The sequence below is a fragment of the Algoriphagus sp. UBA3586 genome (assembly GCF_002376385.1).
Lineage (GTDB): Bacteria > Bacteroidota > Bacteroidia > Cytophagales > Cyclobacteriaceae > Algoriphagus > Algoriphagus ornithinivorans.
Genome location: NZ_DFMT01000039.1, coordinates 1 through 57,671, shown reverse-complemented (window position 1 = coordinate 57,671; position 57,671 = coordinate 1). Strand labels below are relative to the sequence as shown.

At 39.8% G+C, this 57,671-nt stretch carries 53 protein-coding genes; 31 read left to right on the top strand and 22 right to left on the bottom strand.

What is annotated here, in order from left to right; all coding sequences use genetic code 11:
* Positions 1-305: 305 nt before the first annotated feature.
* Positions 306-1,286 carry an NADPH:quinone oxidoreductase family protein gene (locus B2906_RS14340; protein ID WP_219957488.1) on the top strand — a complete coding sequence of 327 codons (981 nt, stop codon included), beginning with the start codon at positions 306-308 and terminating at the stop codon, positions 1,284-1,286.
* A 197-nt stretch (positions 1,287-1,483) separates the two neighbouring features.
* Here the strand turns inward: B2906_RS14340 and B2906_RS14335 are convergent, their stop codons facing one another.
* The 4 genes from B2906_RS14335 to B2906_RS14320 form a co-directional block, all read right to left on the bottom strand.
* A complete protein-coding gene (locus B2906_RS14335; protein ID WP_144603596.1) occupies positions 1,484-1,903 on the bottom strand; it encodes an organic hydroperoxide resistance protein in 420 nt (139 codons plus the stop codon).
* A gap of 1 nt (position 1,904) precedes the next feature.
* Positions 1,905-2,333, bottom strand: coding sequence for a MarR family winged helix-turn-helix transcriptional regulator (locus B2906_RS14330; RefSeq protein WP_286940665.1), 429 nt, complete (start codon positions 2,331-2,333; stop codon positions 1,905-1,907).
* A gap of 100 nt (positions 2,334-2,433) precedes the next feature.
* Positions 2,434-3,615, bottom strand: a complete 1,182-nt coding sequence (locus tag B2906_RS14325; protein WP_255590430.1) for a redoxin domain-containing protein — start codon at positions 3,613-3,615, stop codon at positions 2,434-2,436.
* Positions 3,616-3,652: 37 nt separating this feature from the next.
* Entirely contained in the window at positions 3,653-4,951 is a 1,299-nt protein-coding gene (locus B2906_RS14320) for a Gfo/Idh/MocA family protein (protein WP_219957490.1), read from the bottom strand.
* A 581-nt stretch (positions 4,952-5,532) separates the two neighbouring features.
* On the opposite strand from B2906_RS14320, the gene B2906_RS14315 reads away from it, so the two are divergent.
* On the top strand, positions 5,533-6,465 hold the full coding sequence (locus B2906_RS14315; RefSeq protein ID WP_219957491.1) for a hydrogen peroxide-inducible genes activator: 933 nt from the start codon (positions 5,533-5,535) through the stop codon (positions 6,463-6,465).
* Here the strand turns inward: B2906_RS14315 and B2906_RS14310 are convergent, their stop codons facing one another.
* From B2906_RS14310 to B2906_RS14295, 4 genes are all read right to left on the bottom strand, one after another.
* The gene (locus B2906_RS14310; protein WP_219957492.1) at positions 6,466-6,954 is read right to left on the bottom strand and encodes a copper resistance protein NlpE; all 489 of its coding nucleotides are present in this window, start codon (positions 6,952-6,954) and stop codon (positions 6,466-6,468) included.
* A 102-nt stretch (positions 6,955-7,056) separates the two neighbouring features.
* Entirely contained in the window at positions 7,057-7,662 is a 606-nt protein-coding gene (locus tag B2906_RS14305; RefSeq protein ID WP_219957493.1) for a hypothetical protein, read from the bottom strand.
* 174 nt (positions 7,663-7,836) lie between these two features.
* The gene (locus tag B2906_RS14300) at positions 7,837-8,472 is read right to left on the bottom strand and encodes an energy transducer TonB (protein ID WP_091651947.1); all 636 of its coding nucleotides are present in this window, start codon (positions 8,470-8,472) and stop codon (positions 7,837-7,839) included.
* Positions 8,473-8,610: 138 nt separating this feature from the next.
* Entirely contained in the window at positions 8,611-9,063 is a 453-nt protein-coding gene (locus B2906_RS14295) for a DUF1569 domain-containing protein (RefSeq protein ID WP_219957495.1), read from the bottom strand.
* Between the two features lie 250 nt (positions 9,064-9,313).
* On the opposite strand from B2906_RS14295, the gene B2906_RS14290 reads away from it, so the two are divergent.
* Genes B2906_RS14290 through B2906_RS14280 form a run of 3 tightly spaced genes read left to right on the top strand, consistent with a single transcriptional unit; the run spans position 9,314 to position 10,727 of the window.
* Complete coding sequence (locus tag B2906_RS14290) at positions 9,314-9,889, top strand: hypothetical protein (RefSeq protein ID WP_144603617.1); 576 nt, start codon at positions 9,314-9,316, stop codon at positions 9,887-9,889.
* The gene (locus B2906_RS14285) at positions 9,876-10,163 is read left to right on the top strand and encodes a winged helix-turn-helix domain-containing protein (RefSeq protein WP_219957496.1); all 288 of its coding nucleotides are present in this window, start codon (positions 9,876-9,878) and stop codon (positions 10,161-10,163) included. The genes B2906_RS14290 and B2906_RS14285 overlap by 14 nt, the downstream gene beginning before the upstream one ends.
* Positions 10,164-10,205: 42 nt before the next feature.
* Positions 10,206-10,727 carry a hypothetical protein gene (locus B2906_RS14280; protein WP_286940657.1) on the top strand — a complete coding sequence of 174 codons (522 nt, stop codon included), beginning with the start codon at positions 10,206-10,208 and terminating at the stop codon, positions 10,725-10,727.
* A gap of 151 nt (positions 10,728-10,878) precedes the next feature.
* Here B2906_RS14280 and B2906_RS14275 read toward each other — a convergent pair whose 3' ends face one another.
* Both B2906_RS14275 and B2906_RS14270 read right to left on the bottom strand, forming a co-directional pair.
* On the bottom strand, positions 10,879-11,583 hold the full coding sequence (locus tag B2906_RS14275; protein ID WP_286940656.1) for a DUF4328 domain-containing protein: 705 nt from the start codon (positions 11,581-11,583) through the stop codon (positions 10,879-10,881).
* Between the two features lie 4 nt (positions 11,584-11,587).
* The gene (locus B2906_RS14270; RefSeq protein WP_286940654.1) at positions 11,588-13,465 is read right to left on the bottom strand and encodes a mucoidy inhibitor MuiA family protein; all 1,878 of its coding nucleotides are present in this window, start codon (positions 13,463-13,465) and stop codon (positions 11,588-11,590) included.
* Between the two features lie 119 nt (positions 13,466-13,584).
* On the opposite strand from B2906_RS14270, the gene B2906_RS14265 reads away from it, so the two are divergent.
* Positions 13,585-14,367, top strand: coding sequence for an undecaprenyl-diphosphate phosphatase (locus tag B2906_RS14265; RefSeq protein WP_286940651.1), 783 nt, complete (start codon positions 13,585-13,587; stop codon positions 14,365-14,367).
* A 136-nt stretch (positions 14,368-14,503) separates the two neighbouring features.
* On the opposite strand, the gene B2906_RS14260 is transcribed toward B2906_RS14265, so the two are convergent.
* A complete protein-coding gene (locus tag B2906_RS14260) occupies positions 14,504-16,894 on the bottom strand; it encodes an alpha/beta hydrolase family protein (protein WP_286940672.1) in 2,391 nt (796 codons plus the stop codon).
* Between the two features lie 234 nt (positions 16,895-17,128).
* Between B2906_RS14260 and B2906_RS14255 the strand changes: the two genes are divergently transcribed.
* Positions 17,129-17,701, top strand: a complete 573-nt coding sequence (locus tag B2906_RS14255; protein ID WP_144603647.1) for an outer membrane beta-barrel protein — start codon at positions 17,129-17,131, stop codon at positions 17,699-17,701.
* 271 nt (positions 17,702-17,972) lie between these two features.
* On the opposite strand, the gene gldJ is transcribed toward B2906_RS14255, so the two are convergent.
* Positions 17,973-19,196, bottom strand: coding sequence for a gliding motility lipoprotein GldJ (gene gldJ, locus B2906_RS14250; RefSeq protein WP_091651916.1), 1,224 nt, complete (start codon positions 19,194-19,196; stop codon positions 17,973-17,975).
* 179 nt (positions 19,197-19,375) lie between these two features.
* The gene (gene mfd / locus B2906_RS14245; RefSeq protein ID WP_286940649.1) at positions 19,376-22,729 is read right to left on the bottom strand and encodes a transcription-repair coupling factor; all 3,354 of its coding nucleotides are present in this window, start codon (positions 22,727-22,729) and stop codon (positions 19,376-19,378) included.
* A gap of 117 nt (positions 22,730-22,846) precedes the next feature.
* Here mfd and B2906_RS14240 point away from each other — a divergent pair, with 117 nt between their 5' ends.
* The gene (locus tag B2906_RS14240; RefSeq protein ID WP_286940647.1) at positions 22,847-23,461 is read left to right on the top strand and encodes a cytochrome c oxidase subunit 3; all 615 of its coding nucleotides are present in this window, start codon (positions 22,847-22,849) and stop codon (positions 23,459-23,461) included.
* Positions 23,462-23,471: 10 nt separating this feature from the next.
* Positions 23,472-23,912, top strand: a complete 441-nt coding sequence (locus tag B2906_RS14235) for an SRPBCC family protein (RefSeq protein WP_144603652.1) — start codon at positions 23,472-23,474, stop codon at positions 23,910-23,912.
* On the opposite strand, the gene B2906_RS14230 is transcribed toward B2906_RS14235, so the two are convergent.
* A complete protein-coding gene (locus B2906_RS14230) occupies positions 23,909-24,379 on the bottom strand; it encodes a Fur family transcriptional regulator (protein WP_091651908.1) in 471 nt (156 codons plus the stop codon). The two genes, B2906_RS14235 and B2906_RS14230, sit on opposite strands and share 4 nt — an antisense overlap.
* Before the next feature lie 203 nt (positions 24,380-24,582).
* Here B2906_RS14230 and B2906_RS14225 point away from each other — a divergent pair, with 203 nt between their 5' ends.
* From B2906_RS14225 to B2906_RS14210, 4 genes are all read left to right on the top strand, one after another.
* Positions 24,583-25,836, top strand: coding sequence for an aspartyl protease family protein (locus tag B2906_RS14225; protein WP_286940671.1), 1,254 nt, complete (start codon positions 24,583-24,585; stop codon positions 25,834-25,836).
* Between the two features lie 112 nt (positions 25,837-25,948).
* Positions 25,949-26,539 carry a LemA family protein gene (locus B2906_RS14220; protein ID WP_219957508.1) on the top strand — a complete coding sequence of 197 codons (591 nt, stop codon included), beginning with the start codon at positions 25,949-25,951 and terminating at the stop codon, positions 26,537-26,539.
* A gap of 3 nt (positions 26,540-26,542) precedes the next feature.
* The gene (locus B2906_RS14215) at positions 26,543-26,980 is read left to right on the top strand and encodes a TPM domain-containing protein (RefSeq protein ID WP_144603659.1); all 438 of its coding nucleotides are present in this window, start codon (positions 26,543-26,545) and stop codon (positions 26,978-26,980) included.
* Positions 26,958-27,764, top strand: a complete 807-nt coding sequence (locus B2906_RS14210) for a TPM domain-containing protein (RefSeq protein ID WP_219957509.1) — start codon at positions 26,958-26,960, stop codon at positions 27,762-27,764. The genes B2906_RS14215 and B2906_RS14210 overlap by 23 nt, the downstream gene beginning before the upstream one ends.
* Positions 27,765-27,838: 74 nt before the next feature.
* On the opposite strand, the gene B2906_RS14205 is transcribed toward B2906_RS14210, so the two are convergent.
* The gene (locus tag B2906_RS14205) at positions 27,839-28,261 is read right to left on the bottom strand and encodes a nucleoside-diphosphate kinase (RefSeq protein WP_091651899.1); all 423 of its coding nucleotides are present in this window, start codon (positions 28,259-28,261) and stop codon (positions 27,839-27,841) included.
* Between the two features lie 186 nt (positions 28,262-28,447).
* Here B2906_RS14205 and B2906_RS14200 point away from each other — a divergent pair, with 186 nt between their 5' ends.
* The 4 genes from B2906_RS14200 to B2906_RS14185 are packed head-to-tail and all read left to right on the top strand — an operon-like array spanning position 28,448 to position 31,600.
* The gene (locus tag B2906_RS14200) at positions 28,448-29,482 is read left to right on the top strand and encodes a DHH family phosphoesterase (protein WP_219957510.1); all 1,035 of its coding nucleotides are present in this window, start codon (positions 28,448-28,450) and stop codon (positions 29,480-29,482) included.
* A 39-nt stretch (positions 29,483-29,521) separates the two neighbouring features.
* Positions 29,522-30,448 carry an FKBP-type peptidyl-prolyl cis-trans isomerase gene (locus tag B2906_RS14195; protein ID WP_219957511.1) on the top strand — a complete coding sequence of 309 codons (927 nt, stop codon included), beginning with the start codon at positions 29,522-29,524 and terminating at the stop codon, positions 30,446-30,448.
* 31 nt (positions 30,449-30,479) lie between these two features.
* Entirely contained in the window at positions 30,480-31,043 is a 564-nt protein-coding gene (locus B2906_RS14190; protein ID WP_219957512.1) for an FKBP-type peptidyl-prolyl cis-trans isomerase, read from the top strand.
* Positions 31,043-31,600, top strand: coding sequence for an FKBP-type peptidyl-prolyl cis-trans isomerase (locus B2906_RS14185; protein WP_286940638.1), 558 nt, complete (start codon positions 31,043-31,045; stop codon positions 31,598-31,600). Before B2906_RS14190 ends, B2906_RS14185 begins: the two co-directional genes overlap by 1 nt.
* Positions 31,601-31,621: 21 nt before the next feature.
* Here the strand turns inward: B2906_RS14185 and B2906_RS14180 are convergent, their stop codons facing one another.
* Positions 31,622-32,200 carry a methyltransferase family protein gene (locus B2906_RS14180; protein WP_219957514.1) on the bottom strand — a complete coding sequence of 193 codons (579 nt, stop codon included), beginning with the start codon at positions 32,198-32,200 and terminating at the stop codon, positions 31,622-31,624.
* Positions 32,201-32,232: 32 nt separating this feature from the next.
* Here B2906_RS14180 and B2906_RS14175 point away from each other — a divergent pair, with 32 nt between their 5' ends.
* Positions 32,233-33,441, top strand: coding sequence for an NAD(P)-dependent oxidoreductase (locus B2906_RS14175; protein ID WP_219957515.1), 1,209 nt, complete (start codon positions 32,233-32,235; stop codon positions 33,439-33,441).
* The gene (gene deoC / locus B2906_RS14170; protein WP_219957516.1) at positions 33,434-34,099 is read left to right on the top strand and encodes a deoxyribose-phosphate aldolase; all 666 of its coding nucleotides are present in this window, start codon (positions 33,434-33,436) and stop codon (positions 34,097-34,099) included. The genes B2906_RS14175 and deoC overlap by 8 nt, the downstream gene beginning before the upstream one ends.
* Here deoC and B2906_RS14165 read toward each other — a convergent pair whose 3' ends face one another.
* Positions 34,100-35,209, bottom strand: a complete 1,110-nt coding sequence (locus B2906_RS14165) for a Na/Pi symporter (RefSeq protein WP_219957517.1) — start codon at positions 35,207-35,209, stop codon at positions 34,100-34,102. It abuts the gene before it with no gap.
* Between the two features lie 239 nt (positions 35,210-35,448).
* On the opposite strand from B2906_RS14165, the gene B2906_RS14160 reads away from it, so the two are divergent.
* The 5 genes from B2906_RS14160 to B2906_RS14140 all read left to right on the top strand — a co-directional run bounded on the left by B2906_RS14160 (position 35,449) and on the right by B2906_RS14140 (position 41,948).
* Positions 35,449-36,582, top strand: coding sequence for a hypothetical protein (locus B2906_RS14160; RefSeq protein ID WP_144603684.1), 1,134 nt, complete (start codon positions 35,449-35,451; stop codon positions 36,580-36,582).
* The gene (locus tag B2906_RS14155; protein ID WP_144603686.1) at positions 36,582-37,025 is read left to right on the top strand and encodes a nucleoside deaminase; all 444 of its coding nucleotides are present in this window, start codon (positions 36,582-36,584) and stop codon (positions 37,023-37,025) included. Before B2906_RS14160 ends, B2906_RS14155 begins: the two co-directional genes overlap by 1 nt.
* 104 nt (positions 37,026-37,129) lie before the next feature.
* Positions 37,130-37,738: a superoxide dismutase gene (locus tag B2906_RS14150; RefSeq protein WP_144603689.1), complete on the top strand. Its 609-nt coding sequence runs from the start codon at positions 37,130-37,132 to the stop codon at positions 37,736-37,738.
* Positions 37,739-37,942: 204 nt separating this feature from the next.
* Complete coding sequence (locus tag B2906_RS14145; protein ID WP_219957518.1) at positions 37,943-40,375, top strand: outer membrane beta-barrel protein; 2,433 nt, start codon at positions 37,943-37,945, stop codon at positions 40,373-40,375.
* 250 nt (positions 40,376-40,625) lie between these two features.
* The gene (locus B2906_RS14140) at positions 40,626-41,948 is read left to right on the top strand and encodes a serine hydrolase domain-containing protein (RefSeq protein ID WP_219957519.1); all 1,323 of its coding nucleotides are present in this window, start codon (positions 40,626-40,628) and stop codon (positions 41,946-41,948) included.
* 101 nt (positions 41,949-42,049) lie between these two features.
* Here the strand turns inward: B2906_RS14140 and B2906_RS14135 are convergent, their stop codons facing one another.
* Entirely contained in the window at positions 42,050-42,514 is a 465-nt protein-coding gene (locus B2906_RS14135; RefSeq protein ID WP_219957520.1) for a MaoC family dehydratase, read from the bottom strand.
* Between the two features lie 200 nt (positions 42,515-42,714).
* Between B2906_RS14135 and B2906_RS14130 the strand changes: the two genes are divergently transcribed.
* The 5 genes from B2906_RS14130 (at position 42,715) to mtgA (ending at position 50,150) form a co-directional block, all read left to right on the top strand.
* A complete protein-coding gene (locus B2906_RS14130) occupies positions 42,715-44,562 on the top strand; it encodes a DUF3857 domain-containing protein (protein WP_255590701.1) in 1,848 nt (615 codons plus the stop codon).
* A gap of 195 nt (positions 44,563-44,757) precedes the next feature.
* Positions 44,758-46,680 (top strand): DUF3857 domain-containing protein, encoded by a 1,923-nt coding sequence (locus B2906_RS14125; protein ID WP_219957522.1) that lies wholly within the window; start codon positions 44,758-44,760, stop codon positions 46,678-46,680.
* Positions 46,681-46,690: 10 nt separating this feature from the next.
* Entirely contained in the window at positions 46,691-48,610 is a 1,920-nt protein-coding gene (locus B2906_RS14120; protein ID WP_219957523.1) for a DUF3857 domain-containing protein, read from the top strand.
* Between the two features lie 44 nt (positions 48,611-48,654).
* Positions 48,655-49,458 carry a class I SAM-dependent methyltransferase gene (locus B2906_RS14115; RefSeq protein WP_286940621.1) on the top strand — a complete coding sequence of 268 codons (804 nt, stop codon included), beginning with the start codon at positions 48,655-48,657 and terminating at the stop codon, positions 49,456-49,458.
* Complete coding sequence (gene mtgA / locus B2906_RS14110; RefSeq protein ID WP_219957525.1) at positions 49,455-50,150, top strand: monofunctional biosynthetic peptidoglycan transglycosylase; 696 nt, start codon at positions 49,455-49,457, stop codon at positions 50,148-50,150. The genes B2906_RS14115 and mtgA overlap by 4 nt, the downstream gene beginning before the upstream one ends.
* Positions 50,151-50,690: 540 nt before the next feature.
* Here the strand turns inward: mtgA and B2906_RS14105 are convergent.
* Both B2906_RS14105 and B2906_RS14100 read right to left on the bottom strand, forming a co-directional pair.
* Positions 50,691-52,418, bottom strand: coding sequence for a chloride channel protein (locus B2906_RS14105; protein WP_255590436.1), 1,728 nt, complete (start codon positions 52,416-52,418; stop codon positions 50,691-50,693).
* Positions 52,419-52,531: 113 nt separating this feature from the next.
* Positions 52,532-53,458, bottom strand: a complete 927-nt coding sequence (locus B2906_RS14100; RefSeq protein WP_286940615.1) for a M28 family peptidase — start codon at positions 53,456-53,458, stop codon at positions 52,532-52,534.
* 66 nt (positions 53,459-53,524) lie between these two features.
* On the opposite strand from B2906_RS14100, the gene B2906_RS14095 reads away from it, so the two are divergent.
* On the top strand, positions 53,525-54,511 hold the full coding sequence (locus tag B2906_RS14095; protein ID WP_286940614.1) for an NTPase: 987 nt from the start codon (positions 53,525-53,527) through the stop codon (positions 54,509-54,511).
* Positions 54,512-54,718: 207 nt separating this feature from the next.
* Here the strand turns inward: B2906_RS14095 and yjjX are convergent, their stop codons facing one another.
* A complete protein-coding gene (gene yjjX / locus B2906_RS14090; RefSeq protein ID WP_286940610.1) occupies positions 54,719-55,285 on the bottom strand; it encodes an inosine/xanthosine triphosphatase in 567 nt (188 codons plus the stop codon).
* Positions 55,286-55,309: 24 nt separating this feature from the next.
* Positions 55,310-56,017, bottom strand: a complete 708-nt coding sequence (locus B2906_RS14085; protein WP_144603721.1) for a YebC/PmpR family DNA-binding transcriptional regulator — start codon at positions 56,015-56,017, stop codon at positions 55,310-55,312.
* Positions 56,018-56,159: 142 nt separating this feature from the next.
* Here B2906_RS14085 and B2906_RS14080 point away from each other — a divergent pair, with 142 nt between their 5' ends.
* Complete coding sequence (locus B2906_RS14080) at positions 56,160-57,491, top strand: NAD(P)/FAD-dependent oxidoreductase (RefSeq protein ID WP_219957531.1); 1,332 nt, start codon at positions 56,160-56,162, stop codon at positions 57,489-57,491.
* Positions 57,492-57,671 lie beyond the last annotated feature (180 nt).

The window sequence follows — 57,671 nt, the reverse complement described above, 5'->3', positions numbered from 1 at the left end:
TTTGTCCAATGCTATGTGGGCTACTGTGCCTATGTGGTTTTAAAAAATAGCTTGCAGCGGCCCAAGGGAAGAGTTATGTGTTACTGAGTTATTAGTTACTAAGATTTTGCCCCTATTCCAAACAGAAGATATTTTTCTAAACTAAAAGACATAAACCATGCGGTCTTCTTTGCGGCCTTAGCGCCTTTGCGGTGAAATTCAATAACCTCTCAAATAAATTTCACTAGTTAGAAATTAACAAAAACCGGCCCTCTCCATGGTAAAGAGCTTCAAAATTGATTACTTAGTAGAAAGCAAGAGATCTTATGAAAGCGATTATTTGTCAAGAACACGGAATGCCGGAATCCCTGATCTTTGGGGATTTGCCAGATCCCAAAGCAGCTGCCAAGCAAATAGTAATTCAGGTGGAGGCATGTGGGGTAAATTTTCCTGATGTACTGATCATTCAAAATAAATATCAATTCAAACCAGAATTACCTTTCTCTCCAGGAGGAGAAGTGGCAGGAAAAGTTATTGAGGTTGGAGAGGGAGTTAAGCAATTTAAGCTTGGGGATTCTGTTTTAGCATTATGTGGATGGGGAGGTTTTGCTGAAAAGGTTGCAGTGGATATTGACCGTGTTTTTCCTCTACCTCTTGGTTTACCTTCCGAAATTGCTGCCACAACCTTATATACCTATGGCACCTCATTTCATGCCTTAAAAGATCGGGCACAACTCAAGGAAGGAGAAACCTTATTGGTGCTAGGAGCGGCAGGTGGAGTAGGGCTTGCAGCGGTTGAATTAGGGAAGTTACTCGGAGCCAATGTCATTGCGGCAGCATCTTCCCAAGAAAAGTTGGATTTATGCAAAAAGAAAGGTGCTTCGGAAACGATCAATTATGAAAAGGAGGAGCTTAAGAATAGAATCAAAGAGTTGACCGGTGGAAAAGGCGTTGACGTAGTGTATGACCCTGTTGGAGGAAATTTTACCGAAGCAGCTTTACGGGGTATGGCCTGGAAAGGAAGGTATTTGATCGTGGGTTTCGCAAACGGAGAAATTCCTCAAATCCCAATGAATCTACCCCTATTGAAAGGATGCTCTATCATGGGAGTGTTTTGGGGGCAGTTCTCCAAACTGGAATCTGAAAAAAGTTTTCAGAATATCGGACAGTTAATGCAGTGGATTCAAGAAGGAAAAATTCAACAGCATATCGGCCGGAAATATTCATTGGAAGAAGCACCAGAAGCCTTGCAGGCTATATTAGATAGAAAAATGCTCGGGAAAGGAGTGGTTGTTATCAGAAATTAGAGTCGAGAGGCGAGAAGTTAGATACGAGATGTTAGGTTGAGCTCCTGCCTTCCTTAAGCCGGGAGTCGAATGTCAGGCTGGGCGCCTGCCTGACGAGAGGCAGGGAGTCGATGCCTTTTTGCCAAATTTCATCAGCACTAGGTTTCGACACCCCCAATTAAAAACAAGAACCTTGTTTTATAGCCTAATTCTTACACTTAAACCGCCTTCACATTGACCTCAATATTCCCGCGAGTGGCTTTGGAATAAGGGCAACCTTCATGCGCTGCTTCAACCAATTTTTGTGCATGCTCCAAGGATTCTGCATGAGGGATTTTCACCTCAATATCTACTGCCAAACCAAAGCTATTTGGCCCATAATTCCCTAAATGTACTTTGGCCTTGATTTCTGAATCTCTTAAACTTGTTTTCCCGGCAACTGCACCCAAGGCACCACCGAAGCAAGATGCATAAGCAGCAGCGAATAATTGCTCAGGATTGGTTTTCTCTCCATCTCCACCAATTTCCTTGGGCATGGATACATCTAGGTCTATTTTGCCATCCTCGGTTCGAACATGTCCTTTTCTTCCTCCTGTGTTGATTGCTACTGCAGTGTAATCGATATTCAGTTTTTCCATATTATTTTTTGGCTGTTTTTAACTCACTAAACAAGTCTTGTAGCTGCTTGTTCAATTTTGAGATATCCAAACTGTCAATTTGCTCGAATTCAGCTTCTAAATTTTGAATAATGGTTTCCACCTTGCTTTGAAGACTTTTCCCTGGATAGGTCAATTCTACTTTAATCTTTCTTTCATCGGCTTCGCTTCGAATTCTCTTGACATAATTCTGAGATTCCAGTTTTTTGATCAAGGGAGTTAAAGTCCCGGAGTCCAATTCCAATTTTTCACCTATTTGATTGACATACTGACCATCTTCTTCCCAAAGCACAGAAAGAGTTAAATATTGTGGATAAGTCAATTCCAGTTCTTTAAGCCTCAATTGGAAAGCCTGAATTAAAAGTCTGGAGTTCGTATAAAGCAGGAGGGAAAGGTCTTTAAGATCTGACATAGCTAATTTTGTATTTGACTCAATTTAATTGGAAAAATGCTTTAAATAAAGTCTAATCATAAAAAAACCATCCTAACTGGATGGTTTTCAATTTTCTAGTCTAATAATACCGTCCTATCATCGGATGATCCACTATTTTTTGTTTCAAGAGTAAGTCATTAATAGGGCCATGTTTTTTGTAATAAATATTTCCTCTTGGTTCTATCAATAATGTGACGGGTAAACTCCCATCCCATTCTTTTCCGACTATATCGATCACCTCATATTTATCCTTTGTATCCATGATATAATTAGGCAAAGCAGAGGCTTTTCCTTTGAGGAATTTCAAAGCTTTGGCTTCTTGATCCGGACTATCCATGGAGATGGAGACAAACTGGAAATCTCGCTCCCCATACATTCTTTGCATGGTGATGAATTCAGGATACTCCATGATACAAGGCCCGCACCAGGTGGCCCAGAAATTTACCAGCATCAGTTCATCCGTTTTATTTTGAAGTAAATCCGCCAATCCCGATGTGGATAACTTTTCCAACGTCACAGGTTTTTCTTCCCATTCCTTGTTCATTTTGATAGTGTATTCATTTTTCCATGCCCATTTCATGGAGCAACCGAATGCCGGGGTTTGAGCCTGATCCGTTGGTAATGCCTCGCCTTTCAAAGTAAAGTCTATTGCCTGAGGTAGATCCTCTGCATTGGCAGTTCCGGGCTTTTCAGAACGATCGATCCTTCCGGAATAAGTCAACTTCCTGTTTTTGTCGAAAACAAAAACATGTGGGGTTGCAGTTGGGCCATAGGCTGTGGAAAACTCATGCGTATCCCCATCATAGAGGTAAGGGAAATTGAAATTTTTCATTTCAGCACGGATGCCCATTTCTTCAAATGAATCACTCAAATCTGTGTAACCCAATTCTTCAGGAAGAATGGCAATGGGGCTATTGGAGGATATTGCTACAAAAGCTACAGACTCATTTTTGTATTTATCCACAGTTTGAATAAACCTGTCTTCGTAGGCCTGCGCTGTCGGGCAGTGATTACAGGTGAAATTGACCACCAAAACATCAGAATCCCCAAAATCCTCCAGACTATAGTATTTTCCATCTACAGCAGGAAGAGTAAATGGAGGAGCTGAGTCGCCTATTTGTAATTGATTGATGGGCTGCTCTTCCACCAATTGGGGGTTAGCAACAAATGTGGATAAGTCTTCTTTTAACTCATCTTGAATCAATACTGATTCTTTCTTTTGAGAGCAGGAAAAACTGATTCCAACGAGAGTTATCCACACAAGAAATGTCTGATTTATCTTCATAGTAAATACTTGCTTAGGTTAAGGTGATATTATTTTGATAGGTATAGTGCAAATGGGTATTGGCTTCATAATCCTTCCCAAAATTTTGATTGATTGGATCCCAATCCAGAGGTCTTCCCAACTTCTTAGCGATATTTCCAATAGTGCACACCGTACAAGTGCTATGACCGATTTCTACCGGAACAATAGGGTCTTTTCTCCTTCTGATGGATTCAATAAAATCCACATGATGTTGGTTGAATGAAAAATTATCTGAACTCTTATCCAAGCCTAATTCAGGGATTGAAGTATCATAATTTCCTCTTGAGACCTTAATCCAGCCTTTTTCTCCCATAAACTTCACTCCCTGTCTTCCCTCATCAAATGGAGTTATCAACATTTCTATTCCGTCTGCATATTGATAGGTGAGAGGCTTCCCTTCAGTAGCCGGGATAACTTTCACAGGTCCGTTTCTGTCCATTCCTAATCCCCATTGAGCTACATCAATCATATGCGCTCCCCAATCAGTCATCAGTCCACCGCCGGTTTCTTCAAACCATCTCCATGCTGCCCAGAGTTTTTCATTCTCCTCCGGATTTAAGGAAATGGGTGGATTTAAATTCGGATGATACGGTATTTCTGGAATCGGGCCCAGCCATTTTTCCCAATTTAATCCGCTTGGAATCGCTTCAGGAGTTAAATCAAAAGGCTTGGGATGAGGATTATCTCCTACATGGACTAGGACTTGTTTAATTTTTCCCAATCTTCCCTTTTGCACATGATGAGCTGCGGTTTGAAAGTTCACTGCAGAGCGCTGCATACTTCCAACTGCCAAAACGATTGCATTTTCCCTTACTGCTTTGACCAATTCCTGACCTTCAAATACGGTAAATGTTAAAGGCTTTTCGAGGTAGATATCTTTCTTCGCTTTGCATGCATCTATTGCAATTTTTGCATGCCAATGATCTGGGGTGGCAATGACTACTGCATCAATATTCGGATTGGCTAAGAGTTCCTGGTAGTCCTCGTATAAATTGAAGGGTAGAGCAGTCCTTTTTTGATCAGCATATACTTTTTGAACGCGCTGTTCAAATCTCCTTCTTTTGATCTCGTAAACATCTGCAGCTGCTAAGACATCAACTCCTTCAATGCTCATCATTCTATTGAGCAAGCCCATGGCCTGTCGTCCTACACCAATAAAACCCAATCGAATGGTTTGTGGGTTTGGCTTAATAGTTTGAGCAAATCCGAATTGAGGAGCAAGGCTGAGTCCTGCTCCGGTAAGTAGACTGGTACCGAGAAATTTTCTTCTGGAAAAAGATTGTTTTGACATGATGATAGGTTATTGGGTTTGAATGCATTATTGTTTATTAAAATCTGATTAGCCGCAATCATGCCTGTTGCCTTATTTTATTTGCTTGACCGATTGGAAGACCGATGACCGAAGACCCAGCCACGGCAGGCAGGCGAAGGTTCCGTGATTCTGATCCTTTTATCAGACAATAAGCCGTATTTTGTTGTTACTGGTAAGAAAGCGGATATCCATATATTAAAATACTGTAATTCCTGAGGAAAGCGAAACACTGTTTGATAGGAATGCTATTGTAGGGATGAATTGATGAAATCGAGCATGAAGTAGCCGTTACGCACAGAGATGACTATCAAAAACGCGAGATTCTCCCGAATCAAGTTCGGGTCAAGCTATGTGACCTTTGAAAATCAATTATAGACACATGAAATGCCCATGAGGAAAAATCTCACACAAGGGGATGCCCCGATAAATCGGGGTAGGGCATTCCATCTGACCTCTAAAAATCAAAATATAAACAGATGAAAAATAAGTGATAGATGATTTTTTGAGTTGGCTGAACTCTTGAGCCTTTTTCTATATTAGTAAAGAAAGTATTTTTGACTATGACCATTCAACAACTCGAATACCTAATAGCTGTGGATAAACACAGGCATTTTGGCCAGGCAGCTGAGTCTTGTTTTGTAACGCAGCCAACTTTGAGTGCTCAACTTTCCAAATTGGAAAACGAGCTTGGAGTTATACTTTTTGATAGAAGTAAAATGCCTGTTATTCCTACTGAGATTGGAGTGCAGATTATCGCTCAGGCGAAAAAGGTGGTATCTGAAAGTAGAGGCGTTTTGGAGTTGGTGGCTCAGCTGAAGGGTGATATTTCTGGTACTATCAAATTGGGAATTATTCCAACCCTAGCACCTTATCTTTTGTACCGATTTGTGAGGAGTTTTCTGGAGAAGTATCCCAATGTCAAGTTGGATGTTCAGGAAATGGTTACCGAAGAGGTGGTTAAAAGACTGAAAAACCATGAACTGGACATGGGTATTATTGTGACACCACTCGGGGAGTCCGGGATTGTGGAAAAACCCATGTTTTATGAAAAGTTCTATGCTTACCTATCCAAAAATCACCCTCTATTAGCACAAAAAGAAATAAAGGCCAACCAAATTAAATCAGAGGAGCTCTGGATTATGCAGCAGGGGCATTGTTTCAGGGATCAGGTGATTAATTTTTGTGATCAGAGCACTAGCGGGCATCAAAATTTCCATTATGAGAGTGGATCCTTGGAAGGCTTAAAAAATATGGTCAATCGCTATCAGGGAATGACTCTGCTTCCGGAGTTGGCTACGTTTGAATTATCTGATGAGGAAAAGTCAAGATTAAGACCATTTGAGGGACTCCCGCCGACTAGGGAAGTGAGTATTATTCTAAATAGAAGTTTTTTGAAACAAAAACTGGTGGAACTGCTGTACAATGAAATAACAGAGGCCATTCCACAAGAGATGACCTCAAAGGCCCATGGCAAGATCGTCCGTTTTAAGTAATTATTCTTTCTTCAGAATATACCTTTGAGCAAGATCGCCCTTGATGACATTTCCCTCATTGTCCAAATGCCAAATTTTGCCTTCTCCTACCTTGTATCTTCTTGAAGCTTCCCCTAATCCTGCAAGTGTGATTTCGCTTCCTTTTTCATCCCAAACAAATGGGCCTGTGTAAGACTCTTCCAATGCATCATTTTTCCCCAAATAGGACGCTTTGTATTCATAAGTCCCATTGGCAGAAAGTGTGATTTTGGTTTCTATTCCTTCGCAGTCTGCACAGGGTAAAATACCCCTGTAGGTTCCTTCCCAATCTAAAGAGTTTTGAGAGTTATCTCCTGATTCAATAGGTATTTCTATTGCATCTGGAAAATCTCCCATAGCTACTTGCCCCGTTTCATCTTCTGATTCAGAATCAGAGAACTCCTTTTTTTCTTGTTTTCCACAGGAAATTAGACTCAAAAAAATGAGTGGTAGGACTAGTTTTTTATACATAGTTTCATCGTTGAAAGTGATTGGGTAATATGAAAATTTCTACAAATTTTCTATATAAGCACCCGATGCTATTCCCTTGAATGGCTTTTTAATTGCTAAAATTTATTCCGCTGAGAGGGATTTGCTCCTGCTTCCATACCCAACAACCAGTATAGTTGTCAATTGCTTGCTTTCAAGTAGCTCAGCTTGTTTTTTGTCCAAGTCAGCAAGAATAGAGTTACCCATATTTTCATAGAATGCTGCTCTTTCTTTATAATAATTTACGAAATAAGGGTTTTCGGCAATTTTTCTGTTCAGCCTTTCAAGAACACGGGCTGCAGACTCTGATCTTTCTGGGATATAAAAGCCGGTTTTTTCCGTTCCCGCTAATTTAAATTGAACCGTCAGTAAATATTCCTGCCCAAAGTATTCAGGACCTACCAAAGCAGGGCCACCTTGAGCAATTAATTTGTCAAAGGTTCTTGTTACCTCCTCTTCAAGCATTTTGTTTCCTGCTACTAGCATTGGGCTTTGTTTCAATTTTCCACTTTCATCAAATTGAATAACAAATGTTACTGGCCCCTCAATGCGCTCCGACCTCAGTTCACTACCATATTGGAGATTTTTGGACATGAATTTATTAAACTCATGGGTTCCTTCTGAATTTTGTGCCATGCTCCCTAATGAAAAATTCAAGAGAAAAATGGATAAAATAAGTAGCTTTTTCATGTTAATTGAATTTGGTTGCGTATGAATTTAATAATCTAACGCAGCAAAACCTATTAAGTTAGTGCCTGTATTAAAAAATTATAGGGAAATTAAGGTTTTTAGCTTTTTGCCAAATATTATTTTGATTCTTTCCATCACTCTCTGATTATTAGTGTCTTGAAAAGAGCTTAACTCCTAAAAAGTCTTACCAGAAATCTGTCGCGTGCTCGTAACTCCAAAAACCTTAAAAGACAGGGAAGAAATAATACTGCTTTCCAGATTTTGAGCTTTTAAAAGATCTGCCGTTGCCTCTTGTTCTTGTCCCAATTGCCGGTGTATTTGCGAACGAAACCTTAAAAATTCCTGGTCGAATGGATAGTCCTGAACCAATCTATTGACAATTTTAAATGCCTTCTCAGGTTTATTTTTTTGCACGTAGCGGATTGCACGATTTTTATTTGATTCCTTTTCCTCGCTCAACATTTCAAAACTAAAAACAAGGAGATATTCCTGATTCAGATCTTTGTCATCTACAATGATCGGATTCCAATTTTTTTGAGCTGCCTCAAATCCTTTCAGAACTTCCTTATTGAAAAAAGCTTTGTCTTCCTGATCAAGTCGGTAACTATCAATTGCACCTGTAGAATCAAATTTCAAGGCCAAACTCACATAACCCCCTGTTTTACTTCTTAATGCTTCTCTTGGAAATCGCATTGATTGATAGAAGCCTCTCTCCCAAGCTCTTTCTGCTTCCAATTTTAGAAGAGCGTTATCCTGTCCAAATGCCGAGGTCAAAGAGAAAAAAAGAAGAATTCCTAAAAGCTGTTTCATTCCCAGAGATTTTACCGATCCTCGATAATAAGAAGTTCAACTAAAAATAAAAAATGTGTGAGGCTAATAATTCTCTGAGGTCAAATGATTGGCCTAACGATCTCAGAAGAGAATGGGTCTATGATGGCTTTATGGTTTTTATACACCGAACTGAGTAAGGTGATGATCCAAATGTTTGTAAAACAAGTTATTCCACTCTTGAGCAGTCATAGGCCCAAAAGAAGGTGATTCTTTCCCTTCAAAATGATCTTCGCCGAATTTTTGAGTTTTCCGTAAATAAGTAATCAATTGATTCTTTTCTCTTTCAAAATCTCTCCTATCTGAAATAATGAAAACAGGTGCTGTTCGGGCATTTTTAGGATATGGTTTTTCATTGACCACTCCTTTTTTTACAAAAGTTTTGAGCAAAAAACGCATCAAAGCATTGGGTTTCGGATGCTTATCTGTGAAGGCCATTTCATATGCTACTGCACAATGTGCCAGCATTTGATCCACTTTCATTTTACCCCAATTTGGTTGCGTATCGGGATTTAATCGGTTGATTCGGTCGATTAGCTCTTCGGTAACTTCCGCTTTGAAAATGTTTTTCATGTGTTTATAACTTGTTTTTTATAGATCAGATGGAATGCCCTACCCCGATTTATCGGGGCATCCTCCTCCCTATCCGCCGCGGCGGACGGGACAAGTTGTGTGAGATTTTTCCTCACGGGCATTTCATGTGCTGTTAGGGTCTGAATTTTAAGCAAGTAAATCAATTATTTTCTCTCTAAAAAAATAATTATAGAATGGTTTATAAAATAAACCTATTTATATTTGTCTCGAAGATCAATTATCTGACACTATGGAAAAACAACTTTCAGGTTCTGAATCGCTTCGGATCATAACGGAGATGATTTCAAATGCAAAAAGAGAAACAGCCGGGGACGGTGGGTTTCAAATGCTCTTATGGGGCTGGGTGATAGCCTTGTGTAATTTTGGCCATTATATACTATTTAATCTTGGCTATGAATATCCTTATATCGTATGGTTGTTAGTGGTGCCTGCTGCCTTTATCAGTTTCTGGAAGGGTATGCAACTATCAAGAAAAGCAAGGGTTAAATCTCATATTTCTGATGTGATCAACCAGCTTTGGATTACGGTATTCGTGGGGATTATCATCATCCTGGCTTTTATGCCTATTATTTCCTTCAATCAAAACCCTATCATTTTGATTTTGGCGGGTATTGGAATGTTTGTAACAGGAGCTTTGATTAAAGCTAAAATCGTCAAAGGCGGTGGATTATTACTCCTAGTAGCGGCAGTAATCAGTTTTATGTTGCCGGTTTCAGAACAGTATTTACTGTCCGGTTTTGCAATCCTTTTGGGTTATCTTGCACCCGGATATTACCTCAAAAAACAGTATCGTGAGCGAGTTTAAGCCATTAGATCCTCTTTTACATTCACAGTTGCGGCTTGCCGTCATGTCCCTTCTTTTGAGCGTTGAAGAAGCGGAATTTACCTTTATCAAGGAAAAGACAGAATCCACTGCGGGAAATCTTTCTGTACAGTTGGATAAGTTGGAAAAGGCAGGCTATCTGGCGATCGAAAAATCATTTCGTGGCAAAAGACCTTTGACTACCTGCAAGATTACTCAGAAAGGTGTGAAGGCCTTTGAGGCGTATGTGGAAAATCTTAAAAATTATATCAGCTAAAAAAATTTCTTTATTCAGTTTATAATATAAACCAATTTACAAATGAAAAATCTAACTCAAATTCTCAGCTTGATTTTACTTAGTCTAGGCATCTCAACTTATGCAACTGGACAGCAATATGAATTAAATCCTGAAATACAGGAAAGGATGAAGCAGCTTTCCTTTTTGGAAGGAAAATGGGAGGGGTCTGGGTGGATGATCTCACAGGATCAAAATCGATATACCTTTGAACAAACAGAGGAAGTAAAATTCCAACTTAGTGGGACACATCTTCAGATAGAAGGAAAAGGAGTTTCGGATGGGGAAGTGATTCACCATGCTCTTGCCATGATCAGCCCAAAAACGGAAGAAAATAAATTCGAATTTTCCTCCTACCTACAGAGTGGCCAAAAAGGAACTTTCAAGGCTGAAATGAAAGAAGGGAAATTTTATTGGTTTCCAAATGAGCAAGTCAGATACATTATTACCCTCAATGAAAAAGGGCAGTGGTTTGAAATCGGTGAATATAATATGGGAGACCGTTGGATTCAGTTTTTTGAGATGACCTTAGATAAGGTTGAGTAAAAAGATATGAGGCTGTCTCATAAATAGCTCTAGTGTCAGCCTGAGCGCCTGCCTGACGTCAGACAGGGAGTCGAAGGCCATTTATATCGTTGTGGCCTACATTTCGACTTCGCTCAATGTGACATATTGCACTTTTGAGACAGCCTCTTTTTTAAATAGTAAGCATTTCATTTTCAGGAGAAGAACTTGTATGGTTTACAATCTCTAATTCCTTTTCAGCTATTTCCATTAATTTCTCCCTTTGAGCATAATAATTAATCAATCTCCAAGTGAAAAAGTAGGCAAGGATATCTACCCCAAAGCTTACAATCAGTAGCTCAGTCATATGGATTAACTTATCTATATCTTCAGCCTGCATTTTCCACAAAATTCTTCCCAAAATCATAGCAAGCAAGAAAAATGTCCACCACGGGGCAAGAATTTTATTGGCTTGAGTAGGAACAATCACCCCTGTCTTTTTTAAGTAGTTGCCGCTTTCCTCTATCATTTCTTTCATGATTACATAAGGCCTAAAGAGGTTTAAAATTGGAACAAACCAAGCGCCGGCAGCCCAACCTTCAGACAATTGGAGGTAATTGAACTTTTGGTGGAGATTGAAATAGGCTCTTCTATACCACATGATAAATAGGATCATAAAAGCGATATATAGTCCAATTAAAGTAATCCCAAATAATTGATCAAAGTGATCAATCAACTCTGCATCCATTTGATAAAAATCCTCTCCTCTTTTAATTTTAAACAGGAAGTTTAATTTGAAAACATTAAAGCCTATTCCAATTACGGAAAAGAAAATATATAGTAGCGACACCCTTTTCGCCCAATCTGCACGACTAGCGTTTGATCTAAATTTTTTCATAAAATCAATCTAAAATCACTTTTTCATTTTTAGGATACTTCACCTCATATTGAAATCCTAGTTTTTGTTGAGATCCAGGAGGAACTGTGATTTGCCAGGTAATGATTCCAGTATCGCTGTCTAATTTTCCGCCGGATAGTTCAATGGCAGAAACAGATATGTTGGAGTTCACCGAAACAGGAATTTGATCCTTCACTTCTATACTGATAGCTTGGGACTTATTATTTCTAAGGGTAATTTCATAACCCCTGGACTCGGTCACATTGGAACCAATGGTTCTTTTCTTGGTAAAGCTCTCCACTTTCTCCCTCTGCACAACAATGCTTCTATCCCTTCCCATCGATATAGCCAATGTATCTTCCAGAGCTCCGGCATTTAGGATAGATCTGCCGACAAAGCCATCTTCAAAATATAAATTGCTTTCACCTTCTAAGAAGCTATACTGACTCCAATCTGCCAGCTGAGCAATCAAGAACACATCCTTATCCAGCTTTGGAATGACCTTATACTGATAAGTTGCCGGGATATCATAATTTTTCAAATCAACTAAAGTCCGCTCTCCATTGGTTTTGATGGTGTAGGGTTCGTTTACGGTAATTTCTACAGTAGTTTGATTTTCTTGGAAGGTGGTTTGGAGAGGAGAAGCCGAAAGAGTAGAATTTCCTCTTATTTTTATTGAATTCCCAGTCATTTCTTTCTTTTGACTTGCTTGATACCCAGCAACTACTACTTCCTCCAAAGCCATCATTTCCTCTATTAAGGATACATTAATGGTAGATTTGTTTGTAATAGGAACTTCCTGAGATTGAAAGCCTACAAATGAAAACAATAAACTTCCAGCTCTTGGAGGAATAGTCAAACTGTAACGCCCATCCAAATCTGTTGATGTGCCTACAGTGCTGCCTTTGACCAATACACTCACTCCCGGAATAGGTTGTCCGTCGCTAGCACTCACCACTACCCCGCTGATTGTTCCATTAAAAGGCTGTGTATTTCTGGGTTGAAATACGGTTAATCGGGCATAATTCAAGTCCCAGCGATCGATCTGTGGCGCCACACCCCTCTGATTGGGATTCCCGTTGGAGAAACGCAATTTTACTTGATTCCAATCCACCCCGGTATTTTGATATACCTCCGCTTTGTAATTGATGGCCATTGGCGAATTCACATTTTTGACACGCACATCGTATTTCGGATACCATCCTGCATTGGCAACCAAATAATTGAACTCCAACTGCGCATTACCTGCAGATGGGGCCTTGACACGAACCCGGATTTCGCTTTTGGATTCTTGCTTACTTTCCTGAATGGAGCGAATTTGATTTTCTAACTGCCTAATCTGTACTCTTTTCTCAGCTCTTTTTTGATCCAAATTCATTTGTTCCGTTTTGATTTTCATCAATTCGGTATCATAGAGCTCTAGTGCTTGTCTGAATTCGGCAGCTGTTGGCCCTCCCTGATTTCCACGTAGATTTTTATTGGCGTCCAGCAGACTGATTTTTTCCTTCAAAACCTCCAGTCGGAGCGCATCCTGCTGCATGGAGATATCCAATTTGTTGATTTCTGCCTGTAATTTTTGAACAGTCTCACTTTGGTCTTTCTCTGACAAAAAATCCATTCGCTTATTTACCGCTTGAATGGTCAAGTTGCCAAAAGCTTTGACTTGAATGCTTTTTTCTTCCAAATAGGGGGAGAGCCCTTTGATAATAATAATGGATTCCCCTGCGGGAATGCTGGTCTGAGCCTTTTCAAAAACCTGAGCCCCATTTAAGAAAAGCGTCACCTCCTGGATTTGAGACTCGATTTTTTTCTCGGGAAAACCTTGGGAAAAGGAATGAAAGATCAGAGAGAAATAAAGAAGGGTGAAAAATGAATACTTCATAGCTTTTTAAATTTTATGAAAAGAAATAAAAAAATCGTTCTCCCCAAAAGATCAATTGATAAAAATTCTGGTGACTGAAGCAGGGTTTCTTATTTTTGCCCAAATTTTAATTTTAAAGAATGACTTTATTTCAATCCATTATTATCGCAATAGTCGAAGGCCTTACTGAATTTTTACCTGTTTCCTCCACTGGTCATATGATTTTAGCCTCTTCAGCCATGGGAATTCATGACGATGAGTTTGTGAAGACTTTCGAAGTTTTCATACAGCTAGGGGCAATTTTGGCCATTGCCTTAATGTATATCAAGCGTTTTTTTCGATCGCTGACGATTTATTACAAATTGCTGGCTGCATTTATTCCTACCGCGATTGTGGGTCTTTTGGCTTATGATTTTATCAAAGGCTACCTTTTCAATCCTGTGGTAGTTTCTGTTTCCCTGATCTTGGGAGGGATTATTTTGATTTTCATTGATAAAAAAGTAGTGAGCCAAAAAGCCACTCATGTAGACGTGGAGGATATTTCTTACAAAAACGCCTTTTTTATTGGGCTTTTCCAGTGTCTTTCCATGGTACCCGGAACTTCCAGGGCTGCTGCCACGATCATTGGTGGAGTTTTCAATGGCTTGGATAAAAAGCAGGCAACGGAATTTTCCTTTTTACTAGCTGTGCCAACCATGATGGCTGCGGGAGGCTATGATTTGATCAAATCGGAATTGGTATTTACCCAAGCCCAAATTGTAATGTTGGCTGTGGGATCAGGAGTAGCATTTATTGCTGCATGGATTGCGGTGAAGTTGTTTTTGAAATACGTTTCCAGCCATGGTTTCACTGCCTTCGGATGGTACAGAATTGCCTTGGGTGTACTTTTCCTCATCTTTATGTGGGGTACGGATTTAGGGTGATTGGCAAGGAAAGGATATCGTCTCTATATCTTTAACCATTTTTGAAAATTTGAATTTTACACGGATTTTTGTATTGAAGAAAACCTTCCCCAGAAGTGGCTGAGGAGGGTTTTTACTAATTGGAAGTTGAGCCAACTTATCTCGAAGAATCAATCTTATTCTTGTTTTTCACATATTTTTCCAACCAGGTATTCATTTCATAAAGCGTATGCAAGATGGATTCCTTTGCTGCATAGCCATGGCTTTCATGAGGTAAGAAAACCAACCTGGCAGTAGCACCATGACCTTTCAAAGCATTGTAGTAGCGCTCAGACTGAATCGGAAATGTTCCGGAATTGTTGTCAGCCTCTCCATGAATCAATAGAATCGGAGTTTTTACTTTATGTGCAAATGAGAAGGGAGACATATTGAAATATACCTCCGGTGCTTGCCAGTAAGTACGTTGCTCATACTGGAATCCAAAAGGAGTAAGTGTACGATTATAAGCACCACTTCTGGCAATACCTGCTGCGAATAGATCTGTATGAGATAGCAAATTGGCTGTCATGAAAGCACCGTAGGAATGTCCTCCGACACCGATTCTATTTCGGTCTCCGATTCCCAGTTCCACGATATGATCTATTGCTGCTTCTGCATTGGCTACCAACTGCTCTATGAAGTAATCATTAGGTTCTTTATCTCCTTCACCTACGATAGGCATCTCCGTCTGATCCATGATGGCATATCCCTGAGTCACCCAGTAGATTGGAGAGCCCCAGCTAAGTCTAGTAAATCTGTATTTGGATCCTCTTACTTGAGAAGCAATTTCAGCAGATTTATACTCTCTCGGATAAGCCCACATCAAGACTGGTAATGGAGCATCTTTTCCAGGGGTAAATCCTTCTGGAGTATAAATGACAGCTGAAAGATCAAGTCCGTCCTTTCTCTTGTATTTCACCAATTGCTTGTTGATTCCTTTGATGGATTCGAAAGGATGCTCAAAATTGGTGACCTGTAGTGGAGCAATTCGCTTTTTGGTGTTTACTAACCAATAGTTGGGCTGGATGTCAGTACTTTCTTTGACAGTAATAAATTCAGAACCCTCTTCATCCAAAAGTTTCACCACTCTTTCATAGTAAGGTGCCTGTGATCTCCAGAGGATATTTTGCTCTTTAGTTTTAGCATTGAAAGTGGATAAGAAAGGCATACTTCCTTCCGGGCTTCCGCCTTCTGAAGTCATGAAAAGCAAATCACCTTTTCTTAATAATACATTTCTACCGTACTGGTTTTCGGTGTACATAGGATCTCCCGGATCATTGTAGATGTCATCATAAGAGCGGTCAATGATGGTTCTTTTCGCCTGAGAAGGGTTTGAGGGATTGATCACCGATCTGATTTCTCTCCTGGCGCCAAACCATCTTTCATTCAAAATCGCAAAATCATCTGTTGACCAAGCTATACCTCCAAATCGAAGGGAAGTAGTGGCTAACTTTTGTTTTTGACCTGAAAAAGGAGCCGCTAGTGTATAGACTATTTCACGCTCCTCCATTTTTACTTTGCCATCTCCTCCGTCTTGAGCTTCTACCCAATACAAAATTGCAGGTTTATCCGCTCTCCAATTGATGCTTCTTGGACCAGTAACAGTTGCATCAAATCCGGTAGGTCTTTCTTCATCCAGAGGAATTTCAGCTAGGGTTTTTACTTTTTTTCCTTCCTTGGACCAGATTTCTACATCATAAGGGAACCTGGAAGCAGGAACTAAATAAGAAAATGGCTTTCTAATGACATCAACCAAGATGTAAGATCCATCCGGAGAAAGGTCAAATGATTTAATCATTCCGCTGGCTCCTACTGCTTTTTTGCTGCCGTCCAATCCGACCAACATCATCTGCGAATCCATGAAGTAGGCAAACAAAGCCTCATCATAAGGGTTGCTCAACAAATCTTGGTAGGTTCGGGATGGTGCGGCATTTCCGGTTGTTTCCTGTACAACTGGTCCGGCAGGAGCAGCAGGTGCTTTGGGGATGGATCCTCTACCAGGATTCACTGCTTTGATCAAAATCTGATTATCAGGTGTCCATGTCATTACGTTCCCATAGACATCATTCAGAATGGCATCTGTTAATTTCTTTGCTTCGAAATTACTCATGTCTACCACCCAAAGGCTAATTCCGTTTGCCTCCGTATTAGTGAATGCAAGATATTTTTCATCTCTGGAAAGGGCCAATCCTCCTATAGAGGCTTTTTCAGGAAGTCCCTTGATCTGGATTTCCTCACCGCTTCGGGTCATTTTTATTTTGATATTTTCCACTCCTCGGCTTCGGCTTGGTCCTGAAGTAGCAGGATTGATTCGCATTCCAGCGATTCGTAGTTCCGGCTGAGCCAATTCTTCTATGCTAGGATTATCAGCTCGCTCCAAAAGCATCATCCAATCTCCATTCTTTGAGAATGAAACCGAAGGAGTACTGGGTGCATTGACCAAGTCCGCGATTGCCTGTGGAGGTGTTTGATAGGTAGTTTGGGAAAAAGCAGGGAAATTCAATCCCATGTATATTCCCAAAACCAACAGGGGTAGTTTTCTTTTAAGGTTCATATTCTTGCAACTTGTTTTTTTGAAGTTACACCTAGAGGATATAGGATCTATCAAATTCTCAACCAAAGGTAAATTTGGTGTTTTAAGTGATCCATATGGAGATAATTGTACATAAGAAGCAATTTCCCGCATTCCTAATTGAGTTTGGTCTAATTATCTTTGAAACACTTACTTAACTCATTCCTGACTATGAAAAAATCCCTATTTACCCTATGTCTTATTCTAATTTCCGGTTGCTTGTTTGCCCAAAAAATTAAAATCAGTGGAGGACTTAATTATTCTGATGTCAGTTCCTCTGAGGATGTACTGCGTGGAAATGCCGGTTGGCAAGCTGGCTTGGGAGTAGAATTTGGAGAAGGAAAAATGTATGTGGAACCTGGTCTTTTCTACGCTGTAAAAAAACTGGATCTTTCAGGTTCATCTTCACCCAATCTGGATGCTACATTCCCGGATTTGAAAGGCTTGAGAATTCCCGTTAATTTGGGGATTTATCTTGCTGGAAATTCAGAATCTAAACTTGCTTGGAGAGCATTTGGAGGACCTTCTGTGTTTTTTCTCTCCGAAAAAAATGAAGCGTATGCAGAAGACATTCAATCCACTAATTGGGGAGTTTTTGCGGGCACAGGGCTCAACCTTTCGATTGTCTTTATAGACTTAACTTATGAATGGTCCGTGAATGATATCTCTACCCAATTTGCCACCATAGATTTTGGAAGAACCAACGGGTTTTTCGCACAGGCTGGTTTGAGGATTGAGCTTTAAAAGCTAGCCGATAGAAGCCATATCAAAAAAATACCTTAATAAAATAGCATGACTATTCTATTTCCTGCCAGTAGGAAGAAAACATGAATTAGTATCAGCCCAAAGGATCGGCCTAGGTCTTCGGGCGCCTGTACTGAACGAAGCCAAAGTATCCCATCGGTTAAGCAAAGAAAATACGGTAAAGCCCTGACTACGGATCATCAAATTAAATGCAGAAAAAAAAGCCCTGAATCTTTTGATTCAGGGCTTAAATTTTTATTTGGAATAAGGTTTATTTACCTCGCTCACCGATTGAAATCATTGCACATCTAAAGCCAATGTGGTTAGTGGCAGAGTCCTGATGCATAAATCTTCTTGTTCCTGGAGCTAGCCAATAAGTAACATCTCTCCAGCTTCCTCCTTTATAAACTCTCATTTCGTCAGTAATCATTGATACCTCATAATTAGATACGTCATCGCCGTATCCATCTTTTCTCAATGGGTTCAAATCATCTGCATCTTGGTAAGTCAATGGACGGTAAACATCATATACCCACTCGTTCATGTTTCCAGCCATGTGATACAAGCCAAAATCATTTGGAGCCATATCATACACGTTCGTTGGAAGGATCTCACCGTCATTTCTTTGGTTACCAGAGATACCTCCATAGTCACCACGACCTCTTTTGAAGTTTGCCAAGAAATCACCTTGCTTACCCTTACGCTTTACATTGTATGGGTTTCTTACCCCTCTTCCGTCCCAAGGATAAATTCTACCGTATTCTTGATTTTCGTCCAAATATTGCGTTCCAATCATGGCTTTTGCAGCATATTCCCACTCAGCCTCACTTGGTAGACGATAATCAGCCAAAGCAACTCCTCTTTCGATTAATTGAGTTTTGGTAAAAGTAGAGTCCAAGCCTCTTTCTTTTCTAACTAACTCTTGCACGTAGTCTGTTCTCCATTTAGCGTAGATGTTAGCCTGAGACCAAGAAACTCCCGCAACCGGGTAAAAATTGAAACCAGGGAATCTGAAATAGTAGGATTGGTACATGTCATTGAAAGACAAAGCTCCACCCCATACATCATCTTTAGGTTCTAACTTCTTCAATGAGTCAGCGCTTACTTTTTTCTTCATGTCGAAAAGGAACTCACGATAATCATTGTTTGTGATTTCGGTTTCGTCCATGTAGAAATTGGCAACCGTGACAGTTCTTTCCAAGTTGTCTCTGAAAGCCATCACATCCTCTTCTTGAGAACCTAATACGGCTCTACCTCCTTGAATGAATTTCAAGTTAGGTCCAGGGATTTGTTCGGCATTTCTGGCTACGAAAAAGTTGGTCGAATCTTGTTCATTAAATGAAAATTCCGCACCGGTTGTAGCACTTTTCTTTCCTGGCTTATTGGCAGTTCTTCTTCCATAGCCCGGAGTTTTGTTACAGGAAGAAAGAACAGAACCACCGACGATCATCAGTGCTGCTGCCCACATTCCCCATGATTTGTTACTGAAACGCATATATTCTAGGAGTTTAAATCTAGTTTAAGAGTGCTAATATATAGTCAATCCTAAGTACTTCCAATGATTTGAAAATTTGTTATTCTCTCAGTTTGAGCCAAAAAAGCCCGAAATCGGGAGAATCCTGCAAATTTCTTGTGCAAAACTGCAATATTTATGCCAGTTAAATTTTTTGAAAATCAGCTTGCTAGCATCTCTTTTAGCCATTTTTGTGCCATAGAAATGTCGGAAACATCCGATACAGTAAGAATCAAACGATTCTTGTGCTCCTTTATTTTAAAGTAACGTGAATTCAACTGAGCAAATTGCATAATTTGTTGAAAAACAGGGGATGAGTAGAAATCATCTCTGGAAGCCGGCAACAAATAGCATTTCATCTGCTTGTTTTTCAAGACCAACTTTTCTATGCCCAGTTTCTCTGCTTTCCATCTTAAGCGCACGGTTTCCATCAAGTCCACCACAGCTTCAGGAACAGGGCCAAATCTATCCTCCAGCATGGTCGCAAATTTGTTCAGCTCCTCTTCGTTTTTGATAGAGTCCAACTTGGAATAAAGCCCTAATCTTTCAGAAATATTGCTGACATATTCCTCAGGAATCAATAGCTCCAAATCGGTTTCTATTGTACAATCCTGCACTAATACCTTGACCTTTTCTTTAAGATCGGTTTCGAAAAGGGCTGCAAATTCATTTTCTTTCAATTCCTGAACTGCCTCATCAAGGATTTTATGATACATCTCAAAGCCTAAATCTGTAATAAATCCGCTTTGTTCCGCGCCAAGTAAATTTCCAGCGCCGCGAATATCCAAATCCTTCATGGCAACCTTGAAACCATCTCCCAGATCAGAAAACTCTTCCAAAGTTTGAAGTCTTTTTCTGGATTCTGGAGTCAAACCAGACATAGGTGGAGTCAAGAGATAACAGAAAGCTTTTTTATTGCTTCGGCCCACTCTTCCCCGCATCTGATGCAGATCACTCAATCCAAACATATGGGCCCGATTGATGATGATGGTATTTGCATTGGCAATATCCAAACCGGACTCAATGATATTGGTTGAAACCAGCACATCGTACTCATGATTGATGAAATCCACCATGACTTGTTCCAGTTTTTTGCCATCCATTTGACCATGTGCCCCAACCACACGGGCTTCTGGGACTAGTTTCATGATCAAATTTGCAATGCTATCTATCTCACCCACTCTATTGTGCACAAAAAACACCTGTCCACCTCTTCTTAATTCATAGGCTACCGCATCACGGATAACTTCTTCCTGAAAGGTTTGTACTTCGGTAGTAACAGGCTGCCTGTTAGGCGGAGGTGTAGCAATAACTGAAAGATCCCTTGCTCCCATTAATGAAAAGTGTAAAGTTCGGGGAATCGGGGTGGCAGTAAGCGTCAGCACATCCACATTGACCCGTAAGTTTTTGAGCTGATCCTTTACCTTAACACCGAATTTTTGCTCCTCATCAATGACCAGAAGCCCCAGATCTTTGAATTGAATATCCTTATTGACAATCTTATGGGTACCTACCAGGATGTCTATTTCCCCACTTTTTACCTTTTCTACAATTTCTTTGACTTGCTTGGTGGTGCGGAACCTATTGATAAAATCAACTTTGACAGGGAAATTTTCCAGACGCTCCTTGAAGGTCTGATAATGCTGCATAGCCAATATGGTGGTTGGAACTAGTACAGCTACCTGCTTTCGGTCATTTACAGCCTTGAAAGCTGCTCGAATAGCTACTTCAGTTTTCCCGAAGCCCACATCTCCACAAACCAATCTATCCATTGGATAGGATTTTTCCATATCTGACTTGACATCAGAGGTCGCCAATGCCTGATCTGGAGTGTCTTCATAAATAAACGAACTCTCCAATTCCACCTGCAAAACAGAATCTCTCGAAAAGGCAAAACCCGGAGCGCCACGTCTTTTAGCATAGAGCTCAATCAAATCCTTGGCAATGTCCTTGACCTGTTTTTTGGCTCGGGTCTTCTTATTTTCCCATTCCGGTGAACCCAACTTGGACATGGAAGGAGCTTGTCCTTCCTGTCCGGAATATTTGGAGATTTTATGAAGGGAGTGGATGTTGACATAAAGCAAGTCATCGTCCCTAAACACCAATCGAACGGCTTCCTGCATTTTGCCGCCTACTTCTACTTTTTCCAATCCGGCAAATCTTCCCACGCCATAATCCACGTGCACGATATAGTCACCAGGGTGTAGGGCCTTAAGTTCTTTAATTGTCAGGGCTTTGGATTTGCTCGCCTTTTTTCGGGACTTGTAACGGTGGAATCTTTCAAAAAGCTGATGATCAGTATAACAGACCAATTTGCTTTGCCTATCCTCAAACCCCTCTCTCAAACCCAAAAGCATGCTTTGCACATGGAGCGTCGGATCAAGCTCTTTGAAAATTCCGATTAAGCGGTCAATCTGCTTCTCATTTTCAGCAGTAATGATATTTGAGAAACCCTTTTTCTCATTTTCAGCCAAGCTGGCCACCAGCAGGTCAAAGTTTTTATTGAAAGAGGGTTGGGGCTGAGAATCCCATGTAATGGATTCACTTCCTTTCAAATAAAACTGCCTTCCAAATTCAACTCTGCTAAACTGGGTGGATTGTTCTTTGAAATCCTTTCCGGTTTCAAATAAATCTTCTGGCTTTAAAAGGGTTTTGGTTTGATTGGTTTTGGCAAGAATGGAATCAAAGGCATGCTCTGCTTTATGAAAACACTCCGTCATCACATCTATGGTCAGTTGATAATCCTTGATCCATAGCTTGGTTTGTTCTGGTAAAAAGCCCAGGAATGACTGTCTGACTTCCTGTAATAGCTTGGTTTGGGTATTGGGGATGAGAGAAATTTGCTCCACCTCAGCGATGGATAGCTGAGATTCTGCGTCAAAGGTCCTGATACTTTCTATTTCCTTCCCAAATAATTCTAAACGGTAGGGATGCTCATTTGAGAAAGAAAAAACATCTAAAATTCCCCCTCTAATCGCGAATTGACCGGGCTCGTAAACGAAATCTGTACGCTCAAAATCATAGCTCGCAAGCAATTCTGACACAAATTCCATATCCACTTGCTCTCCAACCTTGGCAGTGAAAGTGTTTTCTTGGAGGGACCTTTTATTGATCACCCTTTCGTAGAGGGCCTCGGGGTAGGAGATGATTATTTTTGAACCCTCTTTGGCATCCAGAACCTGGTTTAGAATTTCAGAGCGAAGCAATACATTGGCATTGTCCACTTCCTCGTACTGATAAGGCTTTTTGAAGCTGGAGGGAAAAATCATATGCTCTTCAGTAGCCAATAAGCTCTGAAGATCAGAATTAAGGTAAGCTGCTTCCTCCTTATCCTGAGCAATAATCAGATGAAAGCCACCGTTTTTTTGGAAAAAGGTGGCAAACAAGACCATATCAAGACTTCCCGAAAGACCTTTGATTTGGAAATCGGTCTTTCCTTCCTGAAGGATTTTTTCGGAAAAGGTCTGAAAAAAAGGGTCCGATTGATAGATGGATAGGAATGCCTGTCGGTCCAAGAGGTAAGCTGGTTTAAGTTTGGGAGCGCAATTTAGGGCTTTTCGCGTTTTTGAGTCTTATCGAAGAGAGATTCGATAAAATTGTGAACCTAAGGCCTGATAAATTGTTTTGCCAACGTGAGCAATGTAAACGAACCGAAAACCTGGTTTCAAAAACTGGAGAGCCTTCACCCCTATGAAACTTTACTGTATCTGGGGATGATTGGGAGTGGGCTAATTTTCCTATTTATGGTGGCAGCTTTTTTATTCTCGGGCTTGGATCAGCTGGAAAGAATGAATCAGAGAATACCTATTTCATTCATGATTTCTACCTTTTTGCTGGTAATTAGTGGATACACGGCTACCCGGATGAGAATATTTTACCAAGAAGAAAGAACCGAAAAGGTCCTTCAGTCTTTGAGGAATACACTCTTTTTGGGTTTGGTTTTTACGAGTTTACAATTTACCGGATGGCTGGAGCTACAAGCCATGGGAATCAACTTCAAAGGAATTCCCAGCGGAAGTTTTCTTTACGTGCTTTCTGGGATTCATATTTTCCACCTTTTAGGAGCTATGATTTTTGCCGTGATACTTTGGGTTCAGCTTCAAAAGAATCAGGAGGATAGTATCAAGCATCTGATTTTGTTGACTAATCCTTATGAAAAAATGCGAATTCGACTTTTTACTGTCTATTGGCAGTTTATGGATGCAATTTGGCTTATCTTATTCATGCTATTTGTTCTGAGCTTTTAAAAAGAAAATCATGAAACTTACCATAGAGTCTCCTGTACAGCAGGATTATTTATCAGTTAAAGAAGGTTTCAATGAAGCCCTTTTTAAGCGACTGAGTCCTCCTTTTCCTCCGGTCAAACTCATAAGATTTGACGGTTCCAAAAAGGGAGATATGGTTTCTTTAGAGTTGAATTTTATCTTTTTCAAGCAAAAGTGGACCAGTGAAATTACCGAGGATCAAACTAATGAAGAGGAATTCTATTTCATTGACCGGGGAGTTGTATTGCCCTTTTTTCTCAAAAAATGGACTCACAAGCACCGAATCATCAAAAAGGGCGAAGGCAGTATTATCCGGGATGAAATAGAATATGAAGGGCCCAACAAGCTCCTTACATTCTTGCTATACCCTGCGATGTTGGGTCAGTTTTTTTACAGAAAACCCATTTATAAAAAGGTGTTTAGCAGAAGTTAAATCTTTGGGAGATTTTCACAGTTTTCAATCCTGCAGTCCCCATAAAGAACCAAGGAATGAGAAGTGATTGAGGAGCCAAACTCATTTCCGATTAATTCTTTGATCTCATTGATTTTTGGATCGGAGAACTCTCGGATTTTTCTGCACTGATTGCATACGTGATGATCGTGATGCTTGTAAGTTAAGGCCTGTTCGTATAGCGCAACTTTATCTTTGAACTGATGCTTCACTGCCAAGCCACTTTCTACCAGCAAGTCTAGGGTATTGTAAATTGTTGCACGGCTGATTGTATATCCTTTATTTCTCATACTTAGAAATAAGCCTTCCACGTCCATATGTTCGTCTTCTGGAAGAGAGTATAATTCATCTATCACTGAAAAACGCTCCGGAGTTTTCCTGCTCCCTTGTTTAATCAGGAAGTTTTCAAAGATTTTTTTCGCTTTCTCGATCAGTGCCTTGTCTGCCATTTCCAATATTTTGTAAAAATAAAGATGGAGTATTATCCAATTTTTGGCAACAATACAGGATTTGTGGGTGCTAATTTGGGATCAGTCTAATTAAGAATTATTTCCATTGATTGAACAAACATCCCGCATAAAATGGTTAGTGAAATAAGAGTAAGGTTGTTGAAAAAACCTTAACTTAAACCAATCACCCGATTGTGGATCGAATGATAAAAAAGACCCTGCTGATTATATTCTTTCTTGGGCTAACTCTTATTTATACCCAAGCTCAAGTGCCTGGTTTCTTCATGAAAGAGGACAAGAGAAGAGTCATTCTTCCATTTTATGCCTCAAATTCTTTGATCATCGTTCCGGTCTCTATCAATGGAGCCTATCCCGTAAACTTCCTGATCGATACTGGTGTGAGGTCCAATATTTTATTTAGTAAAGATTTGGGGGATGCGATGGGTCTGGAATATACTCGCAGGCTCAACTTGATGGGGGCTGACGGTTCGGAAGAAATAATGGCATCGGTATCTCCTGTCAATCATATTGATTTAGGCCCGATAGAAGGTTTAGCTCAAAGCTTATTGGTTTTGGAAGAGGATTTTTTGGAATTGGAGTCGGTGGTAGGAATACCAATTTATGGTATCATTGGCTATGAGTTTTTCAAATTTAATCCTGTCAAGATCAATTATGATGATGAAAGAATAGAGTTTTTTAGGACCGATGCTATGAAATGGAGACCCCCTTTCTATAAAAAAATGCCATTGGAAATAGATCAAAACAAGCCCTATATCCGTGCTAAAATAAAGCAGAAAAACGGGAAAGTATTGGAATCAAAATTCTTGATAGATACCGGAGCCAATCATGGGCTGCTTCTCAATCGGGAAACATCCGAGAAAATAGAATTGCCTGAAGATAACCTGGAAGCAGAATTGGGCCAAAGCTTGGGAGGCTTGCTTTATGGATACATAGGACGAGTGGATTGGTTGAAAATCCAAAGCTTGAAGCAAAAGGAGGTCTTGACTTCCTACCCGGATGAGACAGCCTTCAGCTATATCATCAAGGAATCCGGAAGAATGGGAAGTCTTGGATCAGAGGTTTTGGGCAGAACAAGGTTGATTTTGGACTATCCAAGGAAGCGTGCCATGATGAAAAAAGGAGATAACTTCTATGCACCTTATGAATACGATATGAGTGGCCTCAATGTTAAAAAGATTCCTACAGACGATAAGCGATTTTACATTGGTCAGGTTCGTGAAGGTTCTCCGGCAGATGTGGCCGGAATTGAGGCTTTTGATGAAATTTTGAGTATTAATAAAATTCCAACCTTGATTTGGGAGCTTTCGGATGTGATCAAATTGTTTCGCTCTAGGGAAGGGAAAGTCATAGAAATCGAGGTGAGAAGGTTTTTCGATGAAGAATTGACCCGATATGAAGACTTTACTTATAAAATCAGGCTGGAAAAGCAGATCTAGCCTATTACTCTCTCCTTTTGAAATTTGGCTATTTTTGGGAAAAACATCCTCTGGGAAACTTATTTTAAGGTAATTTCGTCAATAGTTCAGTTTTATAACCCTAATGCAAAAAATGAAAAAGCTATTAATTCCAATTTTGATTCTGGCAGTTGTTGGTATTTTTATTTATACCAAAGCTGTTGGCACTTACAATACTTTTGTTCAGGCCGAGGAGCAAGTCAGTGGTCAATGGGCTGAGGTGGAGACTCAATACCAGAGGAGAGCAGACTTGATCCCTAACTTGGTCAACACCGTGAAAGGGTATGCTGATTTTGAGCAGGAAACCCTAACTGGCGTCATCGAAGCAAGATCTAAAGCTACTTCTATCAATGTGGATGCTAACAATCTTTCTCCTGAAAATCTCCAGCAATTCCAGCAAGCCCAAGAGCAGCTTTCCGGTGCTTTAAGCAGACTTTTGGTCACTGTGGAGCGTTATCCTGACCTGAAGGCCAACCAAAACTTCCTGGATTTGCAGGCACAGTTGGAAGGAACTGAAAATCGGATAGCTGTGGCTAGAAGAAACTTCAATCAAGAAGTGGTTGCTTACAATACCACCTTAAGAACGTTCCCGAACAACCTCTTTGCAGGTTGGTATGGATTTGAAACCAAAGGGAAGTTTGAAGCAGTAGCCGGAGCAGAAAATGCACCTACTGTAGAATTCTAAATTATGGCTGAAAAATTATTCACTTCGGCAGAGAAGAAGCAGATCGTGTCAGCAATCCAAACTGCCGAAGTTACCACTTCCGGAGAGATTCAGGTTCATATCGAAAATCACTGTAGGATAGATGTGTTGGACCGAGCGGCTGAGGTATTTGAAACCCTGAAAATGTATCAAACCAAAGACAGAAACGGAGTTTTATTTTATTTGGCTGTCAAAGATCATAAGTTTGCCATTTTGGGAGACGCAGGAATCAATGCAGTTGTGCCCAAAAATTTCTGGGAAGACATCAAAAACCACATGGCCGATTTGTTTAAAAAAGGTCAATTCACTCAAGGTCTGATTGATGGAATCCATCAAGCCGGCGAAGCTCTTGCCGAGCATTTCCCATACCAAGGGGATTCAGACGAAAACGAACTACCCGATGAGATTTCATTTGGATCTTAAATCCATAACGCTGTTTTTATTTCTTTTTTCTTTGGTAAGTCTAGTGGGATTTGCTCAGGATTTCCCTCCTGTTCCGAATCCTCCCAGACTGGTGAATGATTTTACCCAGACATTATCTCAGGACGAAGTGGCAAGGCTGGAGCGCAAACTTGTAGCCTATAACGATAGCACATCCACTCAGATAGCCATTGTCATGATTCGCTCTATTGGGCAGTATGATATATCTGATTACGCCTTTCAACTTGGTGATCAATGGGGAATCGGAGGGAAAGTGGACAATGGAGTTCTGATTTTGGCGGCGATGAACGACCGAAAAGTCTTTATCGCCACAGGATACGGAATGGAAGGAGTGGTTCCTGATGCTTTGGCAAACCGCATTGTCGATAATTTGATCGTCCCCAACTTCAAGATGGAGTCATATTATCAAGGCTTGGATCAGGCCACGGATATGATTATCAAGCTTGCTTCAGGTGAATATAAAGCCGAGGAGGTGATCTCAAATGGCAATCATGGTGGAGCCATATTTATCTTCTTGCTATTTATTTTCCTCTTTGTGATTTTACCTCTTTTGAAAAACCGGAATGACAATGACAACCACATGGGAGGAAGAGGTGGAGGAATTGATCTCCTGACTACCATTATGCTGGCCAATTTGCTGAAAGGCGGAGGAGGAAAGTTTGGAGACTTCTCCAAAGGTGGAGGAAGCTTTGGTGGAGGAGGTGGCGGCTTCGGCGGTTTCGGAGGCGGGAGCTTCGGAGGCGGAGGAGCCGGTGGAAGCTGGTAAAGCCCTTCTTAGAAAAAAAAATTAATACAAAAAAAGCGCCATCTGGCGCTTTTTTTATGATTCTTGCTCTCGGATTAAAGTACTCTTTCCAATTGAGAGAAGTAGAAGTTACCTTCAATTGCAGCGTTTTCATCAGAGTCAGATCCGTGAACTGCATTGGCTTCGATAGACTTAGCGAAGATTTTACGGATAGTACCTTCAGCCGCATTTGCTGGGTTGGTAGCACCGATCAAATTTCTGAAATCTTCTACTGCATTGTCTTTTTCCAAGATAGCAGCGATAATAGGTCCAGAAGACATATATGCGCAAAGATCCTTGTAGAAAGGTCTTTCTTTGTGAACCTCATAAAATTTACCTGCCAATTCAGGAGTCAATCGGGTAGCTTTCATTGCCACGATTTTAAAACCTGCTTCTTCGATCATCTTTAGGATTGCTCCAGAGTTACCAGCCTCGAATGCATCAGGCTTGATCATGGTGAATGTTCTGTTTCCTGCCATGTGTTTTGAGTTTACATTGGTTTAATTCGGCCGCAAAAATAGGGGAATAGAATTCAGAATCCGAGAAATTCCAAGGAATAATCCTCTATTTCGTTCATTTTCAATAAAATGACTAAGTTGGGAATTGTCAAAAAAATCCTGACCTTTGCGGACTACTAGTGCCTAAGTGCCGTTGAACCTATATAAATGGAAGCATTAGCCTCGTTTAAAAAAGAAATATCTTCACCCAAAAAAATATTCATCACCACTCACGTCAAACCGGATGCGGATGCGCTGGGTTCCTCCTTGGGATTAGCCAACTATCTGCTGAAGAAAGGACATGAGGTAACTGTGGTGACTCCGACAGATTATCCCTCTTTCCTGAATTGGATGGAAGGGAACGATTTAGTCTTGGACTTTAGTAGGGAAGATCATCAGAAGTCAGCAACCAAAGCTTTGAATGAAGCGGATGTCGTTTTCTGTCTGGATTTTTCTGTGCTCAACAGAGTCAATGAATTGGGTGAAATGATCCGTCAGTCGGATGCATTTATTGTCAATATTGATCACCATCAGGATCCGGAGGACTTCGCTGACTTCAAATATTGGAGTACTGAAGCTGCTGCGACCTGCGAGTTGGTTTATGAGCTGATCGTAGAATTAGGCGATAAGGAGCTGATTGACAAGGATATTGCAGCATCCCTTTATGCTGGCATCATGACGGATACGGGTGGTTTTCGCCATCCCAATACTACTAAAAATGTTCACTTGGTCGTTGCCGAATTGATTGATTTAGGGGCCAACCCTTCTCAGATTGCCAATTGGATTTATGATTCCAATTCCGTCAATCGTCTGAAGTTTATCGGTTTTGCGATTAGCCGAAGACTGGTAGTGAGAGAGGATATCCATACTGCCTACTTTGCAATCAGCAAAAAAGATCTTAAAAAATATCAAAGCCGGACCGGAGATACAGAAGGATTGGTCAATTATGCCTTATCTTTGGACGGAATCAAGTTAGCCGCATTGTTTTCAGAGAGAGATGACGGAATAAAAATTTCATTCAGATCCTCAAGTGAAGTAGCGGTTAATAAATTTGCTGCGTCTTACTTCAACGGAGGTGGACACAAAAATGCAGCAGGAGGTAAATCCGAAAGAAACCTGAAGGAGACCATAGAGAAATTTGAAAATCTAGTGGAAGAGCATCAGGATGAGCTTTTTGATCAAGAGCCTGTTTCCAGCAATTGATTTCAGCAACCTTAAAAATAGAATAACCACCTAATCTTTATGAAAAATAAATCTAGCCTTTTGGCAGTTTTGGTCCTTTTGACAGGATCACTTGTTCTTTCTTCTTGTAAAAAAACTAAAGTAACCGAGAAGGATGGAATCGAATATACTTATATCAAAGAAGGAAGTGAGAAGCCAGCAAACGGTGACTTCCTGATGTACCATTTGGAAATTATGAATTCCAAAGATTCTGTGATCTACACTACCATTGATCAACCGGTACCTGGCTACTTGATGGCAAATGATTCCATGCCTACTAATAATGGGATGGATGAAATTTTTATGTCTTTGAGAAAAGGAGATAGCATTCACTTTGAATCTACCGCTAAAACCATTTTCGGAGATAACTATCCTCCATTCTTGGAAGAAAATGAAACTGTGAAAATCAGATTGGGAGCTTTTGATATTATGTCAGAGCAGGCTTTGATGGATTTCTTCACAAAAGCGAATGAGGCAGAAGCTGCCAAAAGAGCTGAGCGGGCAAAAGTATTGATCGTGGAAGAAGGAAAAACCATTGAAGAGTACGCTAAAGAAAACGGTTTGGATGTGCAGAAGACTGAAAACGGTTTGTATTATGTGATTCAAGAAGAAGGAACAGGCGAAGCTATCACTCCAGGAACTACCATGTATGTGAACTATGCAGGTTACCTAATCGACGGAACTCTTTTCGATACTTCTTATGAGCAGCTTGCCAAAGACAACAACATGTATAATCCACAGCGTCCATATGAGCCACTTCCGGTAAATGTTGGAATGGGTCAGGTAATTCCAGGCTGGGATGAAGGTTTGATGTTGTTGAAAAAAGGATCTAAGGCTAAATTCTTGATTCCTTCTCCTCTAGCTTATGGAGAAAACGGAGCGGGAGCATTGATAGGTCCAAACTCCATTTTGGTTTTCGACGTTGAAGTGACAGACGTTCAAAAATAAGTAACCTAGATTTCAATTCATTTCAAAAACTATGAAACTCAGATTAACTTCCTTATTGCTAATTCTTGCTAGTGGTTTTGCTATGATGGCTTGTATTGATCCGGATTCGACCTATCAAGCTATACTAGAAAGGGACAAAAAGGCAATTGAGGAATATCTGGCAGCTAATCCGTTGACAGGTCCCAAGGATTTTGTAGATGAGTTGACTGGTTTTACAGTGATTTGGCAACAGCTTTCCAATAGTGGTAGAATGGTGGCTCCAGGTGATACCGTTCGTGTTAATTACACAGGAAAATTCCTAAACAATAAGGTTTTTGATACCACTATTGAAACTGTAGCGAGAGCAAATAATATATATACTGAGAATAGGCAATACGGACCCATCAGGTATGTGCAGGGTGGCGGGATTAGAATAAGACAACTTATCGAAGGCTTCGAGACAGCGGTAGCAATCATGGAAGTTGGAGATAAAGCTACTGTCTTAATGCCATCTGCCTTTGCATATGGACCTGAAGGAAGAGATAATATTCCTCCTAATACTCCCTTAATTTTTGAAATCGAGTTCGTTGAATTAAAGAAAGGACCACAGAACTAATGATAAAGCGTAATTCAATTCTTTTTTCTCTTCTCTTTGCAATGATGCTAATGTACGGTTGTGAACCAACCAATCCATTTGCAACAGGCCCTCTTTATGATTCGGAGGCCAATTTGGCAATTGATAGAGTGAAAATAGATGAGTATCTGAAAACTGCCGAAATTGACAGTGTCAGAAGAATACATGATCCAAGTGGGGTTATTATAATCGTACAGGAAGAAGGAGTTGGTTCAAGGCCTACAGGAGGAACAATAGTATATACAGACTACACAGGTTCCTTAATCAGTGATGGATCTGTATTTGATACTACCAGTGAGCAGGTAGCTAGGGATAACGATATCTATGTTGAGACAGCGACATATGAAATTCTTAAATTCACTTTGGGAACTGGGCAGGTTATTCAAGGTTGGGATATTGGGTATAGGAGGCTGAGACCGGGGTCTAAAGCGGTGTTAATAATTCCTTCACCTTATGCTTATCGAAACCAAAAGATCAATGAAAGAATACCCGAGAATTCCATCTTACGATTTGATATAGATTTCAGAGGAATAGATTAAATAAAAAGGGCTTCGGCCCTTTTATTTTTTGAGCTTAGGGAATAAAGCAGGGACATTTTTTTGATACGTCTCGTAAGTTTTGCCGAAGGTTTGTAGCAGTTTTTTCTCTTCAAAATAAATCCCAAAGGGAAGGTAGATGAGTACGCAAATCAAATGAATGAGGGAACTCATGGAACTTGCCACAAAAAAGTAACCCAGAAATATCAAAATTATGCCCAGATAAAGAGGATGCCTCACTCGAGCATACCATCCTGATTGGATGAGTTCTTTCGTGTTAGATTCTTCTTTAATGCCTATAAATTCTTTCCAAGACCATGCTTTGCTACTTTTTACCAGAATAATAGTCCCAAAAGTCGCGGCCATGTATCCAAAGTAGCTTGAAATATCCGAACCCGGCAGAATTTTTTTAGTGGGGATTTGAATGGAAACATAGCCTATTCCGATTAAAAGCAGTAATGAGAATAAAGAATAAAAAAGGCGGTACCATTTATAGGCTGAACCTAATTTCTCCTTCAGAATTCTTTTTAACTTGGAGGCAGCGAAAACGCTGTGAGTTGTGTAAAATATAGCCCAACTCAAAGCTAGTATCCAATAGTCCATTCTAAGTATTACCCGGTAGAAGAAGAATTTTTATGAAAATCGGAATAATCCGCGAAGGAAAAAATCCACCAGACAAAAGAAGTCCTTTTACGCCAGAGCAAATCCAGAGTTTGAGTGAAAAATATTCAGACCAATTTTCCTTTTATGTAGAATCCAGCCCTGTCAGATGTTTTTCAGACGAGGAATTTAAGCAAAAAGGAATTAGCGTAGTGGAAGATTTATCTGCATGTGATGTGCTCTTTGGAGTCAAAGAGGTTCCTGTGGATAAATTAATTCCGGATAAGACCTATTTTTTCTTTTCTCATACAATCAAAAGACAAAGTTATAACCGTGGCTTGCTACAAGCTGTCTTGGAGAAAAATATCCGCTTGATTGACTATGAGGTTTTAAAAGATCAGGAAGGAAATAGGGTAGTTGCTTTTGGACGATGGGCAGGCGTGGTAGGAGCTTATAATGCTTTTTGGACCTATGGGAAAAAGACCGCACTATTTGACCTAAAACGTGCGCATGAATGTTTTGACTTGGCAGATATGAAGGCCGAATTGAAGAAAGTTCAGCTTCCACCAGTTAAAATCATTTTAACGGGAGCGGGTAGAGTCGGGAAAGGAGCCAAAGAGATCTTGGAAGCAATGGGAATCAAGGAGGTGAGCAAAGAGGACTTTTTGCATCAGTATTTTGAAGAGGCTGTGTTTGTTCAGTTACGATCAGAAGATTACAATAGGCGAAAAACAGATGGAGGATATGATAGGGAAGAATTCTATTCCAATCCTGAGCGCTACGAAAGCCATTTTCTCAAATATGCTGAAGAAGGTGAAATGTTGATTGCAGCAGCTTATTGGGATCCTGAAGCACCAAGGCTTTTCAAATTAGAGGATATCAATTCGGATGATTTCGCCCTTTCAGTAATCGCTGATGTCACCTGCGATATAGATGGCTCTGTCCCTACTACTCGGAGAGCTTCTACCATTCTTTCTCCTGTATATGATATAGACAGGGAGACTGGTCAGGAGATTGAAGCCTTTGGAAAGCAGAGAAGCATTTCTGTGATGGCCATTGATAATCTTCCCTGCGAAATTCCGAGAGAGGCAAGTCAGGATTTTGGCAATCAGTTGATCAAGTGGGTCATTCCTGCATTATTGGATGAGCCAGCTCCGATATTAGAAAAAGCTACCCTTGCCAGAGATGGAGATCTCACTTTAGAATTTATGCATTTAAGAGACTTTGTTTATCCCCATGAATAAATTAAACCGCTATTTGGAATCAACCCTTCTTAAACCTACCATGACCGGAAAAGAGGTTGACCTTCTTGTTCAGGATGCTATCGAGGAGCAATTTGTAGGAGTTTGTGTGCCTCCTTTTTGGGTAAAAAAGGTCAGTAGAGAACTGGAGAAGGAGGATATTCAAACTGTCACTGTCATTGGTTTTCCTTTTGGGTTTCAGGATACTGCCAGTAAAGTTGCTGAGACCAAAGAAGCAATCAAGCAGGGAGCTGATGAGTTGGATTTGGTTTGGTCTCAAACAGCCTACCATTCAGGAATGAATTGGCCGAAGATTGAGATTGCCCAAATAGCTAAAATCTGCCATGAAGAGGAGCGAATCCTGAAAGTAATTATAGAAACGGCTTATCTCAATGCGGATCAAATACAGGAGGCTTGTCTTATTTGTCAGGATGCAGGAGCAGATTTTGTCAAGACATCAACAGGCTATGCATCCAGTGGTGCCAAAGTGGAGGATATTCAATTGATGCGTCAAACCCTTTCTTCCCAAACAGGAATCAAAGCCAGTGGAGGAATCAAAACACTGGAGTTTGCAAAGGAATTGATAGCGGCTGGTGCAGACAGGATTGGAACTAGCTCAGCAAAAGCTTTGATGGATGCTTGGAAAGCCTCCCAGAGCTAATTATTCGGTGCTGAAATAAATCAGCAAGAATGGGATAATAAAAAAGGTCAAAAGGATATAGGCAAATCCAAGAAATCTGGATTTGACTGATTTTTTGCCCATATACAAAGCCAACCTGACCGGAAGAATTCTGAATTGAGGGAAGGACAGGATAATAATCGCCCCAAATGTATTGAATAGGAAATGCACAATGGCCAGGGCAATGGCAGCCTCACTCTTATAAATTGCTGCTAAAGCAGCGGTAATGGTAGTTCCGATATTAGCCCCGACTACAAAAGGGAATACTTTTTTAAGAGAAACTTTTCGAGTGGCAACCAGAGGTACAACCAAGGAAGTTGTCACAGTACTGGACTGGACTGCTGCAGTGAAGAAAAGTCCATAAGTGAAAGCTAAGCCAGTTTTTTTGAAGATCATATTGCTGATGTCCCGGAAGCTATCTACGACGAAGGCCTTATAAACTGAGGTCGCCAAAACTTTTATGGCTGCAAAAACCAGAAATACCGCCAGTATCGTGGTCAGGAAAGGAATATTAATCGTATCACTTACCCATTGCGTCAGGGGTCGAGTGAAGACTTTATTGTATATCAAAGGGCCAGTGAAGTTTTCGTCAGATCCGAAAAAATTAGCAAAATAAACAGCCAGGTTAGTCAAAAGTCCAAAATATAACTCTAGAGGTAATAGGACCAGTACCGTGAAAATATTGAAGATATCGTGGATAATACCTGCAGATAAGGCTCTTTTGAACTCTTTCTTTTTCATCACATAGGAAAAAGAAACCAACGTACTGGTAAGTGTAGTACCTATGTTAGCTCCCATGACCATAGGGACTGCTTGTTCCAGGCCTAAATTTCCGGCAGCTACTACCGCCACGATACTGGCAGTCACAGTGGAACTACTTTGAATCAAAGCGGTCATTAAAAGGCCTATGAATAGACTGACGAAAGGGTTGCGGGTTGCTAAAAATAAATCCTCTGCGACAGAATTATTGAGATGACTCATGGATACAGTCAGCAGATCAATCGCAAAAATGAACAGGAAAAGCGCCAAAAGCATGAGCACATAGCTTTTGGTTTTGTTTGGTTTAGAAGATTCTAGGTCCCAGCTTTCCATTTGGAATGAAATAAGTCAGATTTCAGTATTTTGCAATCGAAATGAAATTTAGCTGGAAAGGTAATTCCGCCGAGGTTCCGAATTTTCATTCAATTTCTGAGCAAAAATTGGTATTTTTTTACGAAATACAAGTCATAAACTGCCTTAAAGAGAAGATATTGGAAGGAGTTAACAATTTCTTAATACGTAAGGCTGAATAACTTCTGTAATTTTGTCCCGTTGCTTACCCGCCTCCAACCATGGCCAAGAAAAATATAGACCAAAACATCAATCAGGAGAAATTATCCAAAACGGCATATTCTCTTTTTGACTTCACCAAAAAGGAAAAGCCTTTCCTGATTGTGATTTGTATTTTAGTTTCAGTTGCTGCAATTATCACGCCTTACACCTACGCAGCTATGTGGTTTGGATTTGCTTTGGCGGCTTATTCTGCCATAGCCAATGACAGTATACAGACCATCGGTACTTTCATCGCCTCCAATCAGAATAGGAAGTGGTATTGGCTGTGGTTATTTATGGGCTTGATATTCGTGGGTACTGTTACCTATAGCTGGTTGACATTGGACGGAGATGTGAGTTATCAGCGATTGACGACCAAGGGACTGGAAAAGGCCCCTGAAAGTTTTGTATTTTTACAACTTGCGGCTCCGATTGTGCTTTTAATTATGACCAGGATGAGAATGCCTGTGTCTACGACTTTTCTTTTGTTGAATGTATTCACCTACAAAGCGGGTACAATCCTGGACGTAATGTTCAAAAGTTTTGTAGGATATATCCTTGCTTTTGCCATAGCCATGGTCGTATGGTTTGCGCTGGAAAGGTTTGTGAAAAATTACCTGAAAGGCCAAGCTAAACCTTACTGGATGGTCTTACAGTGGATCACTTCTGGTACATTATGGTCTGTATGGATCATGCAGGATGCAGCCAATATTGCGGTATTCTTACCTAGGCAGCTTGGCTTAACCGAGTTTTTGGTTTACACAGGTTTTGTTTTTGTAGGACTAGGATTCCTCTTCTATCTGAAAGGGGATAAAATCCAGGGGATTGTCAATGAAAAGTCCAATGTGACTGATGTCCGTGCAGCTACTATTGTTGATTTTGTTTACGCGATTATCCTTTTCTATTTCAAAATTTACAGCAGTGTACCTATGAGTACCACTTGGGTATTTATCGGGCTTTTGGGAGGTAGAGAGTTGGCTATCGCCATAGGGAAACATGGAAAGGCAAAGAAAAAAGATGCTTGGAGGTACAGAGCATTCAAGCTGGCAAGAAATGACGTATTCAAAGCTAGTATTGGTCTTTTAGTATCCTTGATATTAGCTGTCATCATCAATGAAGGAGTAAGAAATGAGATTCTGGATTACTTTAGGTAATGGAGCTCTTCTCTGACGAATACTATATGAATGAAGCCTTAAAGCAGGCACAAATTGCTTTTGAAGAAGGAGAAATCCCTGTTGGCGCTGTCATCGTATCCAAAAACAGAATTATAGCTAGAGCTTACAATCAAACTGAAAAGCTCAATGATGTCACCGCCCATGCGGAGATGATAGCCATTACCTCCGCAGCTAATTACTTGGGGGCAAAGTATCTTCCGGAGTGCAAGCTTTACGTGACCCTCGAACCCTGCACCATGTGTGGAGGGGCACTTTTTTGGTCCCAAATAGGGAAGGTTTTTTATGGAGCGGAGGATCCTAAGAGAGGTTTTCGGGAAACTAATGCTGGGATTTTACATCCAAAAACAGAGCTTCAAGGAGGCTTATTAGCTCAAGAATCAGAAAAATTGTTGCTTGATTTTTTCAAAAAGCTAAGAAATTAAAAGGAAATCATACTTTTCAGAACCTTTTCTTTCCTGACTTGGTTTTCAACACAGATTCTTTAAAGGATTTTAAATCAAAGTTTAACCAAAAAATTTTATAAAAAATGGCTTTTGAACTCCCATCATTACCTTATGCTTTTAATGCGCTCGAGCCACATATCGATGCTCGTACCATGGAAATTCACCATGGAAAACACCACAACGGTTATGTTACAAATCTGAACAATGCCGTGGCTGGTACTGATTTAGAAGGAAAATCTTTGGAAGAGCTAATGGCAGTAGCCGGCTCCAATGTTGCTGTAAGAAACAACGGCGGTGGTCACTTTAACCATAGCTTGTTCTGGTCAATTCTTTCCCCTAACGGTGGCGGTGAAGCAAGTGGAGAAGTAGGGAATGCAATCAATGCTAAGTTTGGAAATTTTGATTCTTTCAAGGAAGTATTCAACAAAGCGGCGGCTACAAGATTTGGCTCAGGTTGGGCTTGGTTAGTAGTGACAGCAGCCGGAAAATTAGAAGTTACTTCCTCCCCTAATCAGGATAACCCTTTGATGGATGTAGCAGAAATTAAAGGAACACCAATTTTAGGGCTAGATGTGTGGGAGCATGCATACTATCTTAACTATCAAAACAGAAGACCTGACTACGTTTCGGCGTTCTGGAATGTGATCAACTGGGAAGAAGTAAATAAGCGTTATTTAGCTGCTTTGAAATAAGCTGTTAGAAGAGTAAACACAAGCCCTGAGGGAAATCTCAGCGCTTTTTTTGTCCGTTAGCTGACGAAATACTGTACGCTTCTGAACGCAGAAGATATTTTGATTTTCAATAAAATGCCCTTTAAAGCTATTTTAAGCTTATTTTCTATTCATGGCATTTCATTTTCAATAGTAGGCAGGAATAACATTCAATCTTATTTGAAAATGAAAACTGCCAACTATTTATTTTTGACCCTATTTGTTTACCTATTAGGGCTTAGTAATCTCGCCGCAAAAGAGGTGAGCCGGATCTCCGGAAAAATTTTAGATCAAAAAGGTGCTCCTGTAGCCTATGCCAACGTAGCCTTGATAGCTGTGGAAGGCAATGGATTGATTGACGGAGCAGTTTCAGATGAAGACGGATCATTTATCATCGAGTCCGTTAAATCTGCGAAAGTTTCTCTAGTGGTCTCTTCCATAGGCTTCAATACCTACACTTCTGAACCTTTTGAATTGACTCCGGGACTTATAAAGGATATGGGAACTGTCAACATTCAGGATGAAATGACTGGCCTGGATGAGGTAACAGTTAAATCCACACGTCCTGAAATCATCATCGAACCTGATAAGACGGTGGTCAATGTAGAAGGCACTGTCATGGCCGAAGGATCCAATGCATTAGATGTCATAGGAAGATCCCCGGGAGTCTATGTAGATCAGGATGGAATCATCAATTTGAATGGTCGTTCTGGTGTAGTAGTCATGATCAATGATAGACAAACGTATATGTCTGCCACGGATTTAGCTAACTTCCTTAGATCTATGCCTGCAGATAATATCAAAAGCCTTGAGGTAATTAATAACCCTTCTGCAAGATTTGATGCGGAAGGTGCTGCGGGAGTGATCAACATCAAACTGAAGCGTAATACTGTTGATGGAGTTTTTGGAAATGTGCAGTTAGGCGGGCAATACAATGGACTTTGGGCTCCTATAGGAGGAGTGGCTTTGAATGTGAAAAAAGGGAAATGGACAACCAATGCCAATTTCAATCATAATCAATATGCCATTTTCAATGATTTGGACATCAATAGAAACTTTACGCTGCCTGAAGGAATATCTAATTTCAATCAAACTTCCAGAATTACCCAGCGTGATAAAAACTGGTTCTTCAACGGTGCCGCAAACTACGAGATCAATGAAAATCAAAACTTGGGATTGAATATTCAGGCATCCACTTCCAATGATGTCAATACCTCTACCTCCCTGACCAATATTACTAATCCAGGTACGGATATCATTGACTATTTGGACAGTAGAAATGATGCGAATGGACATAGCGATAGAATCTTTGCCAATCTCCACTATGATGCGAAGTTGGATACCTTGGGTACTAAAATCAGCTCTGATATAGACTTTACCAGAATGAATGCCAACAGTGAGTCCTTATTAGGAAACACTTATTGGTCTGGAGAAGATCAAGGATCAGGTATGAGAAATCAAATTCTGACTTTGAATGAAATGTATTACAATATTTTCACGGCAAAAGTGGATTTTGTAAAGCCTTTGAAAAATGGAAACACCTTTGAAACAGGCTTGAAAGGTTCTTGGGTAAATTCAGATAATGATTTGGACTTGCAAAGAGCAAACGAAGATGGTCCATTCCAGCCTGACCCAAGTAGCAACCGTTTTATCTACAATGAAAACGTGTTGGCAGCTTATGCTTCTTACAAAGGGAAGTTTTCCGAAAAAGTCAGCTATCAGGCTGGATTGAGAGGGGAATATTCTGATATCAGAGGAAACTCAGTTACCCTAGGTCAAATTAATGAGCAAAACTACTTCAATTTATTCCCTAGTGTATTTGTACAGCATAAAGTAAGCGACAACTATCAGATCATTTACAATGCAAATAGAAGGATTACCCGTCCGAATTACCGATTGTTGAATCCCTTTATTTATTACATAGACCCTTTGACTTCAGAGCAGGGAAATCCAGGTTTGAAGCCTCAGTATTCCAACAATTTTGAAATGAACCACGTGGTAAAAGGAGCGTACCAATTTACCTTGGGGTATAGCGAGACGGAGGATGCATTTATGCAGGTATTTATGCAAGATCAGGAAAGTCGAACTACCACTACTTTCACTGACAACTTTGACAAGACGCGAAACGCAAACTTCAGAGCTATCGTTCCGGTTCAAATCAAAGAATGGTGGAGCACATCCAATATGCTTCAGGTAAATTATAATCGCTTCAAATCTCAGATAGGAGATGACTTCTTGGATCAGGATCAGACTTCCTTTATGATGAGAACTCAGCACAATATGACCTTGCCAGCCGGATTCAAATTGGAATTGATCGGTATGTATATTGGACCTCAAATCTGGGGACAGGGTACCATAGACGGATTTGGCTGGGTTGAGGCAGGAGTGACCAAGTCTTTGATGAAGGATAAACTGACGCTGGCTGTGAATGGAACTGACTTGTTTAGGACTCAGGTGATCCGTGCGAATGTGAATTTTGCAGATATTGATACCAGCTTCAGACAATACAGAAGTAATCAGGGGGTCAGATTTACCCTGAGATGGAGATTTGCTCAAGGAGAAAGTTTCCGGGTGAATTCCAGTACAGGTAGTACAGGAGAGCGTAACCGTTTGAATTAATGTCAATCCCTTCCCGTATTGGGGAGGGATTTTTATTGATATTTATTATGAAAAGCCCGTAAGGAAAAATCTCGCACAACTTGTCCCTAACTTGATTCGGGAGGGGGATGATTATCCTTGGCATTCCATCTGGCCACTGAAAAACAATTTATAAACAGATGAAATCGAGCATGACGAAAACTTCACACACTGAGATGATTATCCACCATGCGAAGATTCCATGTGACCTATAAAAATCAATTATAAACACATGAAAAGAACATTCTTATTTGCCTTAGCTGTAGGCTTGACTTTATTCTACCCTGGATTAACAAAGGCCCAGGATTTTTCTAAAGCTGATCAGGTTTTTGATTCTTTGGATTTCCATGACAAATACATGGGAACTGTCATGATTGCGAAAAATGGGGAAAAGGTTTACAGTCGATCCATAGGATTTGCTGATTTCGAAAAAGGACAAAAGCTAAATGAAAACACCAAGTTCAGGATTGGCTCAATATCCAAAATATTCACTTCTGTTTTGATCATGAAGGCAGTAGAGGAAGGTAAGCTTCAATTGGATCAAAAGCTTTCGGATTTCTATTCCCAGATTCCCAATGCAGATAAAATTACTGTGGACATGCTTCTGAATCATAGAAGTGGCATTCATAATTTTACTGATGATGAAAACTATTTGGGCTACAGTACCGAGCCAAAATCTGAAGAGGAAATGATTGCTATTATCCAAAAAGGAGGAAGTGATTTTGAACCCAATTCCAAAGCATCATATAGCAACTCAAATTATATCTTGTTGACCTTTATTTTGGAAAAAACATATGAAAGTAGCTATGGCGAATTGTTGGCAAAAAAGGTAAGTCAACCTCTAGGTTTAGAGAATACGGAGGTATTTGAATCCGTTTATGTCAGTCAAAATGAAGCGAAATCCTATGCTTATAACGGAACGTGGAAAGTTGAAAATGAGACTCATCCGAGCATTCCTTTGGGAGCAGGCGCTATTTCCTCCACTGTGAGTGACTTGATCGTTTTCATCCAAGGGCTATTTGATGGAAAATTGATTTCAGAAAGTAGCTTGGCTAAAATGATGGAAATCAAAGAAGGGTATGGTAGAGGAATGTTTACCTTCCCGTATTTCGATAAAAAAGCTTATGGCCATACTGGCGGAATAGACGGTTTCCGCTCCTTGTTGGGTTATTTTCCGGACGATCAGGTAGCAATTGTGACCCTTTCCAACGGATTAAACTGGAATGCAAATGAGGTTACCCTTACCTTACTGAATGCGAACTATGGAAATGAGGTAAAAATTCCATCTTTTCAGACTTACGCTCTTAATCCTTCTGACTTGGACTTATATGTAGGTGAATACGTGACTACTCAAATTCCTATCAATTTTACTTTTGTCAAAGATGGCGACACCCTAGTCGCAAAGCCAAGCGGTCAGCCTGATACCAGATTGGAACCCATCGGCAAGCATCAATTCGAATTTTCAGCTGTAGGAGCAGTATTTATCTTTGATCCCGAAAAGGGGGAACTTACCTTCAAACAAGGAGGAGGAACCTTTAGCTATAAAAAGAAATAAGTTAAAAAGCCGGATTAATCCGGCTTTCTTATTTCTAAACTAAGGTGGTCCAATTCAATTGGAATCTGAGCACATTTTTAGAGTTTTTGGGGGTTTTCTATTTAATTAAAGTGATATAAGAAAATCAACACGCCGGTGAATGCAGGTTTTTTCTGATCTTTAATTTCAAGTTTTACTTCCACTTCTGCTTTGACAGTTCCTCGGAGGTTGGCTACGTTTTTCAAGTTGGCAATCAACCTTACTTCGCTGTCAACTGTTACGGCTTGTGCAAATCTCAGGGACTCGATACCGTAATTAATCATCATTTTGAGATTTTCCACCTTTACTATTTGTTCCCATAGATGGGGAACTATGCTCAGCGTCAGATAGCCATGAGCGATGGTGTTACCGAAAGCTCCTTCCACTTTGGCTCTTTCAGGATCAGTGTGAATCCACTGATGATCGTGCGTAGCATCTGCAAATAGATTGATTTGGTTTTGGGTGATTTTGAAATAGTCCGAAGTTCCGATTTCCTTTCCGTTGTACTGTTCGAAATCTTCAAAGCTTCTAATAATTACAGGGTTCATACTGGTGGTTTCTATTTTAAGCTTCAAATAGCTTAGATATTTTATGAAATCCAAGTAAAAATATATCTCGGGATGCACTCAAAAGTGGATGAAATGCAAGTTTTATAGTCTGAAAAAAATTTCGTTTGAAAATTTTAAATCTCTCTTGATTTTGAAAATTTAATTATTAATTTTCTTTCGAATTTTATAGTATTTTGAATATGATATTTGTCTTGTTAGCCCTGTGGGCTAGCTTTTTAACCGATCCCCTGGTTTCTAAATTTTCTCAAGAACCTCCCGTTTATTCCTCCATTTCACATTCCAAAGAGCTGATAATTGATCAGAATTTTGGCTATACGCTTAAGACTAACAAGAAAATAACTGTCTTGAGCGCAGAAGGATTAGGTCATGCTTCTGTCAGGATTTTTTATGATAAGCTGGTCCAAATTAAAGGCTTTAGTCTGGAGGTGATAGATCCTGCTACAGGCAAAACTATCCAAAAAGCCAAAATGAAAGATTTGCAAGACGCCGAGTTATATGATGGTTTCTCCATTTTTGCAGATAACAGACAGAAATATTATGTCGTGAACTCAGCCAAATTTCCGATTGAGGTTCATATTCAGACTGAGGTTTATTTCCAATCCAACTTCAGTTTTCAACCCTGGATTCCTGTAGAAAGTACTTTTCAAAAATTGGATGAAGCTGAATTAGCTATCATTTACCCTGAATCTATTGGGATTCGCTATCAGGAACAGCACCTTTCTGGAAACAAGACTGAAGAATCCTTGGCTGACGGAAGGAAAAAGTTGGTATGGAAAGAAGCCAATTTACCTGTACAGGATCTCAGCATTCGAGAAGAGGATGATCATCGTTTATATATCGCTCCCAAGGAATTCAAATTAGAGAGTTTTCAAGGATCTATGAACGATTGGTCAGAATTGGGCTTGTGGAAATACAAACTCAATGAGGGAAGGGATCAGTTGCCTCAAGAGTTTAAAGAAAAAATCCTGAAGCTGGTAGAAGGGATAGACGATCCCTATGAAAGGATTTCAGTCCTATATACTTACCTGCAGAAAAACTTTCGCTACGTCAGTATACAATTAGGCATAGGTGGTTGGCAAACCATGACTGCTACAGACGCGGTCAAATATTCCTACGGGGATTGTAAAGGCTTGACCAATCTTATGAAAGCCATGCTGGAAGCAGCTGGAATTCCTGCTTTTTATACCTTGGTCTATGCTGGCGAGGGAGAATCAGATATTCGCACAGATCTCCCTTCCAATCAATTTAATCATGTCATTTTAAGAGCAGAAATAGATCAGCAACCCGTATGGCTGGAGTGTACTTCCAATAGTTTGCCGGCAGGCTACTTGGGTTCATTTACCAATGACCGACATGTTTTAGTAGTGACTCCAACCGGGGGATATTTAGCCAAAACCCCAAGCTATGAGCAAAGTACCTGGAACCGGGTGGAGAATGAGTATTTTCTCCAACTGGATGAGAAAGGTGATGCCACGATGACTATGAAGCAGCACTTGGAAGGAAATCCAGCTTACAAGGCTGTTAGTATTTCCAGACAGCTTGATTCCAGACAGCAGCGAGATTATTTCAATAAAAACTCAGCTATTTCCGGATTGGTAATTCAAGATTATCAATTTGAATCCGAGCAGTTGGATTCCTTACCTATAGCTGATAGAACGGTCAAAGGAATTGTTCAAAAATTTGCTCAGACTACCGCCAAACGCCTTTTGCTTAAGCCATTTTTCACCAAAATAAAATTAGATGAAATAGGTTTCAAAAATTTTGATTTGGAAGAAACCTATGCCATAGATCTCCCAAAAGGAGTAGTATCAGAATTCAATCTTGAGCCTCTGGAAATCAAGGAGGAGGAATATAGCATTCACATTGAAAATCAGTTGAAAGACAATCAGCTTCTGGTTACCAGAAAAATTAAGGTTTCCATCAAAGACCCTAAGGATGAAGATTCCAAGAAAGTCCTGATTAGTAAAATCAACTCGGTAGGATATGGAACCTACCATTTTACCAAGCCCAGCCTAAGTCAAAAATAATATGAAATGCCCATGAGAAAAAATCTCACACAAGGGGATGATTATCTTGGGCATCCCTCCCGAAAGTCATCGGGATGACCCCTAAAAAACAAATTATAAACAGATGAAATCGAGCATGACAAAAATGTCACACACTGGGACGAATATGCTAAATGCGAGATTCCATGTGACCTTTGACATACAACTTATAAACACATGAAAAAGCAACTTTTATTATGCCTTCTCTTTTTATTGCATCTTTCAGGATATGCCCAAAAGGAGAAATTTGGAAAATATAATTCCAATGAAATTTCTTATTCGGAAGTTGATTTTGAACCAGATGCGGAGGCTGTAGTACTTTTCGAGGAAGGGGTTTCCAAATTCTTCGGGGAAGTTTTTGAAACAACCTACCATTTCAGGATCAAAATTCTAAAGGAGTCAGGAATAGCTCGGGGAGATGTAAAGATTCCATTCTATTCAGGTGATAATAGAACGGAAGAAATCAGTGGTTTAAAGGCTTTGATCACCAACTTTGAGGGAGATGAGCCACAGTCCATTAAGGTGGATAAAAATCAGATTTTTGAAGTTGAGGTAGGAAATGGATGGAAGGAATACCGGATTACATTTCCCAATGTGAAGGTGGGCTCTATTCTGGAGTATACGTATAAGAAAACGGATAAGAATATCACCCTTTTAGATGGATGGACATTCCAAAATGATATTCCAACCATCATGTCTTCTTACAGTATCACCATGATTCCGCAATTGGAATACAAGATGATTGGTCAAGGAACAAAGTATAATACTACCTCAGAAAAAACTGTAAATAACGGGACCTACACTTGGACGTTGAGGAAGCTGAATTCCCTGAAGGCGGAGCCTTACATGAATAATTTTGCGGATTATAGAGAAAGAGTTGAGTTCCAGCTTTCACGTTACCAAAAAACCTTGTACGAGTGGGAAGATGTACTGAAAAATTGGATCGTGCTGGGAGATGAGGTTTTGAGAGGTTATACGGATAAGGGGTATTTCCGAAGCTCTCCTTTGGAAAAAGTGATGGATGGCGTAGACTTCGAAGGAAGCACTGAGCTGGAGAAGGCTCAAAAGGCCTATTATTACCTTCAGCAGAATTTTCAACTTAACACTGAAAGTGGTTTCTTTCCAGACCAGCAAATATCTCAGTTGGTCAAAACCAAAGTGGGTTCGGCGGTAGAACTGGACCTGGCATTAATGGGTATTTTGAGATCTATGGGGATAGAGTGCCATCCAATTTTGGTAGGGTCAAAAGGTAGTGGAAGAAGTGATTTAGTACCTTTTCCATTTATCAACCAGTTTAATAGTGTATTGCTTCATGCGAAGCTGGATGGCAAAGAATATCTCTTGGACCTGGAAGATCCATTGGCCCCTTTTGGATATGTGGACTTGGATAAACATGTAAAAGCAGGGCTTTTTCTGACTAAAGAAAATAGCCAATTAGTTCCTATCAATATTCCTCATAATTCGAATTCAGTATTTACTTCAGTGTTGAAATTTGATGAGGAAAAGAATTTGATTGTAGAAGGATCGCTTCGCAGGTATTTTTACGAGGGTTTGCAGATGTCACATCGATCCCAAAATCTCCAAAAAAATAATGAACCCCTTCATAAGCTATTTACTTTGGATCCAACTTGGGAAGTAGTCAATATGGATATGCAGGATAATCTTAAAGAGGACAATTACACCACCACAAATTATACGATCAAGATCCAAGGCCAAAATTCAGAGGAAACTTCCTTGATGATGCTTACTCCTTTTAAGGTCGCTACTTTCAGTAAAAATCCTTTTACTCAGGATTTCAGGATTTTCCCTGTCGATTTCGGTTTTGCATTTTCAGAGACTTATTCTACCCTGCTGGAAATTCCCGAAGGTTATGAGTTGGACGATTATCCTCTCAAGGAAGCAATCAGCATGAAAAATGGGGAGGTGTTATTTTCTTATAATCCAGTGCTAATGGGAGATAAAGTTCAGATTGTAGCAAAGCTCGAAGTCAAAAAACCAACGATTGATGTTAGGCAGTATGCCAATTTGAAATATTTTATGGAAACTGTGGCTACTAAAATGAATGCTCCTGTTGTCTTAAAAAAAGTAAGTAATCCTTGAGGAATTAGATATGAGGTTGATTTTATTGTGTTTCCTTGTAATAATTTGCCAGGAAACGAAATCTCAAGTCAAATTTGGAGTTTATTCAGAAGAGGAGCTTTTGTTGGAGGAGGTAAGTTTTCAGCCAGAAGCAAAAGTTGTTACTCTTTGGGAAGAAGCCAATAGTTATTTTATGGTAAATGGGCTTCATACCGATTTTCATTATCGATTCAAAGTACTAGATGATAACCATGACAATTTTGGAGATATTTTAATTAATTTCTACCGGGGGAAGTCCTTAGTAGAGAATATTGTTAAAATTAATGCTCAAGTATCTTACTTAAAAGATGGACTAAGGATTACAGAACTGCTTCAAAAAGATCAGATTAAAGAAGTTAATCTAGGTGGTGGAGAGTTTCAATATGTGTTGATTTTTCCCAATGTGAAAAAGGGGACAATTATTGAATTTACTTTTAAAAAGATTGACCATCAATTTGGAATTTTAGAAGGATGGTCTTTTCAAAAAAAATACCCTGCATTGAATAGTAAATACACTTTCAAAGCTCCAATATTTTTTCAATATCAAATGATTATGCAGGGGAAGAAAGTAGCTGAAGCTGCAGTTATCTCTGAGAAAAAGAATTTGTATAGTTGGCTGAGAAAGGATGTTCCATCTTTACCAGAGGAGCCTTTTGTTGGAAACCTGATAAATTATCAAGAACGAGTAGATGGTTATTTATATTCAAGTGAATATGTTAATCCTGACGAATTAGAAAGCTCAGAAATGATCTATGCCAATTGGAAACAATTAGCTAACAGATGGCTGGATTATGAAGATATGAGCTCTTATTTTATTCTCAACCCTGAATCAATTCCAAACTATCCAAATTTTAAGTTGGACTCCCTCTCAGAATTGGATCAAGCGAAATTTTTATTTGATTATGTTTCCAAAAAAATTAAACTTTTAAATTCCTCTTATTTGGAGCCTATTTATCCTTTGAATGATTTGATCGAAAAAAATGAAGGGAATTCATTTGATAAAAACTTGTTTTTAGTCCATCTCCTTAGAAGAAAAGGTATTCAGGCTACCCTAGTTATGGTCAATGATAAGGCTAAAGGAAGAGAAAAATTAATAGAAGTACCCTTTATCAATCAATTTCACTCTTCTATAATTTCTACTCAAATAGAAGGGAAAAATTATTTGCTAGATGCTAGTGACTCAATTACTCCTTTTGGGTTAATTCCTCCTTCCAAGATGGTAGAGAAAGGATTTTTTTTGGAAAAAGATAAGGGAAGGTTAGAGGAGCTGAATCATTCGCATAGATCAGGTTCAATTCATTATATCACGTTGGAGAATGATTCATCTGGTACACTTAGGTTTAAAAATCAAATTAGATTTCTAGACTTAAAGGCTTTGGAGGTTGGGGAGGATCTTAGAAAATTAAAAGAGGTAGAAAAGTTTTTATCTGAAGAACCGATTTTAAAGGGGAATGAAATCAAAAATCCCAGTATATCAGATCAGCTAAGCTCTAGCAGATCAATAGTTTTAACTTTTGATTCTTTTGTGGGAAATGAATCAGAGGAAACAATTTTTCTTAAACCAATTCAGTTTTCAGAATTTAACAATAATCCATTTACCCAAGATAGCCGTATTCTTCCCATAGAATTTAAATATCCATATTTTGAAAATTTCAATATAAGCATTCCTATACCTGAGGGATTTGTTTTAGATGATTTTCCTGAGCAAACTAGTCTAACAATTCCTTCAAAGGGTGCCCGCTTTTCATATTTAGTTGAATTGGCAACCAATCAACTTAATGTTCTAGTCAAATTGGAAATTCATAAGGACAGATATCTTTCTGAGGAATATCCTGATCTCAAATATTTTTTAGAATCGGTTTCGTCTAAACTAAATGCCCCTATTGTGTTAAGGAAAAGCACGGTTCTTTGATCTTTATTGGAGAACTCACAGTTCTGACGATATTTGGACTAAATATGGGAAAATACATTCATGGATATCTGACAGAGGAGCAGGAGCGACTGATGAGCCAGGCGGGTATTCTGACTCCTTTAATTTATCCTTTCATTGATTTAAAAAATCAAAAAAATGTATTGGAAATAGGCTCAGGAGTTGGGGCACAATCACAGGTAATATTGAGCCTTTATCCTGACTTGGACTTGACCTGTGTGGAAATAGAGAAGTCTCAAATTGAAAAAGCCCAAATCAATTTATCCAGATTTTCGGAAAGGGAAATCAATTTTGTCAATCAAGATGCAGCAGAACTGAATTTAGAGGAAAAGTTTGATGCTGGATTTATCTGTTGGGTTTTGGAGCATGTAGAAGATCCAAAAAAGGTGCTAAGGTCAGTTTATGAGCACTTGCACCCTGAGGGGATTATCTATTTAACAGAGGTCTTCAATTCAAGTTTTTATTTTTTACCCAAATTGCCGGGTCTGGAGCGATATTATAATGCTTACAATGCCCATCAGATTCAAAGTGGAGGAGATCCTGATATTGGGGTCAAGCTGGGAAATTTGCTGCATGAAGTAGGTTTCGAGGAAATAGAATTACAAAGAGGTGGGTTTCATTTGGATCAATCAAGGCCAGAGGAATTAAAGCGCATGACAGCTTATTGGAAAGAGTTGATGAAAAGTGCTGCTAAACCTATGTTGGACACCGATTTAATCAAGGAGAAGGATATAAGGGAGATGGAATCAGACTTAGAAGCTATTGCCAAAGCTTCAAATTCCGTATTTTTTTATCAATTTGTACAGGCAAAAGCAAAGCGCAAAGCATGAAAATAATCCATTGGGTCAGCAGATTTATCCTAAAAATCATTATTTGGTTTTTTATCATATCAATTGGTTTGGTCATCATTTATCGCTTTGTGCCTGTTCCACTTACTCCATTAATGGTGATTCGTTTGGTAGAGCAGTCTTTGGATGAAAAAAAAGAACTGAGGCTTTACAAAGACTGGGTACCGATGGAGGAGATCTCCAGGCATGCACCTCAAGCGGTATATGCCTCAGAAGATCAAAAGTTTTTGCAGCATTCAGGTTTTGATATGGAAGCCATGAAAAAAGCTTGGGAAGGGAATAAGAAAGGTAAAAGAATAAAGGGAGCAAGTACCATAACCCAGCAGACTGTCAAAAATGTGTTTCTCTGGCCAGGTAGAAATTATGTGAGAAAGGGGCTTGAAGCTTACTTTACAGTTCTAGTAGAATTTCTCTGGCCCAAAGAAAGGATTATGGAGGTGTACTTAAATGTCATAGAAATGGGCCCCGGAATCTATGGAATCGAGGCTGCTGCTCAAACATTTTATGGTAAATCGGCCAAAAAACTTACTCGTGGAGAAGCTGCCATGATAGCTGCAGTATTACCGAACCCAATACGATGGAGCCCTAGGAGACCTACCAATTACATCTCCGGAAGACAAGGTTGGATATTGAGACAAATGAATAATCTTGAGCCCCTAGGCTGGGGAAACTAGGGCTTTGCAATCGGGACTTTTATTTTTCAAAAAAGCCTTTACTAGACTCTCACCCAATATTGAAATTTATTGCTGTTCCATAGTTAAGCGCTTTGATCTCAAGGCGAATAGCTAAAGACTTAAAATTGATCTTTCTGAACCAAAATTGTAATATTCAAAGCTTGAATTTTTTTCAGTACAATAAAACTGTTTTTCAGGATTCAAAAAGTGTATTGTACGACAACGAATCCAAATAAAATTTGTTTTAAAAAAAATCAAGGCTTAATTTTTTGTGTTAAGGGAATATGAATTCCAAGTTAAAAAATGCTTCATACAGGCTAATTTTGAGGATTAAAAAATGCAAGAATTTTTTATCCACATTTTCAATTATTTATCCACACTTTTCAACAATAGCATAATAAAGTGCTGAAAATCAGTATTTTAATAGCGATCAATAATAGGTAAATTTGTGGATAATCGAAGCTAACTGAAAAAAGGGCTGTTAAAATGAATGTTAAAAAGTGGATAATTTCAAAATCCAAATATTCTTTTAAATCGGCCTTAATCCTGCCTTTGTCGGATCAATCTTTTTCGGTAAGAATTGAAGATTCTGGACTTTGAAACAAAGCCCAAATAGCGTCCATCCTCTACTACAGGCAGGTTCCATGCTCCTGACTTCTCAAACTTATCCATGGCTTTTTGCATATTTTCAGTAGCTAATAGGATTTCTGGAGGACTATGCATTAAACTCCTAATTTGAGTGTTTTCTTGCTTTTCTAAGTCAAACATGATATCCCTGATGTCATCCAAGGTGATGATTCCACGGAGTATTTTATTTTCGTCCACAACAGGGAAAATATTTCTCTTGGAAATTTTAACCAAGTCGATCAAATCTTTCAGCTTGGACTCTGGGTGAATAGGTAATAAATCTCTTTCTATTACATGAGAAATATCTATCATATCCAGCAACTCTTGATCTTTGGTTTCTGGCAGCTGTTTACCCTTTTCCTTAAGTTGTTGAATATAAAGGCTGTCCTTTTGATAGTAAGTGGTGGTGATATAGGAGATGGCCGAAACGAACATCAGTGGTACAAAAAGTTCATATCCCCCAGTTATTTCAGCGATAAGGAATATAGCTGATAAAGGCGCGTGTTGAACTCCCGCCATGACACCGCACATAGCCACTAAGGTAAAATGAGCGAGAGGCAGGGGAATGTGAATTCCCAACATGTTTTTCCCAAAAGCGAAAAGGAAGCCTACTAGACCCCCGACATATAAGGATGGAGCGAATATCCCTCCCGATCCTCCTGCACTCAATGTCAAAGCGGAGGCAATGGGTTTAATTAAGATAATTAAGCCCAAAAAAATCAAAATCATGTACGGGTTTTCTATTGCAGAGAAAAATGGACTTTTTTCCAATAACTGGTTGGAGTTGCCATCAATAAGCAAGTTCAGTGTATCGTAACCCTCCCCATATATAGGAGGAAAGAAAAACAACATGAACCCTAGCATTGCTCCACCATACAGAATTCTGATGGTTTGGCTTTCCAGTCCCTCCATGATTTTTTCTGTTCGGACTACAGCCTTACTGAAATACAAAGAGACTATGCCGCAGAAAATCCCCAATAAAAGATAATAGGGCATATGGGCCGCTCTAAATTCTTCCTGAAGATTGAAATTGAAGACTGAATCCTCCCCAATCAACAACATGGAAGTCAGGGAGCCCGTCACCGAGGCAATCAGCAAAGGGATAAAGCTTGCCGTACTGATTTCCATTAATATGACCTCTATCGCAAAAATCACGGCTCCGATCGGCGCTCCAAATATGGCCGATATCGCACCAGCAGCTCCACAGCCAATCAATAAAGTTCTTTTTTTGGAGTTGAGATGTACCAAAACTCCAATATTGGAACCAATGGCTGACCCTGTTACCAGCATGGGTGCTTCTAATCCGACGGAACCTCCAAAACCGACCGTCAAGGCCGAAGTAAAAACCCTACTGTAGGTCTTTACTCTGGGTATTAAACTCTGCTTTTTGGAAATTGTAAACAGTACATCCGGAATTCCATGTCCACCAACATCTTTGAAAAGATATTTTCCTATTAGAAAGGCAGCAGCGATACCTATTATCGGATAAATGATGTACATGAAATTGGCATATTCTACGTAAAAACCTTCTGTCAGAAAGTTTTGGATAGCATGTACTCCTTGCTTGAGAATCACTGCGGCCAGACCAGAAATCACACCAATGATGCCACTGAGAATCAAAATAAAATTTTGATTACTCATATGCCTTAATCTCCAAATCAGGAGTCTGGTTATGAAATCATTTTTTGCCAAAATCTACTTTTAATCAATTCCATACAAAGTAAGTAACCTATGGAACAAAGGAAAAATATCTCCTATTCTTTTGCCAAATCTTCGTCTAAAGCCAAAATGCAGTTCAAAATGAGTCGGCTGGCCTTCACATAAAATTCTGGATCAATATTTTTAAATTCATCGGTAACCTGATGATAATCTTGATGGTCTTCAACTCCAAAGTATAAATGAGGAACCTTTTTTTCGAAAAAAGCACCGTGATCTGATGATTTAGTCCAGTCATCAGCCCCTGTACCTGGGATATCATGGCCAAACATTAATTGAATGTCGGAATCAGCAGCGGCAGACTCCAATGCCGGTTTGAATTGTGGATGGTAGTGAGTTCCAGAAACATATAACTCCCCTTTTTCATTTCTGGATATCATGTCCATATTGACATTCAGTGCGATCACTTCCAATTCGAAGGGAAAATCTGCAACCAGTGCTTTTGCACCTTGAAGTCCCATTTCTTCTCCATCCAAAGCTGCAAACATCAGGCTATGCTTGGCCGGGTTTTTCGCAAAATAATCTGCCATTTCAATCAAAGCAGCCGTGCCAGAGGCATTATCGTCAGCTCCATTATATATAGAGTCGCCTTCAGCGTTCTTTTTCCCTACTCCCACATGATCGTAATGAGCTGTGATCACAATTATTTTTTTGCTCTCTGTCCCCGCTACAAATCCTACTACATTTTTTCCAGTGAGGGTTTTTCCTTCTCTTCGATTGTAAAACTGAAATTCCTGTAAATAATCTGGGTATTGAGAATTTAATCCTGATTTTTCGAATTCGGATACTATGTACTCTCTCGCTTTAAGGTTTTCAGGGGTTCCGGTTTTTCTCCCTTTCAACTCATCGGAAGAAAGGTAAACCATGTGTTTGATAAGAGTTTTTTCCCGTAAGGATTGTGCAGAAACAGAAAAATGAGCCAAGCAGATGATGAAAAAGAGGAGAAGTTTTGGTCTTTGGTACATGAGATGCTTAAAATTTCGTTATTTAAAGTCCGAATTTAATTTAAGTTTCTTTCCTTCCATTTCTCTATGAAATATTTAATTTTTCTGGCAATACTCATCTTGTCCCATCCAGTCAGGAGTCAAGGGAATTTACCGGAGACTTTTTTTGATGGAAAGTCTGTGGTTTTGATCTCTGCTGATCCAGCTGCCAGACCGGTAATGGATTGGAAGGCTGTTGCCGATTCGGTTCATTCTGCTTTAGTAAAAGCTGGAGGTGACCCAGTCGCTTATTACGAGCTTGAGCAGGTTTCCTTATCGGAGGAAGTTCAAAGTAATTATGCAAAGGCATTTGAGCAGCGCCTGATTAAAAATATCATATTAGTCACCCGTCAAAGAAACAATGCGAGTATCCATGTAGGAAAGTTCAGTGGAGATGGGAAAGTCATCACATCAACTGCTCTATTTGGTCTGAGCGCCCCCAAAATTGAAGAAGTAGCGGATCAGTTTGGAGCTTTGGGAGAAAATGTCAGAACCAAAAACCTCCTGGTGATCGATATTCCTGAGTTTCCAAGTATAACTCAAGGCGAAGCTGCCCAGCAAGCTTCCTCCAGTAAATTTTTTGCAAGAAATCCTCTAAACCTGGAAGTATTTAAACTGGGTGTTCCATTGGAAGGATCAAGTGCTGAGACCGGTTCTTTGACATATTTCAGATATGATTTATATGGTAAGTCAGCCGAACGGATATTGGCGGAACAAGCAGCCCAAAAAGCAGAGATAGAAGGAATTCTCAAAGCAGAATATCCTTACGAAGTTGCTTGGCTAACTGAGGCGAAAACCAATCAGGAATTGATCAGGGACAGAATTCAGTTTCTATTGGTGAAAGTTGAAGGGAGAGAAGCGGACCTTAAAAAAAGTATGGGGCTAAATTCCGATCCTGAAATAGAAAATCAAACCGTGGTAAAATACTATATCAAGCTATTGGTAAGAGATGAATTATATATAGGACCTGAATGGGATGCTGATTCAGATTGGAGAGTTGCTCTTAGAAATTTCATCAGGAATCTAAAAAAATAAACCTCCCCAAGAGGGGAGGTTTTGTCGCTAATAAACTTAGGGGTGATTACAGCAACTTTTACTTTTCTTTATATATGTGTTACAAATATGTTACTATGAAATAGTATAAAACTAAAGAAGTTACTTTTTTTTTTATTATCCAATACTTTCAAAGATTTTTTAAAAAAAAACTGACTTTTATTTAAAATTTTATTCGAAAAATCGCATCTAATAGTAATTTTTGTTCAAAAAAGGGATCAAAGCAAGTAAAATTGCCTGAGAATAGTAATCTCTCCTAGTAAGCTTTCCATCTGTTAAAATACCAACTGACCCGCCTTCTTGCTTGGAATTTGTTCTTGAAAAAAACTGATCATCTGCATCACCCAGTTCCATTCCGCTTTTGATCAAACTGACTATACCCTCGGGTAGATAAAAGGTGCCGGTTTTGGCTTGACCCACTTGCCCATTATCATCTAAAATATAGATCCAGGCAAAAGCAAACATGCCATGTTTATCTTGGTCCAATCCACCTTCGATTCCTACCCAATAATTTCCTTCCGGAAAATTCTTTTTGGCATTTAGAGCTCTGTTTTTTGCTCCCAGCCAAGTTTCTTCATCTCCATAGGGCTGATCAGGTACGCCTGAAGATGTAGTGATTCCATTGATGTGAAATCCCTTGGAAAAAGCCAGTGAAAATGCGTCTTCCGCACTTCTTATTTTCACCGGATTTTTACTTCCTACGATAATAAGTGGTTTCTCTTGCTGTTGTAAATTCTGTCTTCTTGGAAAATTCATAAAAAAAAGAGCCCAAGCTTTCGCTTAGGCCATATTAGTGTATACGTTGTTTACATCATCGTCCTCCTCCATCTTTTCGATCATCTTATTGATGACCTCTTCCTGCTCTTCAGTTAATTCAGTCAGGGTGGTAGGGAACCATTGGAAATCTGCGGAAATCACTTCAATACCTTTTTCTTCCAATGCTTTCTGCATGGTACCGAAGTCTTCAAATTCTGTATAAACAAAAATCTCTCCTTCGTTTTCATCGATGTCGGTCAAACCAAAATCAATGAGTTCTAACTCCAGCTCATCCATATCCAATTCGCCTTGGGTGAATCTGAAAACAGCTTTGTGATCAAACATGAAGCTTACCGAACCGGAAGTTCCCAAGGAGCCACCCGCTTTGGTAAAATAAGATCTTACGTTGGCGACTGTTCGGTTTATATTATCGGTAGAAGTCTCCACCAACACGGCAATACCGTATGGACCGTAGCCTTCATATACAATTTCTTCGTAGTCTTTTTCGTCCTTATTAGATGCTCTTTTGATAGCTGCCTCTATCCTGTCCTTCGGCATTTGGGCACCTTTGGCATTCTGAATGAGGGTTCTCAGTCTTGGATTGGACGTGGGGTCGGGTCCGCCTGCTTTCACTGCCATCACGATTTCTTTACCTAGCTTGGTAAAGACCTTGGACATTTTGTCCCATCTTTTGAATTTTCGTTCTTTTCTGAATTCAAACGCTCTTCCCATGGATTTACTCGATTTAGGCCGTAAAAATAAGAAATCTTTTCCTTTTAGCGGTGGGATTGACTGAGTTAATCCACCCCATACTTTTTGAAGAATTCCCGTCTTTTTTATGTGTGATTTCGTATCATTTAAAAAACTTTAGTATATGACGGAACGCTCTCACTCTCCCCTTCCCAATATTCCAAAATCTCCATTTCCCAAGGTAGTGATCATTGGCGCCGGATTTGCCGGGCTCAAACTTGCCAGGAACCTAAATAAGAAAAAGCTACAGGTTGTCCTTTTGGATAAAAATAATTACCACCAATTTCAGCCACTTTTTTATCAGGTTGCCACAGCAGGTTTAGAGCCAAGTGCAATTAGCTTTCCGCTCAGGAAAATATTTCATCATTCAAAAAATGTAATCTTCCGAATGGCTGAAGTTGAGTCTTTGGACACGGATCAAAAGCGCTTGTTCACGGATTCGGGATATTTGGACTACGATTATTTGGTGTTAGCCATGGGGGCAGATACCAATTATTTTGGAGCCAAAAACATAGAGTTTTTTGCTTCTCCCATGAAGACTGTTTCAGAGGCTCTATACATCAGGAATAAGATTATTTCTAACTATGAGAAAGCAATCAACATAGAAAAGCAAGAAAACAGAAGAGCCCTGATGAATGTGGTTATTGTTGGCGGAGGGCCTACAGGTGTGGAGCTTGCCGGTGCTATGGCTGAGCTAAGGAATAATGTGCTTCCCAAAGACTATCCTGAATTAAGCTTTAAAAATATGCAGGTGGTGTTGATTGAGGCTGGTCCTTCCCTCTTAGCTTCCATGTCGGATGAAGCCAAAGAGCATGCGCTGGAATATTTGAAAAAATTGGGGGTGGAAGTCAAGTTGGAGACTAAAGTTCAGGATTATGATGGACAACAGGTCTTCCTGGAAAACGGCAATAAAATAGAAACTCAAACTCTCTTATGGGCAGCCGGAATTAAGCCTAACAGGATTAAGGGTTTGCAGGATGAGCTTTTTGCCAAAAATGGAAGAATTCTAGTAGATAAATTCAATCAAGTTAATGGGCTAGAAGGTGTTTATGCTTTGGGAGATATCTGTCTGATGGAAACTGATGATTATCCAAGGGGGCATCCTCAAGTAGCTCAGGTAGCATTGCAGCAAGCTAGTGCTTTAGCAAAGAATTTGGTTAACTATGAGGAAGGGAAAGAGGGGGAACCTTTCAAATACAAAGACTTGGGCTCAATGGCTACAGTCGGAAGGAAGTTGGCGGTAGTGGATTTACCTTTTATTAAGTTCCAAGGATTGTTTGCTTGGCTGACATGGCTATTTGTACATCTAATGGCCATTTTGGGAGTGAAAAATAAGCTATTGATTTTTCTGGACTGGTCTTGGAATTACCTTTCCTTTGACCCGAGTCTTCGCTTATTGATCAAGCCAAAATATGTTAGAGCCTCGGAGAGAAGAGAGTTGATTGAGGAAAAGTAGAATTTAGATTCATTAACAAATCGGTATTAAACTCAATCCATCAAATACAGTCTAATATCCAAAATCAAATAATGAAGAATATGAAATCGAGCATGTCGGAGCCGAAACACACTGGGATGCCCCGATGTATTGGGGAAAATATGCGACCTGCCTGCCACAGGCCATAGCCGTCAGTTTAGC

Excerpts from the sequence above, each read along its gene's own strand:
- B2906_RS14190 (WP_219957512.1), top strand. The coding sequence starts at position 30,480 with ATGAAACTCAGATTAACTTCCTTATTGCTAATTCTTGCTAGTGGTTTT.
- B2906_RS14080 (WP_219957531.1), top strand. The coding sequence starts at position 56,160 with ATGACGGAACGCTCTCACTCTCCCCTTCCCAATATTCCAAAATCTCCA.
- gldJ (WP_091651916.1), bottom strand. The coding sequence starts at position 19,196 with ATGCGTTTCAGTAACAAATCATGGGGAATGTGGGCAGCAGCACTGATG.
- B2906_RS14200 (WP_219957510.1), top strand. The coding sequence starts at position 28,448 with ATGGAAGCATTAGCCTCGTTTAAAAAAGAAATATCTTCACCCAAAAAA.
- B2906_RS14260 (WP_286940672.1), bottom strand. The coding sequence starts at position 16,894 with ATGGGATTGAATTTCCCTGCTTTTTCCCAAACTACCTATCAAACACCT.
- B2906_RS14085 (WP_144603721.1), bottom strand. The coding sequence starts at position 56,017 with ATGGGAAGAGCGTTTGAATTCAGAAAAGAACGAAAATTCAAAAGATGG.
- B2906_RS14315 (WP_219957491.1), top strand. The coding sequence starts at position 5,533 with ATGACCATTCAACAACTCGAATACCTAATAGCTGTGGATAAACACAGG.
- B2906_RS14320 (WP_219957490.1), bottom strand. The coding sequence starts at position 4,951 with ATGTCAAAACAATCTTTTTCCAGAAGAAAATTTCTCGGTACCAGTCTA.
- B2906_RS14115 (WP_286940621.1), top strand. The coding sequence starts at position 48,655 with ATGGGAAAATACATTCATGGATATCTGACAGAGGAGCAGGAGCGACTG.
- B2906_RS14175 (WP_219957515.1), top strand. The coding sequence starts at position 32,233 with ATGAAAATCGGAATAATCCGCGAAGGAAAAAATCCACCAGACAAAAGA.
- B2906_RS14210 (WP_219957509.1), top strand. The coding sequence starts at position 26,958 with ATGAGATTTCATTTGGATCTTAAATCCATAACGCTGTTTTTATTTCTT.
- B2906_RS14270 (WP_286940654.1), bottom strand. The coding sequence starts at position 13,465 with ATGAAGTATTCATTTTTCACCCTTCTTTATTTCTCTCTGATCTTTCAT.
- yjjX (WP_286940610.1), bottom strand. The coding sequence starts at position 55,285 with ATGAATTTTCCAAGAAGACAGAATTTACAACAGCAAGAGAAACCACTT.
- deoC (WP_219957516.1), top strand. The coding sequence starts at position 33,434 with ATGAATAAATTAAACCGCTATTTGGAATCAACCCTTCTTAAACCTACC.
- B2906_RS14310 (WP_219957492.1), bottom strand. The coding sequence starts at position 6,954 with ATGTATAAAAAACTAGTCCTACCACTCATTTTTTTGAGTCTAATTTCC.
- B2906_RS14185 (WP_286940638.1), top strand. The coding sequence starts at position 31,043 with ATGATAAAGCGTAATTCAATTCTTTTTTCTCTTCTCTTTGCAATGATG.
- B2906_RS14140 (WP_219957519.1), top strand. The coding sequence starts at position 40,626 with ATGAAAAGAACATTCTTATTTGCCTTAGCTGTAGGCTTGACTTTATTC.
- B2906_RS14095 (WP_286940614.1), top strand. The coding sequence starts at position 53,525 with ATGAAATATTTAATTTTTCTGGCAATACTCATCTTGTCCCATCCAGTC.
- B2906_RS14180 (WP_219957514.1), bottom strand. The coding sequence starts at position 32,200 with ATGGACTATTGGATACTAGCTTTGAGTTGGGCTATATTTTACACAACT.
- B2906_RS14150 (WP_144603689.1), top strand. The coding sequence starts at position 37,130 with ATGGCTTTTGAACTCCCATCATTACCTTATGCTTTTAATGCGCTCGAG.
- B2906_RS14155 (WP_144603686.1), top strand. The coding sequence starts at position 36,582 with ATGGAGCTCTTCTCTGACGAATACTATATGAATGAAGCCTTAAAGCAG.
- B2906_RS14105 (WP_255590436.1), bottom strand. The coding sequence starts at position 52,418 with ATGAGTAATCAAAATTTTATTTTGATTCTCAGTGGCATCATTGGTGTG.
- B2906_RS14335 (WP_144603596.1), bottom strand. The coding sequence starts at position 1,903 with ATGGAAAAACTGAATATCGATTACACTGCAGTAGCAATCAACACAGGA.
- B2906_RS14300 (WP_091651947.1), bottom strand. The coding sequence starts at position 8,472 with ATGAAACAGCTTTTAGGAATTCTTCTTTTTTTCTCTTTGACCTCGGCA.
- B2906_RS14265 (WP_286940651.1), top strand. The coding sequence starts at position 13,585 with ATGACTTTATTTCAATCCATTATTATCGCAATAGTCGAAGGCCTTACT.
- B2906_RS14160 (WP_144603684.1), top strand. The coding sequence starts at position 35,449 with ATGGCCAAGAAAAATATAGACCAAAACATCAATCAGGAGAAATTATCC.
- B2906_RS14220 (WP_219957508.1), top strand. The coding sequence starts at position 25,949 with ATGAAAAAGCTATTAATTCCAATTTTGATTCTGGCAGTTGTTGGTATT.
- B2906_RS14330 (WP_286940665.1), bottom strand. The coding sequence starts at position 2,333 with ATGTCAGATCTTAAAGACCTTTCCCTCCTGCTTTATACGAACTCCAGA.
- B2906_RS14135 (WP_219957520.1), bottom strand. The coding sequence starts at position 42,514 with ATGAACCCTGTAATTATTAGAAGCTTTGAAGATTTCGAACAGTACAAC.
- B2906_RS14195 (WP_219957511.1), top strand. The coding sequence starts at position 29,522 with ATGAAAAATAAATCTAGCCTTTTGGCAGTTTTGGTCCTTTTGACAGGA.
- B2906_RS14305 (WP_219957493.1), bottom strand. The coding sequence starts at position 7,662 with ATGAAAAAGCTACTTATTTTATCCATTTTTCTCTTGAATTTTTCATTA.
- B2906_RS14100 (WP_286940615.1), bottom strand. The coding sequence starts at position 53,458 with ATGTACCAAAGACCAAAACTTCTCCTCTTTTTCATCATCTGCTTGGCT.
- B2906_RS14275 (WP_286940656.1), bottom strand. The coding sequence starts at position 11,583 with ATGAAAAAATTTAGATCAAACGCTAGTCGTGCAGATTGGGCGAAAAGG.
- B2906_RS14340 (WP_219957488.1), top strand. The coding sequence starts at position 306 with ATGAAAGCGATTATTTGTCAAGAACACGGAATGCCGGAATCCCTGATC.
- B2906_RS14145 (WP_219957518.1), top strand. The coding sequence starts at position 37,943 with ATGAAAACTGCCAACTATTTATTTTTGACCCTATTTGTTTACCTATTA.
- B2906_RS14230 (WP_091651908.1), bottom strand. The coding sequence starts at position 24,379 with ATGGCAGACAAGGCACTGATCGAGAAAGCGAAAAAAATCTTTGAAAAC.
- B2906_RS14235 (WP_144603652.1), top strand. The coding sequence starts at position 23,472 with ATGAAACTTACCATAGAGTCTCCTGTACAGCAGGATTATTTATCAGTT.
- B2906_RS14225 (WP_286940671.1), top strand. The coding sequence starts at position 24,583 with ATGATAAAAAAGACCCTGCTGATTATATTCTTTCTTGGGCTAACTCTT.
- B2906_RS14125 (WP_219957522.1), top strand. The coding sequence starts at position 44,758 with ATGAAAAAGCAACTTTTATTATGCCTTCTCTTTTTATTGCATCTTTCA.
- B2906_RS14295 (WP_219957495.1), bottom strand. The coding sequence starts at position 9,063 with ATGAAAAACATTTTCAAAGCGGAAGTTACCGAAGAGCTAATCGACCGA.
- B2906_RS14280 (WP_286940657.1), top strand. The coding sequence starts at position 10,206 with ATGAAAAATCTAACTCAAATTCTCAGCTTGATTTTACTTAGTCTAGGC.
- B2906_RS14130 (WP_255590701.1), top strand. The coding sequence starts at position 42,715 with ATGATATTTGTCTTGTTAGCCCTGTGGGCTAGCTTTTTAACCGATCCC.
- B2906_RS14165 (WP_219957517.1), bottom strand. The coding sequence starts at position 35,209 with ATGGAAAGCTGGGACCTAGAATCTTCTAAACCAAACAAAACCAAAAGC.
- B2906_RS14205 (WP_091651899.1), bottom strand. The coding sequence starts at position 28,261 with ATGGCAGGAAACAGAACATTCACCATGATCAAGCCTGATGCATTCGAG.
- B2906_RS14215 (WP_144603659.1), top strand. The coding sequence starts at position 26,543 with ATGGCTGAAAAATTATTCACTTCGGCAGAGAAGAAGCAGATCGTGTCA.
- B2906_RS14290 (WP_144603617.1), top strand. The coding sequence starts at position 9,314 with ATGGAAAAACAACTTTCAGGTTCTGAATCGCTTCGGATCATAACGGAG.
- B2906_RS14255 (WP_144603647.1), top strand. The coding sequence starts at position 17,129 with ATGAAAAAATCCCTATTTACCCTATGTCTTATTCTAATTTCCGGTTGC.
- mtgA (WP_219957525.1), top strand. The coding sequence starts at position 49,455 with ATGAAAATAATCCATTGGGTCAGCAGATTTATCCTAAAAATCATTATT.
- B2906_RS14120 (WP_219957523.1), top strand. The coding sequence starts at position 46,691 with ATGAGGTTGATTTTATTGTGTTTCCTTGTAATAATTTGCCAGGAAACG.